Origin of the sequence: Noviherbaspirillum pedocola (genome assembly GCF_016632335.1) — a bacterium.
GTDB lineage: Bacteria > Pseudomonadota > Gammaproteobacteria > Burkholderiales > Burkholderiaceae_D > Noviherbaspirillum_A > Noviherbaspirillum_A pedocola.
Window position 1 is genome coordinate 400,512 of record NZ_JAEPBG010000004.1, and the last position, 57,671, is coordinate 458,182.

Below are 57,671 nucleotides of genomic sequence, written 5' to 3' on the forward strand. Positions count from 1 at the left end.
CGCCACTGGATTTGATCTTACAATCCAGCAAGGGAGCCAATACGCCAACTGGACGTGCCAACAATAGGCCATATTTTTCGGCATGATGGACTCAACGAGTCTACGCGCCAATGCTTGGGACAATGCCCCGCTGGAAAGCTTTTTCAAAACGTTATAGCTTGAAGAGATTCATGAGCTGCGCTGCGAAACGCGAGTCCAAGCGCGCCTGGGACATCTTTGATTGGATTGAAGGTTATAAGAACCGTTAACTACTGTATGTCTCAACCTGAACCGGAAAAGCACCACGTTGCCGTCCACACGTCTGAGATGCAGCGAAAGCGGACATTTTTGCAATTGGTTTTTTTGTCAGATGCGTGTCAGCCTCCCGTAATCTCCATCAGAAATTTAATGAACTAACAAGCATGGACATTGTGTGGAACAACTTCCATGAGCAATCAAACTCACCGTTGTAATTTCGAAGCATTCACTTTTGCCCACAAAGCCAACTTTTTACAAGCATACCTATTTATTCGCACCCATCCTTCAACTGGAAAGCTCTATTTATTTCCTGATCGCCAGCAAACACCTGGGGCATGTGTAATTGGCATTGGCGCATTCATCAAGATACTTTTCGGCCAAACACTGGAACTGTTCATATCCTTGAACGCTTTGCGTAGACAAAACAATGCCACGCTTTTGGTATGCACTCGTGGGTCTATTCTGTTTATAACTCACACCATCCCGACGCTCCGATAAAAACCCATCTTCAAACTTGGCAATAGTGACCGCTTTGTAGAAACTGACAAGCAGATACAGCCATTCACATGCCGAAAGTCTCTCCTGCATAAACATGTCACGAAAAAAAGAAAGCGGAACGTCATGGTCGACTGTTGGAGCGCATTCCGCCTTGGTCGAACTAAGTGGAATGTCCTTCAGCGGCCAAAAACGAATGAACGTACCGGCGACAAATTTTGGAAGGTCATTGCCATATAGGCTGGCACCATGCGCGTGATACAAGGCACCTAAATACGCAAGGAAAACAGCAAGGTCACGTAGGCGCGCTATGGTTTGCCTGTGTTCCGCTACTGAATGATAACGGCACTGTAAGTCCTTTTGTGAATACAATCGAATTGGATTATCGCGCCCCCAGCGTTTTCGTCGCTCGTCCAGCTCTTGTTTCCGTTCAGACGTCAACATCTCACAGTCCTCTCTCACATATTCCGGCATACCGGTCTAGTTTATATCACTGAACGCGAACCTCAGCGATAACCGACATCACTTCATTTCCATAGTACAATAACGCCGCTGATTCATCCAAAATAATATGTTTCCAACATAACGCTCCTGATTGAACGCGTTCACTTATATGCCTTTGGAACTTATCTCACTACTCGACACCTCCCATTTTGCAACATTCCTTGGTGGGGCCTGTATCGGCGCTGCGGGCACTTACCTTGCGGACCGGTTCACGGATCAAAGGCGAAACAGTGAAGCGAGGTCCCGGAACCTGAAGCAGTTCAGGCGCATTGAGAAACATATGCCGGATTTATTTTCGGAATTTCGTAAAGACTTAGCGGAACGGCCCGAATTAGCCATCAGAGAATTTGTTTTACTTCCGAGCCAGAACGTTATTTTTAACCACGGGCAGCCGCGGTTCGTGTATTTCGAATCTGATTATTTGGCCCTAAAAAACTTGGTGTCACTGCTTGTACAGGCCGGTTACGTTAGTATTGTCCGATCTACAGATACACCGATCTATCAACTAAACGAACACTTCGTAGAATTGCTTCAAATAGCACGCGTACCAATCGGCGTGCAAGCACAAGGCTAATTTACAAAGGAAAAGGAATCGGCGAGCGGTTTAACTACTCTTTGATCTTACAAAACGAGTGAGCAGCTTATGTTACCTTGCCGTAGCAGTCGATGACGTGCATAAGATAGCCGAACAAATAGAGGTATAGCGTTCAGCCGGTGAGCATCTCCGCGAAGGCTAGATGCAGGGTGTACTCCACCCAAAACGCCTTGGACATCGAGTTTCTGCATTCACACATACTCGAAACTCTAGAATGAAGCCAAGGCGCGAAGCGATTCGGCTTAAAAAACTGTCAGCCTTCACGGGCAAGCCAGGCATCAAATCGCTCTCTGGCTACGTTAGTTAATGCGTCATGAAAGGCAACTCTGTCTTGCTTATAAAGACAGTGACGAATGATAGTATAGGGATTGAGTGAATCGTCCGGGTTGTCCCTCTCGAACTCAGCTTGATATCTCCTTACTGCGGTTATATTTTCTCCAACGAACGAATTCAAGTCGCGACGAGTAATGTTGGGGCACATTTTTACGATGTCTGCAGTGAACCCATCGACCTTATGTGGCTCGAACTCAAACGCTCGGAAGAAGTGCTTAGCTATGCGCAAGAGTCCGAAAGCGTTGAGCTGAAGGCGTGTATTAGACGGTCTTGGCGTTTGCTGAGACTGTGCCGGGTCACGCTGCTCGGGTTCGTCTTCCTCTGCCATTTGGATTTCATGGAGAGTCGCTTCACGAATTTCCTTGAACTCTCTGTCGGCCAGCTCAAACAGGGCGGCAAGCGTATTGATACGTCGTTTCAGGTTGTTTGGTATGGCTTTTTTATACTTTATCTTGTGATCCAGTACGCTCCAAGAGTCTTGAACAATTGTTCGCACTTGAATCTCAAAGGCTAGGTCGGCGTAAACTTGATACTCTTCTGCTGTGCTGCGTGGTGGCCCAAGCTTTACATCTAAATGCAGCCCCTTGTATCCAAAGTTACTCTCTGTGCTCTCAATTGCTGCAATTTTATCAGTCACATCGATCACTGAGAAATGATGCTCGATGACTTCCCTGATACGTTCAATATCGTCCTCATATAGGCAGACGATGCGTATTCCAATAAGATCGGAGATATGATCTTTAATCGCATACCCATTACCTCCCTTTTCAAGGTCGGTGCGATACTTTAGGTTGAATTTTCGAATGCACTCTTCACGATCTTTAACCCGACCTTCAATCTTTGAAATCTCGACGCCTTTTGAACGAATCACAAGCGCGGTGAGAAGAGCGATGTACGAGTCTTTTGCATCCTCCATAAGTTTCAAGTGTGTACCGTAATAGTCGCGAAACTCGGTCTTTTCGCGTTCGAAATCTGTTGATGCCACTCAGGCTCCCTTATGAAGGCAAAGTTTTTATTAGTTGCAAGACGCTAGATTAACACGGCCAATTTTAGCTCATTACGAGGCCAAAGATATCGCGAGCCGCAGCGATGGAAGGTTGTCCGCAAATCTAGTGAGGTATCCTTTTGGGTTTAAAGCTCTCTTTGTCCGTCGAGCCCAATCTATCTGCCGGCCAATGAGGATGTTTTCGCCAATTTTTCTTGCAGTTCTCCCCCCTTCCGCCTCTCCCTTGTTTGCCGCTATGCTGAAACCATGCCGTTTATGTATCAAAAACGTCTCGCTCTGTGCGGTGATGACGGTTTATTAGCCGTCTTCTGCATTTATCGAAAACCTTGGAAACGTCCGCTGTCAGTCTTTGGTATCGCTAGCGCCCTTCCCTCCACTGAGAAGGCGCTTGCTTTTGTCGACGCCAATCTACGGTGATTCAAACTTCCGTATTTTCAGCGATTTCTAGTGCATCGTCGACTTCAATGCCGAGATATCGAACGGTGCTCTCCAACTTGGTATGACCGAGCAAAAGCTGCACGGCCCGGAGGTTCTTCGTCTGTCGGTAGATCAATGTTACTTTCGTCCGGCGCATAGTGTGCGTGCCATAGGCAGCACGATTTAGTCCAATCGATTCGACCCAAGATGCAACGATACGAGCATATTGCCGTGTCGTGATGTGGTCATCTACTACTATGCAGCTTGGGAAGAGGTAGTCTCGCGGCAACAGATGCGCTTGATTGATCCACGCGGATATTGAAGCACGCGTCTGTTCAGTGATCTCGAATTGGACTGGGCGATGAGTCTTCTGTTGCATCACTGTTGCCCGAGGCAGAATACGCGTGCCCAGCGCTATGTCGCAGACATGCAATTTTACGAGATCGCATCCACGCAGTTTGCTGTCAATCGCAAGGTTGAAAAGAGCGAGATCCCGGATTCGCTCGGCAAGCTGGAGCCGAATACGAATAGCCCAGATCTCTTTTAGTTTCAAAGGCAGCTTTTGGCCTATCAACTTGCCCTTGTTCCAAGGGATGCAACCCTGGTTTCCGAGAGGCGAGGCGTTCATGTGAGTCTCCTTGAAGAAGTGGAAGGAAACTCATTCTGAGCCCGTCGTAACAAGCAGGGCTGGGCAAGTCCTACAGCAGTCTCGATACCGATTTGAGCCGTAACACGGATGAAACGCGAGCCCGGCACGCAGAGCAACTGATTGGCAACCAGCGTGGCCTTGAGATGCAAGCGTTCAGTGATCCGAAACAGGATGTCCCTGATGACGGCGGTACAAGCGTCGGCGTCGACCCAGATCTGCATGACGAATCCGACGAAATTGGAAGACGCATTGTAAGGCAGGCAGTGCAGCAAATGCGATGCGCCAGCGGCGGGTATGTGCTGGATCTTGGCCAACACCAGGTACAGGTCTGTCTGGCGCCATCCGGCACCCGGCAAATGCAAAGACTGCGAAACCTTCAGCAGAAAGTCCGGGCGCTGCTGCGTGAGCCTTGGTTTTCTACCACCCGGGATCAATGGAGCAATGCCGTATCGGGTTCCGGCACGGTCTGTGCTGTGTCTCCATCGAGCGCGAAAACGATGCTCGAAACTCAATCGACAGACTTTTTACTGACCCAGGAGAACCGCCATGAAGACGCTGATGATCAAAGACCTGCATGTCACGCACGAACCGGATTACGAAGCAAAACCAGGCATTCGCCCCTTGTCACCCGAGCAGTTGAAGCTGATACATGGTGGACGGACCGTAAGCGCTACGGTCGACGGCAGGCCCGGTGGAACCGTGAACGACTTCGATATAAACATGGCAATCTTCGAAGGACGCATCAGCGGCCCGTACCTGCTGTAAGCCAGGCCGGCGCTGAAAGGACCGATATGGCTGAACACATTCAGGAATGCGTAACGACTAGTCGGCTGAAGGGATGCGGCGCAATGCGCCGCATCCCTTATGCGTTTGCATCTTGAGAAGTGCCTGCACATGAGTCCGCTGTGGCCAAAAAGAGTGGCTTCAGGCCATCAGCTTCGGCCACGTCCATCCCCGACCGGCAGTGCCCCCCAGTGAGCAAACTGAGGATTTTTGCCGGACTCACCTACTCCTGTCGTGCTTCGTATGGCAGGTAAAAATCCGCATTAGGCTACAGCGGTGCTCGCCATTGGTGAACGGCTCGCCTTTTGCACGGCTGGCTGTCTAGTCCACGCTGCCCTTGCCGGTGTACTGCGCCACGGCCAGATAGGGAAACAGCGGGCGCGAGCGCTGCGCTCTGGGTTCTCCTGCGCCTACGGCAACCCTAGCGACCGGCCCACGGGCTTGCCGGCTGCCACCGATGGCGGCTGGGCAAACGCGCTGCGGCCCTGGCCCCGGGGTGGTGTGCGCGCCACCACGGCGTCGGTGAATGTTCCCGACGCGGCGCCGCGGCGCCAGATTCATGCAGCAAACTCCCATGGCGAGCACACGATCATCAGGAAGATCATGGATGATGTACGAAGGCAGAATGTCTTTGATGTTTCACAATTTTCTCTATGCCCCATGTTTTACATTTGCATCATGCCTCATGAAACATTCGTGAGAAACGGAAATCCGGCTGTTTGCCTCTCAAAGCGCAATTACCGGCGTAACTCAACCACACACATTGGTCCTGCATGCCTGACACCAGAGATACCAACAACGAAAATACCAGTCTCGAGGCGGCTGCCTCATTCAATTACCTCATAAGCGCGAGGAACCTCATATCCGACACGGAATTCGGAGAAGACATTGGCGATGTCACTTACCTGAAAGTACCGAAGGGCGAAATCGCGACGCCTCAATACCAGATCGACAGGCAAGACTGGGTACTGGAGGTCAGGGACATTGCAGACAGCATTGCCGATCACAGCCTGGGGCCGACAGGAGATGTTCTTGTATTCGTTCATGGCTATAACAACAGTCCCGAGACTATCAGGGACCGGCATGAAGTGCTGCAGGAGTATCTGGCTGTTGAAGGCTGGGGCGGCATCGTCGTTTCGTATGACTGGCCATGCGGGGACGACACCCTCAATTATTTCGGCGACCGTAGCAAGGCAGCCCTGACGGCACATTATCTTGTCGACAATGGCATTCGCCTGATCGTGGAAGGGCAGACGAAATACGGATGCGAAACCAATATTCATCTCCTGGGCCACTCCACGGGAGCGTATGTGATCATGGATGCATTTGCCGCCGCAAAGAAGGTCGGCAGCTTCTATGACAAGCCTTGGCGGGTTGCGCAAGTGGCCTTTATTGGCGGTGACGTCGCGGCTAACAGCCTTGACGCAGACAGCGACTGGGGAACGCCGATGTTCGAGAGGATCATGAGGCTTACCAATTACTCCAACGGTTTTGACGATGTCCTTGCGATCTCAAATGCAAAGCGTCTTGGAACCGTCCCGAGAGCGGGACGCGTCGGACTGACGGAAAACGCGAATCCGAAGGCAGTCAACGTAGATTGCAGCAGTTATTTTCAGCATCTTGATCCTGCCTCGCAAACGGTAAAGCTCGGCTGGTGGAATCACACTTGGTTCCTCGGGAATCACAACTGGACGCGCGATCTGGCGATGACATTGGAGGGACGGTATGACCGACGCGTATTGCCTACAAGGGAAGAAGTCAACGGAAGGCTTGTTCTTACAGAAGGGACGAGGCCAAGATTCGAGTCCGAATGGCGCAGGCTCGTCAATCCCGTTGCGGCTGAGTTGCGGCCGGGTTCATCGAATAGGCAGGCCATCGTCTGAGGTGCCGCCAAAGCGGCAAACCGGGAAAAACATGGTTCTTCGCCGATCCGCGGAGTGAGCAACGGACGCAGGACAGTCCCTTATTGCTTTGGGAGGAACGCGAAAGTTCGACCCAAAGCAGACAGCGAGCTTGCCGTAAAGCGGCCATCTGACGTTGTGTCCTCGACGCGACGACATGCCATTCGCAGACCCCCGCATCAAAGAAAGCTGACACGGCGTTGTGCTTGACTTAGAGTGCACTCGAAGTCCTAACCTCGGGTCTGTCATGTCGAAATCTCTAACGATCGGTCAGGTGGCCACAGCCACTGGTGTTTCCGCGCATACGCTGCGTTACTACGAACGAGCGGGCCTGCTCCGTGCGGTCGGGCGAACCGCTGCCGGACACCGGCTGTATTCGCCAGCCGATTTGAACTGGCTTCAGTTTGTCATGCGTCTGAAGGCGACGGGAATGACGATAGCTTCTATAAAGGCGTTCTCTGAACTACGCGCACAGGGCGACTCTACATACGATATGCGGCGCGAGATGCTTGCTGCGCATCGGGACACGGTTGTCGAAGGTATCGCTGAACTGAAAGCCAATCTTGCTGCAATTGTGGACAAGATCGCTTGGTACGAGGCCGCAATAAGGAATGTGGCGCGACATGACGACAGTTTTCAACCAAATCAACAGGAAAAGGACCCGTCATGGATACCAGATTCGACGCAACGCACGCGAAGCAAGACCGCTACACGCAGGGATGGCAAAAGCTAAAGCAAATCGACGGTGAGGTCGGCGAAAAGGTCGTTGCGGCGCTCGCCCCCATTGCTCCAGACTTCAGCCGCATGCTGATCGAATTCGGCTTCGGTGACATCTATAGTAGGCCACAGCTCGATCTCCGCGCCCGAGAGATCGCGACAATCGCGGCATTGGCCGCGCTCGGCAATGCACAACCGCAACTAAAAGTGCATATCGAGGCGGCGCTGAATGTCGGCTGCACACGTGATGAGATCGTCGAGGTGTTCATGCAGATGGCACTCTATGCGGGCTTTCCGGCAGCATTAAATGCGTTGTTCGCCGCAGATGAAGTGTTTGCCGCGAAGAGCGTCCAGTAGAGCTGGATAGCTTAGCCGAAGCTAGCTCGGGCAATTGTCAATTAAGCCGGACTCTCGTATGAAAGTCCGGCATTGGCCCGGAGGGGGGATTCGACCCGAAGCAGCCACTCGGCCTTTTGTTGCTGGCCGAAAACGGCCTGTCGAGACTGATATGCACGACCATTGCAACCAGCCAGCTTTGATTCGTCAGGCCCCCACCTTTCGGTCTTGGGGCCGGATTATTGATCGATGGATCGGCCGATCCGCCGATCCGCCGTCAGGGCTTGAGCGCCCGCGTGGCCAGGAAGGTCGGTAGGAAGTTGTCGATGACGAATCGGGGATTCGGCTGCCAATCTTCGTAAAACCCCGTCAGCACAAAACCAGCTTCCAGTTGTCCTGCGATTTGTCCGGTCAGACTATGGCCAAATACAAGTGGCTCACCGCGCTCCCGTTTGTCGTTCAGCGCCTTGGGATCCAAGTCTTCGAGGTCCGAATACGGCAGGGGAAAGCGCGGGTGTATGAGTCCCTGCTCAGCATGCCGTGGATCGCGGTCGCCAACGAATACCACGGGGTTATAAAAGCTGCTCAGCAGCGTACCGCCGCTTCGTAGTACACGAAAGCACTCACGCCACACTGGGTCGATATCGGGCACGTATAAATTGGATATTGGATGAAAGACCAAGTCGAAGGATGCAGCAGCGAATATGGACAGGTCGCGCATGTCGCCTTGTATGGTGAGTAGGTCCAGATCATCGCGCTGCGCAACCATGCGATCCTGCTGCAGTTGCAACTCGGAGGCATCAAAAACGGTGACCTGGGCACCGGCCGCAGCCAAGATGGGGGCCTGCTGGCCGCCTGCGGAAGCCAGGCACAATATGCGCAGGCCTTGTACGTGTTCGAGCCAGCCGGCAGGCAGGCGATTCGGCGTCAGGCGGACCTGCCAGCTGCCGTTGCGGGCGGAAGCAACTTCTTCCGCGCTGACGGGGCGAGACCACGCGCATTGCTGCTCGGCTTGGCGATCCCAGGACATACGGTTGTGGTTAAACACATCAACATCGTGAGTGGAAGTGTGAGGCATGGTGTTTTCCTTAAATAATCAGAAAACTGCCCGTGCTACTGTGGCCGCGACAACGGCGGAACCGCTTGACCCGACCGGGCCATGCAGGTATGCGGAAGCAATGATCGACTGAACACAAGTATGCGGCTGACAGATCGCGCGCAGGCAGCGATAGGCAGATGATGCTAGGGCATCAGCGCATTACTTGTTCATGTCATCATGCTCCGGTGGTGTGGAAGAGTGGGAAGTCTAGCATGCTGCTTGTGGAATGTGGGTGTTCGTGTTTCAGTATCAGCACCACTCATTAATTTTGGTGCGCATAGGTCCGCTTCTGGCCGGTAAGCGCCCTGCTTCACTGGGCCGCTTACCGACCGAGTGCTACACTTCTGTCTGCTCAGCTATTTCAAGCGCGTCATCAACCTCAATGCCAAGGTAGCGCACGGTGCTCTCTAGTTTTGTATGCCCGAGAAGGAGCTGGACGGCTCGCAGGTTCTTTGTCCGTCGGTAGATCAGTGTTGCCTTCGTCCGTCGCATAGTGTGCGTGCCGTAAGCTGATGCATCCAGACCGATTGATTCCACCCAGCCCGCCACAATGCGCGCGTACTGGCGAGTAGACAGATGCGGTGACTTGGCGACCCTACTCGGGAAAAGATATTGGTTGGAAGTGAGGTGCGCCTTCTCGATCCATGCGGTAACTGACTGCCGGGTCTGCTCGGTGATCTCAAACTGAACCGGCCGATGCGTCTTGTGCTGCATAACCATGGCGCGCGGCAGGACTGCCTTACCTTGGGCGACATCCAAAACACGCAAGCTCACCAAGTCGCAGCCACGTAGCTTGCTGTCGATGGCGAGATTGAACAATGCCAAATCACGCACTTTTTCGGCAAGCTGAAGCCTTATTCGGATTGCCCAGATCTCTTTCAGTTTCAGCGGAGCCTTCTGGCCGACAAGCCTACCTTTGTTCCAAGGCACCGATGCCTTGGGATGTTCGATATGGAAGTTCATGAGAGTCTCCTTTGATGAAAGGACTCTCATTGTGTTCAGGCAAACGGGCGCTCAACGCGCAGGACCTAATGGGAGGACAGATTTAGGCGTTGACAGATACGCAGAGCTCCGTGCTCCCATTGGCGCGGTCCGGGCGCATACGCGCCCTCGGGATCTTCTCCAAGAAGCGCCTGGCCGGCGCGCCCGAGGTTTCGACGATCGCAGAGGCCGGCGGCCCGCGGCTTGAATCCTCGACGCGGGTAATGTTCCTCGCCCTGGCCGGAACTTTCAAAGACATCGTCAACAAGATGTCGGCGCAGGTCTCCAACGCCGTGGCCTCGCTAGACATCAAGAAGCGGTTCGAGGAGCTGGGCATCGAGCCTGTGGCGGAAACGCCCGAGGAAGCCTCAAAGTTCCTCAACGACGAGATCGTCGAATGGGCGAAGGTTATCACGACTGCCGGCGTGAAGGCCGAGTAGCGCATCCCAGAGAGACGCCGGATGTCCGGCTCTCCGAAACAGATTTCTTCCATACGGTGATACAGTGGAGCCTGCTACTCAGGAAGCTCTTAAGCTAGGAGTTCGTTCATCAGCCCGATCAGCCTCAATCGGTTTTACACCATGATTGGCGGGCCCGACGACGTACACACCCCACTTTGACATTGCATGAGCAAGGACTGTTCGAATGAATCACGAAAACGATGAGGATTGGAGAGTCCGCGTTCATTTGGCAGCCGCGAACCGACTGGCGGTCTACGACGACCTGGAAGAAGGAATCGATAACCACTTCACAGTGCGTGTTCCGAATAAAGAAGATCGGTATCTGGTACTCCCGTTCGGCCAGCACTGGTCCGAAGCAAAGGCGAGTGACTTGATCGTATTTAACGAAGCCGGCGATGTTCTCGAAGGGAATGGAACTCTGGAACTCAGTGCGTTGAGCATTCACGCTCCTCTTCATCGAATCACTGGTGCCAATGTGGTCTTGCACACTCATCAGACATGGGCCTTAGCGCTAAACATGATGGAGGACAACCGCCTACTCCCTGGGAGCCAGACCGCAGCTTTTCTCACGCCGTACATTGCTTATGACGACGGCTACGCGGGCCTAGCTGCCTCGGTGAGCGAAGGCGAACGACTTGCCGCCATTTTAGGCACCAAGCAAATTCTTTTTATGAAAAACCACGGCGTTCTCGTGATCGGCGAGACGATCGCGCAGGCTTACCGACGTCTGTACAAGCTAGAGCGCGTTTGCCGTGCGCAAATATTGGCAATGTCTACCGGGCGGCCGTTAGCGGTACTTGACGAGGCGACTGTGGAGAAGGTGAGCCGACCAAATCCGCGCAACAGTCATTCGCAGGAAGAGCGCGAGGCGCTCTATTTCGCGGCTATGATGCGGGTGTTAGATCGCGAGATGCCCGGCTATGCGGATTAAAAACAAAGGTCAAGCGACTAGTCTTGGCTAGTCTATTTGCATTTGCTTACGACGCCGACTCCAACAACCCAACTTCAAGCCGTGTGCAAGGCCGTCTCGCCCACAAATGGACAGCTGATAGGGATTCGATCGAAAGAGGATTCGTTATCAAGAAGGTACGGCCATAGCTTCGAGATAGTTACCGGATTCGACACTCAATTGCCGATGCCTTTCTGCCTAACAGCGATGCATGCTGTCCACCACGGAAATCTACTTACACTCCACTAACAATGCACGACATTGGTAAGCGGTGGAAAAACTCCACGTGGATTGGCCAAGAGACGCTTCCGCTATCGAGTAAAGGTGAATATCCGCTTTGGCCGGGTGCTGCCTGAGTCGAAAAGTGCGATTCCGACCCGACGCGGACATTCATCAACATGCCTTGAAGGTCCGCTTTGTGCGCCAGAGCAGGCGGAAATTTAGAATTCTGCAAAGGAGCCGGCCTCGCCAGCCCCTCGCTTAATCTGTTGCTGTTCTTAAGTACCTTACTGCATGAGCACCTTTTCGTGAGGCGCTTCCCTTTCTTTCTTACCTGTTAATTAGCGGCTGGTTCCAACGGACGACGCTTCCAGGCACATGTGACGAAAGGACACGAGGCATGGCCCCCATAGGGGGAGCACGACCATCCGTAGGCACGGGGAAAAGAAAACGGGCGATGGTAAAGCCAGCAATGTAGTTGGTGGCATTTCATGAAAGAAATATCGCCTACTAAGGAGATTGACGAAGGTCAATCGCATAGGGACGTCTCGAGTTATTTTGATTGTACAAAACAAGGAAGCTGCCACTATGGAACAAGTCTATGTGAAGGAAGGGCTTCCTGCTTCTGCAGAAGCGGTATGGCAGTTGATACGGGATTTCCACGATATCAGCGCGTGGGCGTCAAGCGGACGGATTCTTGATGCCAATGGCGACGGAGTCGGCGCGGTGCGCCGCGTGCAGACGCCGCTTGGCCTAGCTGTGGAACGATGTGAGATGCATGACGAGCAGGGGTGCCAGTTTAGCTATGCTCTGCTCGAATCGCCATGGCCGCTTAAAAATTACGTCGCGACAGTCAAAGTGTCGCCTGCATCGGAATCACAGTGCAATATCGAATGGTCAAGCCAGTACGACGTTCCACCCGGCATGTCGTTAAAAGATGAGGTGGAAAAGATGTATCGCCATTCATTTATCAAAACATTGCGAAAGACGTTAAGTGCAAAAGCGTAATTAATGCGCAATAGTCTTTAGGCATATTGGGATTGGTATTAATCCAAGGGATGAAGTTCAAAAGCACTCCTGTGAAAGGGGTGGTATGTCATTGAGCATAATACGTACTTTCAGCGCGTTCCTTGCTAAAAGGCAAATGACCGCATGGCTCAACCCGATTGCCTAAAGCAACCTGTACGCAGGATATTTGGGAACGTAGTTTGCTAAAACTTGTCAATTTGATAGTCCCATTCCCGAACAGCAGGAATGGGATGAAATACCAGATGCATCCGTATTTCTTTACCGACCGCAGAAGTTCATCTAATCTTAAAGAGAGGCAACATATGGGCATACTAGGCAATATATTCCATAAAATCTTTCCTTCTTCCCATCCCGCTGTCGCTCAGGCAGATGCACCAGGCGCAGCTTCACCTGCTGCTCCAGAAGCTGGAAACACTGGGCCAGCCACTACGTCCGCAGCGGCACCGACGCAGAACATGCCGGAAGTCGATGTTGAACAAATCTTAAACGGCATGGCGCAGTCAAGCGGACAAACCCTTAATTGGCGTACCTCCATCGTCGACCTGCTCAAGCTGCTTGGTCTTGATAGCAGCCTGCAATCACGCAAAGAACTTGCCGGCGAGCTAGGTTATAGCGGTGACACGAATGATTCTGCCTCGATGAATATCTGGCTTCACCGTCAGGTAATGAACAAACTGGCCGCGAATGGCGGAAAGGTGCCCGCAGACCTCAAAGACTGACTTTCCGTAATCGACTGCATTGGGTCACGCCTGTCGTTGGTGTGGCCCTTGCCCGTTAGTCTGTTGAACTGTGCTTGATGCCCAATACGCTGTGCAGACGCTTGGGGCTGACCGGACCAAGCCCTCAGGCTCTTGACTGGCATGCCTTTGGGCGAAGCACGGTGGTGTCCATCAGTCGCAACGATCTCTGTGTAATTCCTCTCAGGAGAGGAAGTCGTGAATGAAGCTCCGGCGCAACTTCGTTGCTGCGATATTCTTTATCCTACATTGGGCTTCTACTGGTGTTGCTGCGAGAGATTTTGCCGCAGAAATGGAAGTTGAGAATAGCCGTTGGTTAGCTGTTTATAACAGCCGGGATGCCCAGGCATTTGGACCAATGTACACACCGGATGCCGTTATCGTGCCTCAAGGCGGCGAACCAATCAAAGGGCGTACAGCCATTGTGCAGTTTTGGTTTGAGATGCTGAAGAATGGATTTCTGAAGCCGACTCTTGAAATCGTTGATCTGCACCAGGAAGGCAGGCTAGCCTACCAGACTTGCCGATGGACCGTTTTGAAGCTGAGAGAAGGCAGTTCGGTAAAGCACCTTAGTGGGAACACGCTGCGGATTTTCGAGCGTCAGCGTGATGGACGTTGGCTGATCAAAGTCCAGATGTCCAATACCGATTAGGGGAATACTGGCCTATTTTCCCCGGCACTCACTATGAATGGCTTGGCAAGCTATATAGCACGACAAGATGAAACCGCAAATGAATCAACACCCCAAATGGCAGGCACTTTTCCGTGAGGGAACCAGAATTGAGCAAGCGATCAATCGCCTCACTCCATTCGCGTGCTATAAATCTCTCGATTTCCTTTTCACGCAGTCCCATACTTATCATTTGCAGTAGGCAGCAATTGACACTATCAACGTTGTATCTGCGAAACCGCATTCCGGCCGGTATCGCACAACTGTAGCGTTGTCATCATGCCATGCAGGGAAACGACGGGAGAGGAGACGGGATGGACCAGCGGATACAGGAACTGGCAATCAAGGCCAGGGAACATTGGGAGAAGTGGCTACCCAGGAAAACCAAGGAATTGAAAGATGCCGGACAATTCTACGCGGCCCTCCACATCGTCGCGGTCTACACACAGGCGAAAATCGACGAGTTCATAGCCAAGGGATACGACAAGCACAAAGCCGAAGAACTGGCGCTGCCGCTGTACATCCTACTGGAACCGGAAATACAAAGCCCTCCGCCAATCCTTCATTAACTGATATCCGTGGCACCGGTCAGCACTCGTCGAGGCACTATTCCAGCCGGTAAATAATCAGGATTTATGGGCCGTGCGTTTGGGGGTCCTTCCGACAACTTCCAACTTGGCTTCGACGATTCCAGAATGCGCCATCCCTAATTTTTTGGCTGCAGCGAGCGTCACGTCACCCACCAGGTCAGGCGAACTCGGACCACGATCATTGACCCGAAGGATGACGCTCTTGTGGGTTTTCAGATTTGTGACCCTGACGCGGGTTCCGAACGGCAGCGTCTTGTGGGCCATCGTCATTGCGCTGGCGTTAAAGCGTTCGCCACTTGCCGTCTTGCGACCATTGAACTTACCGCCATACCAGGCGATCTTGCCGGATGAGGGGCCTGGATTGCCGGCGCTTGGCTCGTATACAGTCCCCTTTTGGGCAAAGGCTCCATTGGCTAGCGAAAAAAGTACAGTGGCGGCAATAACAGAAAGAACTGAACGGAGCATGCTATCCCCAATGACCTTGTTGACGAGTGATTTTTAGCGCAATGCGCCTGGCTGCCTGAGCGCATCACGTATCTCGCGAAGAAGCAGCACATCTTCCGATGGCGGTGCTTCTACGACAGGCGCCTGTGCTTCCTTGCGCAAGGTCAGGGTCCTTGCCTTGTTAATCATATGTACCATCAGGAAAATGATGAATGCCAGAATAATGAAGTTGATCAATATAGTTAGGAAGTTACCGTAAGCCAATACTGCGCCGGCTTTCTTCGCTTCTGCCAAAGGCAGCTGCATGCTTTGGTTATTCAACGGCAGATAGTAATTAGAAAAATCCAGTCCACCGAAAATCTTCCCCACAATCGGCATGATCACGTCTTGCACAAGCGATTCCACGATCTTGCCGAAGGCCGCGCCAATAATGACCGCGACTGCCAAGTCGACCACATTGCCTTTCACGGCAAACGCTTTGAATTCTTGAAGCATGCTCATCCGGATCTCCTGTTTTCTAAATTACAACAGCCTATCATAGCCAGCACAAACGCCTTGAATCCATAATATGGACGTTGGTTGTTTGTCGTCATAAGGTATCAAAGAGCAACGCCTTTCATCACAATGATTTGAACTATCTCAGCACGAGCTTCAATTTATTCGAATGTTAAAAGGCCAAGGGCCAGCCGAAAGCACATTAGGGTGGCGCCACCTACTTGCCAGTATCCCCTTCAGATTTTCAGCAATCAAAGGTTTCACCTCACCGTGCTCGAACTGCATTCCGGGCACGGCTTTGCCGTGTAGACCGGCCGCCAGTTAATTTCGCAACCGTATGCTCGCAACTATCATTGATTCAGGTGATCCTTCATCTTGGCCATTGCGATTGCAAGGGCTGCCCCGCCAAGTGTTTTTATCAGCCCGGAGTGCTGCGCGTAGAATCCAGCGAGTTCGTCAGCAATGCCGGGATTTGTCTGATGTGCTTGGTCGACAACTTCCTGCACCTGCTGTGGAGACAACTGGGAAGCTTGGTCGGGCGTGATCTGGCTGCTGCCAGGGTTCATGATACGGCCGAGCACACCGCCTGCGAGGCCTCCACCAGCCGCCGGTCCTAGCGCCGAAAGGATCTGGTTCAGCATACCGGCTTGTTGTTGCGGATTCGAATTACCAAATAGCTGACCCACCATTTCACCGATGGGCGGTGTTTCATTCGACTTAAATGCGCCGGCTAGGCCATTGGCCAGCACGTTGTCTGGTACGTTTTGCGCAACCTGGTCGAACTGGTGCCCACTAACGTTGCCGCTACTGAGCGCTTGGGTAAGGATATCGAAGAGTCCCATGTCAAACCTCCTTCTAATTAACGCGGTTGCGTGTAAAAAGGTGATATCCGAGCAGCAGCACGATCGCGCCGATGATCGAAGCGATGAATCCTGCGGCATGTCCTGGCGGATACAGCCCAAGCGCCTGACCGATATAGGTCGCTGCCAGCGAGCCGGCGATGCCGAGCGCGGCGGTAAGAAAGAAACCGCCAGGACCCGCCCCCGGCGTGAGCGCCTTTGCAATCAGGCCAGCGACAAAACCGATGATAATCGTCCAGATCAGATGCATGTGCTCTTCCTCTCTAAGGATAGACTGGCGGTAAATCCTACCATGGAATAACGTTAGCAAACTAATAATCCTTTATTAAGGATTGCACAAGAACGGCTTCGACAGACCGTCCAAGGAAGGCAGATATCGAAGCGTCCTAACAAACCGCACCGTTAGCAGGCATCGCTTGTCGTTCCGCCGTATCAGGACACGAATCCAAAAACCTTCCCACCAAAAATCATTGATTCATAACGAGCTATCAGAAAATCAATTCAAAGGCGACTTACAGCATGGACTTCGCTTGCGAAAGAATTGTGTCGCAAACTTGCTTGGTGATCTTATCCTTCAAGCCCCCGCCGCTTAAATCAAGTTGCTTGCCATTGCTGCTGTTAAGAATGCCTTTTTCGCCATCGGCATAGCCGCTGTCAGACGAAGAAGATCCTCCTGGGAGCTTGCCCATGAGACGGTCCTTCACCGACGAGACCGCGTTTCCACCCAGGTAGTTATTCTTGATGCAGAAGCTCAGAATGCCAGCGACGTTACCTGTGCTTCCAGCAGTAACGGACTCGCCCGACAATGCGCCCCCCATCCCTCCTAAGTTTCCCAAATTTCCAAGACTGCCAGTCGACCCTGCCTGCTTTTCCTTATTGAGAAGATCGCCGAGCTGGGCGTTTGCAATTGATGCAGGCAATACCGCACCGATGAAAACTCCGATAAGTACCGTGCAATAGAGAGGGGCTTTCATATCGAATCCCTTCAGGTGTAGTTGTGCCACCTTCACTATAGATGTTTCATATCCCGGCCGATGAATCGGCCTGGTGATTACTTGGCACAGTTGATGTGCGTCAGACGTTGCTCAAACTATTTCCAGAAATTAATTCCTATAGGAAGCGCAATTTTGAAAACAGATGCGGTCAGCTTCACTAATAAGTAACAAGCCGCAAATAAGATGCATACATGCACTTTTCTGAGTAATACCGCCTAAAAATGCGGATGGCCACTGTCGCTGCCGCCACCGAAAGGCAGCAATTCCTGACCAACGTCAAACACATCACGACGACGCCGATCATGCTTGATTCAGCCTGAATTACCAGCGGTCTCTGCATGTATTGATTTGCATGGGTTGCAGTCGTGGCTTTCGAGAGCGTTGACCATTGATGAGCGGCGTAGTACGCCAACCGACTTCTTCCCGAGACAGCTTCAACAGGCAGCGATTTCTGCCATTAACCATGCTGGAGGAGCGTCATGACTGCGAAACTCGTTGCTGAATTCCTTGGTACTTTCTGGCTGGTCCTGGGCGGGTGCGGAAGTGCAGTCCTTGCCGCTGCATTTCCCGAGGTAGGTATCGGGTTGCTCGGCGTTTCGCTCGCGTTTGGCCTGACGGTGCTGACTGCTGCTTACGCGCTTGGTCCAATTTCAGGCGGGCACTTCAATCCGGCAGTGTCAGTCGGGTTATGGGCTGGCGGGCGTTTTCCAGCAGAACACGTTTTGCCCTATGTTATGTCGCAGGTCATTGGCGGCATTGCAGGCGCAGCCATGCTCTACCTGATTGCCAGTGGGAAGGCAGGCTTCACTCTGGCCGATGGCATGGCATCCAATGGCTATGCGGACCATTCGCCTGGAAAGTACACGTTGCTTTCCGGACTGATCACCGAGTTCGTTATGACGTTCATGTTCCTGATCGTCATTCTGGGCGCCACCCATCAACGCGCGCCAGTGGGGTTTGCAGGCGTGGCGATCGGACTTGCGCTGACACTGATTCATCTGATCAGCATTCCGATAACGAACACCTCCGTGAACCCGGCCCGCAGCACTGGGCCTGCACTCATCGTCGGGGGCTGGGCGCTTCAGCAGCTTTGGCTGTTCTGGATCGCACCTATTCTTGGAGCGGTTTTTGCGGGGTTTTCCTATCGATCTGTGCTTGAAGCCGAATATGCTGCACCACCGCCAGTAACGGGTCGGAAGAGTCCGACAAGTTCCTGACTGGCGCACACGCGTCAAAGAACTATTTTCAGTTCAAATCCCGTCGAAAAAATGTCGGACGCGACAGGCAGTGCGCGTGATAAACGGGACGCTGCAAGGCAGAAACAGGTAAACTGAATTCTCAAAACAAAAGATTTCGGCTGCCAAAGTCATCGTCCGAACAGCCCCTCGAGCTTGTCCTTTAATTGATCCTCGACCCGGCCCTTGATCTCGTCCTTGCGGCTATCCAGCTGCTTTCTGACAAGGTTTTCGGCTATGCCAGTGAAGTCGACCTGATAGCCAATGGAGGTGAATGGCCCCGACAGCCGGACCGGGACGGTCAGCCCTTTTAGCGCCTGTAGTTCCGGACCGCCTTGTCCTTGCAACGTGGACACGATGGTAGTCTTGACCAGATAATCAAGCCGGTCTTCGCCGATATCGATGTTGCCTGCCCCCTCTACACGCAACAGTGGCGATTTGGCCCGTAAGTCCTGGTTGCGGGCAATTCCACGAACAATGTTGAAGCTGCCGGTCAGCTCGCTGAAATCGCTCTTTTCAGCCGCGTTGCCGGTGCCGGATTGCGCGGGCACCGTGCCGCGCAATTCCCCGATACGACTCCTGGCGGTACGGATGATCTGTCCTACATTGAATCCTTTGACCGCGCCATCCCGCAGCGCAACTTCCACTTTGCCGTTCAGGTTCTTCTTCAGTTGCGCGACCAGCCCGCCCTCGGTCGTTACATCCAGCATCACGTTGCCGCGCCCCTCCACCGGGTCCTTGCCAATCGCGTCCTTCAGCAAAGGGCCAAGGTTGATCCCGGACAGCGACTGCCGCACAGAAAATTTCGCTGGTGTTGCGGCGACCACCCCTGCCGCACCAGTCATGGTCCCGCCATACAGGCTGGCGCTGAGCGGGTTGATGTCGAGTTGGCCGCCGCCCGCCTTCATCGACAGGCGGAGATTGGAAAGCCGGATGTTTTTTGCCTTTAGGCTGCCGACACGTAGATTGCCGCTCGCCTCTAGCAGGCGCAGCGCCGACAGGTCGATTGGCTTTTCCAGCTGGTCTGCGGGCCTGGCTTTGCCCTGTCCGGCGCCGACAGGCGTTCCTGCGCGATACCGGTCTGCGTCCAGCTTGTCGACATCGATGTCGAAGGTATAGGCGGCTGGCGCATAGCCGACAAGCCCGAGCGTGGCATCAAAGCTGCTGTCGTCGAGCTTTCCCCTCAGCCTGGCACTCATGTTCTGCTGGCTCAACTCGGCCAATGCGCTGCCGCTGGCCCCCAGCTTCATTGCGCCACCGCCTGGATTGGGCAGCGTCACATCGATGGCGATGCCTGGCAGGTCGATGCGGCCGGACGGCAAATTGGCCGTGATCCCAGTGGAAATCGTGCCGGCGATGGTCGTCGCTCCCTGTTTTCCGGACAGCGTTGCGGTGAGCGCTGGTGAAGAAAACAGGAGTTGGTCGAAATCGCCCGTCAGGCTCCCCGCCACACTGACTTTTGCATCAGTAGTGGCGTCCTTGAGTGTCGCAGCCAAGGTGAGCGCCGGCAGTTGGAAGGCCTGCCGTGTGCCTTCGAACGCAGGTAGCAAGAAAGTCATATTCACGTCACGGCCACTCGAAAACCACCTAGCTTCGCCCGAGACCTTGCCGCCATGGAGCTTGTCACCATCCATAATCAGTTTTGGCGCATCTAGGCTGAGCGCGAGCGGCCGTCCAGCTTGCTTTCCCGTCACCGACAGTTTTAGACCGGCAAGCGCGAACTGCTTGGTTTCGGGCTGCAGATCGGCATTGCCGGCAACGTGCACCAGTAGGTCGGTGATACCGGGCGTGGCGCCTTTCAATTCGCCCTCAAGGGCGTCGAACGCATAGCGCTTGCGGTCTAGGTCGAAGTTGAACTTCGTCTTCACAATCAGGCTGGCATCCAACTGTGGATTGGTGCTCCTGATGCGGGCGGTCACCTGCGCGTTGCCCGGTACGGCATTGGCTATCCGCCCGGTTTGCAAGTTCAGTTCAGTAATCTCGATCTCGCGCCGCGCCATCTGGTCGTCAAGCGCGATCCGGGCATTGGCGACTGTCACGCTATGGATGTCGACGCGAACAGGCTGGCCACTGCTTTCCTGCTTGGCCAGCAGGTCGTCATAATTGGTCGTCCCGTCCTTGTCGCGCCGAAGCTGGAGGTTCAACTCCTTGATCTCGACGCGGTCGACGATCAGTTGCCTGCTCAGCAGCGGAAGCAGTGCGAACGATACCTTTGCACTCTCGACACTGGCGAATTGCGTGCTTGCATTGCGCTCGGAAAGGCTCACCCGGCCCAAGTCGGCACTGATCTTAGGGAAAAAGCTTAGCCTAATGTCGCCGGGTATTCTCAGCGTGCGCTGCTTCTGCTGCTGGACCAGCGCAATGATCTGCGACTTGTAGGCATTCGCATCAAAGGTCGCGACAAAGGTAGCGACGCCTGCCGCAACGACGCTCAACAGGACCGCAAGACCGATAAGGAAATATTTGGCGGCTTTGGACATGGCGCATTCCGATCCGGCGTGCTGGACGTCCAATTTACCACTGCTGCACGAAAGGCAACACGCATAAGAGGCCGAAGCGATTGACCGACTCAGGTCTCATCGTGGATTAGCACCTGGCCTAACAACGTCGCGACCTGCAGATGTTGTAGCCCATGGCCACTTCGGCACAGGCGGTGAGGCAAAATGAAAGTGCCCGCCTTTCGCCAGTCACGGCGCGCGGTTGATGATCGAAGGCCAGGTCATCGATGCATGTGGCCGTCAACCGAAAGGCGTTCCAACCGTTTTATCAATGCCACAACCATGCGGGATCGGTGAGCGACCTGCTACAGGAACGCAAATGAAAAAGCATTTCGGCATTGCTACATTGTTTTTGGTCTGGATTACCGGTGCCCAGGCGCAAGAAATTGGTGCTGGCTTGGCCGGGCATCCAGATGCCCGGAATCATCGGCAAATGCACCCAGCATCTTGGTCAGATCGTCATGGGCCGAAAGCATCATGATATAGAGCCTTTGCATCCCAAACAACATTCCGGCACTGCAAGGAATCACCATTCCCATGCAGCAACATATTTCCGGAGTCGTGCTTACTATTAAACACGCTTTTAAAGGAACGACGAAGGTTACGGCACACTAGCGCACTGTTTGCCTGAGTCTGCATGTTGAAAGATACTGTACAGGCTCACCAGTGCCAGTGGCGGGATTCCGGAAAGGGTTGCTTGAGTTGGGTCGGCATGGCTGCAGCTTGAGAGCCAGCCGTTTGCGGTTGATCTGTCTCGTCGATTTTTGGTTTTCTTTCACTTCTATCAAAGGACCATGTATGCACAATCATTTGAAGATGTTTGGATTCAGTGTCGCCTTGGCATTATCCGCCGCCGTGTTTGCACAGAGCCCAAGCACGGCGCCAGCCACAAAGCCCGCGCCAACGAACACCGTGCCGAATCCCATGACAACGACCGGGCGTGAGGCCTCGCCTGGATTGGGTGAAAAGCCGTTGCCGGCACCAAAATCAGGTTCGAAGTCGACGTACAAGGTTCCCGAAACCGCAGCGCAAGGTGGCGGCGACGGCAAGGTCTGGGTAAACACCGGGTCAAAGACCTACCATTGTCCCGGGACCAAATATTATGGCAAGACCAAGGCAGGCGAATACATGAGCGAAGCTGACGCCAAAGCCAAGGGTAATCACGCTAACCACAAGAAAGCCTGCTCGTAGGGGAACGCAGCGGGCGCTTTCTCTCTTCCGGTACAGCCATTTCGAATGCGAATTGATCCCGCACGGGGGCGCTTCATCTTGATGGCTTACTTCCCGGGACGGTAGCGGTGAGAAAGTCCACCGTCTTCCCGGCCTGAGCAGGCGGCAACCGTTCGACGCCAATGCACGGTCGTCTGCAATTGGCTGGCTGCCGCCGATGGCGGAGGACCGAAACCGCCCGAGCTGTGTAAAAACGTGGACGCTTTACACGTTTCGTAGCGATTAGCATCAAGGCCGCCAAGAAATACACCCGCGGGTTTGGTCAGGAGGGTATTCCTTGCACAAATTGCGATGTTTTTTTGTTCGTCCACAAAGACGGCGGTGGCTCGCATTTTGCAGGTGGAGGTCGGACCAGGGGTAAGTCCATCTACTTCGCCCGTAGCAGCTCTTGCTCGCCAGGAGCTGCTTCAATCATTGGAGAGCCCTTCCCGATGATAGATGGCGCCTGGGCAGCCTACTTACTATGCATAAGGACGGGCAAGATCTTGGCCCTGTGCGAGCAGTGCGTTGATGCGTCGCGGCGCCATCGCCGTGAGCGGCAGCTTTATCACAGGAAGTCGCCTGTCAACGTCGCTGCATCAAAGGCGGCTAATGGCCGGTAATCGCCATGCTGCCCTTCGCTGCTTGCTGACCAAAGTGCTACACCTCCGTCTGCTCTACTATTTCAAGCGCTTCATCACCTTCAATGCCATGGTAACGAATCGTGCTTTCCAATCTTGTATGCCTTAAAAAGACTTGAAACGCTCAGCATTTTTTAATCTCTCAGTAAAACAGTGCCGCTCTCATCCGTCGCAGAGAATATGTATGCCATAAGCAGATCTGGCTTCCTTATTTGATATTGCTCATCTATGGCCCGCTCAGATCAAATCTGAGTGGGTCAGCCGATTACTGTTCGGTGAATGAGAAACCCTTTTCGTGTTGTGCATACCATCGAATAAACTCGTGTTCAGGAAGCGGATGGGAAACCGCATATCCTTGGGCAATATCGCATCCTTGTCGTGCGAGTAAATCATAAGTGGCTTGATTCTCTATTCCTTCTCCAATAGCCTTGATGTGCATTTTGTGTGCTAGTGATATTGCTGATTCAATAATGTGCGATGCCCCGGCGTCTGTAAGTGCACGCTTGACAAAAGACTGATCAATTTTGAGGTGCGAAATTGGCAGCCGATGCAGGTATTGCAGCGACGAGTATCCGGTCCCAAAATCGTCCACCGAAATGCGAACCCCGTGTTGCGCCAATCGATTCAGTTCGCCGATCATTCGTTCCATGTCGATCATAAGCGCACCTTCTGTAATTTCCAGTTCGAGCAAGTTACCCGCTACGGCGTAGTGATCGAGACAACTCAGGACGTTGTCCACAAAGCCGGGATGGATCAAGTTCCGCGGAGAGACATTTACAGCGACTGGTATGGAAACGCCTTGGTCAAGCCACTCTGTGATCTGTTTGAGGGAGCACGTTAAAGTGAATTCGACAACTGCCTGAATCAAGGTACTCTGCTCGGCGCAAGGAATAAATAAGCCGGGTGGTATCCAGCCTCTTTGCGGATGCTTCCACCGTATCAATGCCTCGGCTCCGCAAACTTTTCCACTACTCATCGTTATTTTTGGTTGGTAGTGCAACGAGAGCTCACCATTTTCCATAGCGCGTCTCAGATCACCGAGCAGCGAAAGATTCTCTTTCACAGCGGTCATGAAGGCCGCGTTATAGTGCACACTGTTCTGACCGCTCCGGTGTGCAGCTAACGATGCGGCTTCCGCCTCCAGTAATAATGTCTCCGGCCTTTCTACACCCTGTGTAGATACGTCGCCACGGACATATCCAACCCGTGCATCAGCGTGCACAGCAACCTGCCCAATTTGAAATGGCGACTGAAAGAGTTTGACTAGATGATCGAGAAACCCTTCGATCTCTTCTATAGCGCTGGCGGCGACTATTGCAGCGATTTGTTCCGGGCTCGACCGGTACAGGCCAACGTGCGGGCCGTGTGCTGACTGAGACCGCTCGGCCGCCTGCCTGACAATATCCTCAACTACATCAATACCAAAAGCAGTTCTCAAATCCGCCATGTTGTCAAAGGTGACGAGAGTGAGAGCGAATAGACTGGATTTATATTTCTGCGAACCAAGATCAATCAAATCTTCTAACAACGCTGCCCGATTGCGCAAACCAGTGTTGATATCGTGCCGGGAATTCCATTCGAGCCTTTTGATGTGCGCACGAACACTTTGACTAGCAACGCCACTTAGAATACCTACCAAGCTGAAGAAAATGGTGCGGTATATCCAGTTAAGTGTTTCTTGCTTTTCGCCAGAAACAGAATCAATTGGCATGTAAGGGCCGAGTGCAAGACCTCCAATGACGGCAATTAAAATTCCCCCTCGCACACCATAAATGAAGCCCGACAGCAAAATTGGCAAGTACATGGAATGCGAATAAACGAACTTAATTCCGCCCGTTTGATAAACAACATACGCAATAACCAGTATGACAAGGAGAAAGAGCGGGAATGCCAGGCGCTCGATGCCTTTGTTGGTCTGGAACAATCGATGATGGTATGTTGGTTTGTACACTCAGTATTCCAAGAATTTCCGTGTCTTTATAGAAAGGAAAGACCACCCTCGAACATGTCAGTTCATCCGGGTTCGAGGTTGGTTTAGCTGCTGGCGTCGGTGAAGTGCCCGCCGAACATGGTAGCGAAATGTTTCTTTTCTTGCGTCCATATCTGCCACGGCATCTTCCAAGCTTTTCCAACCTTGCGCAAGGCTCGGAACAGCATCTCGGTAGTATCATCGGCCCAACGCAAGCGGCGTAAACGACGTAGTCTCGCTATCTAAATTGCCAAAACTCGTGGTTTTCGTGGGAGATATCGAGACGGATTAACCTGCTAACGGACGTTCTCAAACGCTGCGTAACGCAGGCGAAGCCCGAGGCCTTCTCTTGTCACAATTTTCGTCCCCAGCCATTCGAGACCATCTGTACCAAAGCTGCGTCTGCAATACGTTTCACAACATGCGTTCACATCAAGGTAGCTGTTAGTCAAGTCACACATTTGTGCGCTTCCTGGCCATAGGGGCCGCTCGGGTATCGAGGAGCGCGATATGGCCCGGTATGCCGAAGGCACCTTATGGCGCTAAACAAGGGACTTGGATAAGGAGAACGGGAAAGCGTGGTGGCTTAGAGTTCTGCATTGAAGCAACTGCAACAGATGCGCGTCAATTATGCTCTAAGGGCAAGACAATCGAAAATCGGCAGCCACAACCAATTCCTTCGCTCTGCACGGTTATCACTCCGCCGTGAAGTTGCACAAGGTGGCGTGTGAGAGCTAGTCCAATACCCAAACCGCCTTGGGCATGCGCTTTTTGATTCTCCACTTGCTCGAACATATTAAAGACGCGCTCCAATGCTGTGGTATCCAGGCCGATTCCGTCATCGATCACGCATATCTCGGCTCGCCCTTCTCGCTGGCTCAGCTCCAATCGAATGTGGCCGCGCGGCGGCGTGTATTTCGCGGCGTTGTTCAGCAAATTCGACGCCATTTGCGCGATCCGCGTGGAATCGACCATCGCGGTAATCGGACAGTCGAAGCCCGCCTCTTGGAAGCTTTGTCCACGCGACTCCATGAGAGCACTGCAAGCTTCAATTGCGAGTCGTAACGGGGTGCGCAAATCAATCTGCTCAAGCCGCAAGCGAATTTCGCCGCGCTCTACGCGTGCTATGTCGAGCAAATCGTCAATCAAATTGACCATGTGAGCAACTTGCCGCTCGGCCAATGCTCGAAGCCACTCCCGGTCCTTGGGATTGTCGCCGCGCATTTGCAAAGCTTGCAACGCTCCTACCACCGGCCCAAGCGGCCCGCGAAGCTCATGAGCCAAGATGGCCAAAAACTCGGATTTCTTGCGACTTTCAAGCATGGCTGCGTCGGCACGTTCCTGCTCCAGTTGCTGCGCGCGCTTCCGGTCGGTTACATCCAAAGAAATGCCCGATAGGGTCGTCGCACGCCCTTGCTCATCAAAAGCGCAATTTCCGCGCACATATACCCAATGAACCGAGCCGTCGGGCCACACCGTGCGGTAATCGATTCCGAATTCGCTGTCGCACTCGATCGCTTGGGCCACGACAGCACGCCAGCGCTCAAAGTCATCCGGATGCACCGAAGCCGCCAGATCCTCGTAGGTGAATTTCGCACCAGAGGGTCTACCGTAGTTAGATTTGCACTGTTCCGAGCATTTCATCGTCCCAGTTGAAAGGTCGATGTCCCACGTCCCCATCCTCCCGCCTTCCAGGGCAAGCCGAAGCCGCTGCTGTGCTTGGCGTAGCGCGCCAACGTCTTCAATAATGGTTGAAGTTTGCGGGAGCAATTCGCCTGCATCGTCGAAACTTGCCTTGCGCTCCTTGACTTTGCGCCACGTACCCGCCGCGTCGCGAAGTCGATAACCGAGCACACCGCCTTTTGCACCTTGAGCCCAGTACGATCGAACGCAATCGCGATCATCTGGATGGACGACGTCAAGCCACCCAAAGCCGGCCAATTCGCTTTGAGTCTGCCCGGTCAATTTGCTCCATGAGGGCTGTGGACCTTGAAAGGAGCCATCCAGGCTGCGGGTCCAGCGCGCTACGCCCGCCGCTCCAAGTGTCGACCAAAGTCGCACCTGCATGCTTTCACGATTTTGTGCAGCCAGAATCCGTGGCTCGACCCCATTCCCCATGTGTTGTCCCTTATACAATGCTTTCGGCCTTAGCCAAAATGTTACTGCAATTATGGCCGAGTTCTACTCACCGCGAAGAACTGGGATTTGGTAACGTCGTTTGGTCGATGGCGACTAGCCAAGGTTTTCTGGCTTTTCCCATGTCCCGTCAATTTCCTGTAAACGCGTTGTCCACTTTTGGCCGGTTGATGTAGGCGAAAAAAGACCGAACCCGACCCCAACCTGCCAGTCAGCACTTTGAACTGCACGTTTGACCCACCTCCCGTCTGAATTTGGCCTCAGACTTTGGGCAGAACCGGTAAGGCTAAGCGGCAAGCGCTTGAAGGTTATCAGTTGTATTTTTGGCAAATTAACGTGATTGCATCGGATCTAGCTCGGGATTGCTACTTGCCGATTGCGCCCGTTCTGTTTCGCGCCATAGACGGCTTGGTCGGCTCTTTGGAACAGACTGCTTACGGTGTCCGCCGGACCTGCCCCCGTGAGTCCCGCGGAGAAATTGCAGCGTACTTCCGGCCATTCAGGCAAGGCGACCGTGTTGCCTATTGCATGCCGAAGCCGTTCCACCATTTGCATGGCGTCGGGCAGAGACGTCTCAGGCAGAAGGAGTAGAAATTCCTCTCCGCCAATGCGGCCCAACAGATCCGTTTGCCGCAGGTTTCGCTGTGTTTCCGCGACAAAATGCTGTAATAAACAGTCACCTACAAGGTGACCATATGTATCGTTAATGTCCTTGAAGTGATCAAGATCGATCACGGCAACGATCAACGGGGTACAAGTTGTCTGTGCATTTTTTAGCATCTCATCGAGGCGCGAGAAGATAAAGCGCCGGTTATACCCACCAGTGAGCGGATCGATCTGAGATGCATGTATAGCGGAATCCCTAGCTCTCTCAAGTAAGCGTTCGTTGAGCTTGAGTCGGGTGATATCAGATGCAACAAGCAACAACCATCCCTCTGGTGACATCGACTCGGTTATCCGAAGCCAGCGGCCATCCGCGAGATCAATCTCAAAGGCTCGGTCTCTTGCACATCGGCGGCGTGTCGAAATATCGGCGAACCACGCGTCAATGTCGTCGCTTTCAATCACCGCCCCTTTGCCTGTGGAATAGCAATTTCGCAGCATTTCCTCCCAAGTGGGATACGTGTCGGAAGCAAGTGCATACGCATCGCGAAAGGCAGGGTTAGCAAACTGGAGTCGGTCATCCGGGTCGTAAAGCGCGACCGCAAGCTCACTTCCTGCTAGGCAGGTAAGCAGCATGTTAATCAGCTTTTCGCGCACATCTTGCGGTAGTGTGCTTGATAGGTGCGAAAGAGTTCCGTCTGCGGGATTCGATGGAAAGATATTCAGCAATTGATTTTCCCTGCGGGGATAGGACTATAGAACGCAAACGGCTCGCCGTACGGGTAAGGCCACTTTACTCCTGGCTTGAAAGTTTGATTCTTCCATCCAGATAAAGTTACATCAAGGATACAGACCAGTACCAGCGTGCAAGTCACCGCTCTAATTGTTTGATTTTTTGCAAAGATTTCAATTTGTGAACCTTGCAAGCAATGAGTTGGTCGACTCTCTACGCTATGGGTGTATGTGGAGGTGCCGTAGTCCTAATCAACGGATAGAAAGAGTGTCTTCTCTACGGGAAAGAGGGTCAAAAACGAATCCCCGGCCCAGCACAGAGGGGCCTTTTGTTGGACAGAAACACCTGTTTCCGAAAGATGCCGACGTCAGCAATGGCTAATTGCACCAGTAGATGCGACATTCGATAACGCTAAACCCATTGGCAATAGCCACTACTGCTTCCGCACGCCTCAGTGGTCGACAGCACTTCCTCCTGCTGCATTGAGAAACAACATATTTTTACGACAGACTTCCATGATGTATGTCAATTTATTTCTTAGTTGAAATAAATTCAACGCTATTTTTGATTGGTTGTGAGATGCTTCTCGGCAATTTTCCTTGTGGAGAGGGTTCGTCCTCTCCGTTGAAGCCAGTGCGCGTTCGCCGCGTTAGCAAAGACTGCGGTATTGCTCTACCGAGCTACTGCCGCCCTCTCTCCTCCATTAACACAATCAATAGCACACGAGACTGCCTTGAAGCTCACCTTTCGCACCAAGCTCTTTCTTCCCTTGATCATCAGCTGGGTCTGCCTTTTTACCGTCATGACAGTCAATGTCGTGCGTGATCGCTCGCTGCGCCTCGATGAACGCATGGCGCAGTTGCACAATGCCGGCGACATGGCGCTGTCTATTACCAAGGAATACGCTGAGCTTGCCTCAAAGGGCACAATGGCCGAGGACGAAGCGAAGAAGCAGGCACTACAACGGATCAAGAGCCTACGTTATGGCCAGTCTGGCTACTTCACCGTGCTGAGTGAAAAGGCAGTGTTGATGCACCCGTTCAAACCCGAATTGGTTGGAACCGACCCCGCCGCTTTCAAGGATCCGGACGGCACGCTGGTCTATGTGGATGCCATCAAGGCAGTGAAGGGCAACGGCGACGGCTTCACCAAATACTTGTGGGCCAAGCCGGGCGAGAACAAACCCGTACCGAAGCTGGCCTATGACAATGGATACAAGCCTTGGGACTGGATTTTCATGACCGGCTTGTACATTGACGACGTTGATGCTGCCTTTTATAAGGACCTGATAGTATCCGGTGCCCTGCTTGCGGCAATCATCGTTGCCCTGACGGCGATCGTACTGCTTATCGTCCGCGGCATCGAACGCTCCATCGGCGGCGAACCGGCGCAAGCGACTGAACTTGCCCACCGCATTGCCGGCGGCGACCTCGAAACTGCAATCCATATTCGGGCTGGCGATCGTTCGAGCCTGATGTTTGCCATGAAGACGATGCGCGATGGTTTGATTGACATCGTCAGCCAAGTCCGCACGGGAACCGATACGATTGCTACGGCTTCCAGCCAGATCGCGGCTGGCAACCAGGACCTGTCATCCCGTACTGAACAGCAGGCCAGCTCCCTGGAAGAGACCGCTGCTTCCATGGAAGAACTCACTTCGACCGTCACACAAAGCGCGGACAATGCCCGCCAAGCCAACCAGCTTGCCATTTCCGCTTCGAAGATTGCCAGCCAAGGCGGTAGAGTGGTCAGCGAGGTGGTCGATACGATGGCTGCCATCAATGAGTCGTCCAAGCGCATTGTCGACATCATCGGCGTCATTGACGGCATCGCGTTCCAGACAAACATCCTCGCATTGAACGCCGCGGTCGAGGCCGCACGCGCCGGAGAGCAGGGTCGCGGCTTCGCGGTTGTCGCGACCGAAGTGCGTAGTCTTGCGCAGCGCTCGGCGGCAGCGGCCAAGGAAATCAAGGCGCTGATTGACGACTCGGTGAGCAAGGTCGATACCGGCGCTTCGCTCGTCACCAAGGCCGGCACGACGATGAATGAGATCGTCAGCAGCGTGCAGCGTGTAACCAACATCATGGGCGAAATCTTGGCGGCCTCCCAGGAGCAAACGGCCGGCATCAGCGAGATCAATACCGCTGTGTCCCAGATGGACCAGGTCACCCAGCAGAACGCGGCCTTGGTGGAGCAAGCAGCCGCAGCTTCCGAATCGATGCAGCATCAGGCAGCGCAGCTCGCACAGGTAGTCAGTATCTTCAGGGTAGGCACGGCCTCGGCCTCTTCTGCGCCGGTTGCCCAGGCCCAGCGGTCGCAGGGTCATGTTCTGGCGCGGAAAGATGCAGGCAGCCGAAATGCCATCGTTGCGCCCCAATCGCGCGCCATACGGTGGGAACAGATTCCCGCCTCGAAACCGGCCGAGGAATGGCGGGAGTTTTGACGCTTCAGCAGCCCGCCATTTAGGAAATACATCACGAAAGTTTAAACGGGAATTGTTTCGGGTCACTGCGCGTTATAGTCTTTATTTCTCCTCCATCGCAAGGATGAAGACACCCACTTCCCATGAGCGGTTTTTTCGCCTTTTCTTTGACCTTTGAATTGAGTAACGGGAGGCGAAGCGGCCGGTTCTCGCGACAATAAAACCGAGAAATACGACCGACTGCCATCGTCAGGCGGTATTCAGCGTAAATCTGCTGTACAGATGAAAGGGAGACTTTGAGTCAATCAAGTCTAAAGGCCGCTCTTGGCCGAGGCTGTGTAAAAACAAAAAAGCCTACGAATTTGTGTAAGGTCAGCATAGCGGCCCGGTTGCGGAGGGGCACATTCTCGCACTATTGAGGCCAAGCTGCATGGACCGTGCGGAGCGTTCGCGTTTTTACACAGCCTCGGCCGAAACTACGTCACTCTTCAAAGCCGTTTCAACCCAGTGTCAACAATCGAGCATTGATCAGGTTCGCCAGCCAACGTAGCTAGTGGCGCAACTCCTATTTATCGACGAGACATTTTTGAAAATGCGCTCGAACTCAAGTATCCCAGTTTCATCGTGACTAAATGACGCTACGCCCATGATCGAACTTTGCCAGCGCCCGAAGCTCATTCGGTTGCGTTCGAAAACAGCCGGATTATTCTGCGCTCACTTATACTAATCGCGAGTCATAACGATCCGGGGTGGAACGACAGGTGCGCTCAGCTGCGCGTGCACAAAGGGCAAATGGCACCGGGGGTCTAGGTCAAGGCGTTCCAGGCCGCACAGCAGGTGCCCACAATCTCCTCATAGTTGTCGTAACACCGATTCGCCAGACTGCAATCGCGCAGTTGCTGCCAGACCTGTTCGGCCGGATTCAATTCGGGTGATCCTGACGGCAGCAGCAATAACGACACATTGGGAAACCGCGGGAGCCTTGCAGTGGTATGCCATTCCGCCTGATCGAATACCACCAGCGCATGGTGGCCAGGCGGAATGGCGAGCCTGATCTCTTCGAGATGCAGGGCCATCCTGTTGGTATTGGCATACGGCAGTACCAACCCCACTGCAGCATCGTTTGCTGAGCACACCGCCCGGAGATATACGCCGACTCCGATTACTGCTGGCGCACGATGCGCGGGCGGCTACCCTTACGCGCCCCAATCCGGGTTTGGGCGCCGCGCTGGCCAATGCGCATTTCATCCTGAAACCAGATATCGACGTGCTCGAGTGGCACCTCAGGCAGCAGGACCACCTGAGCTTCCTTGCGCAAAATTTTTTGAATGCCGCCTGCCTAGCCGCATTGGCATGCGGGCTCACCGAGCGGGCGGTGATCCACGCTATGTCGAACCGTTTGAGCAAGTCGTGCACGCCGTTGAGGCGATAGACCACTCCGAACTGCTCGGCGAGAAACTGAGGAATATCCTCGCCCTGCACGCGTCCGCCGTCGCGCTGCTGCTGCAGTTGCTCCACGGCTTGGCGAAACGTTTCTCCCTGGGACCGGGGCAAGCGCTGGGTACTCCAGGTGTGCGGCACGCCCTTCAGGCGCTGCACACCTTCAGCATTGAACCAGCTCAGCCAGCGCATCACTGTATGGCGCGTGACCCGCAAGGCCGCTGCGACTTCGGTGATGGTCTTGCCGTCCTTGATGTGTGCCAGACCCATGTAGCGCAAGCGATTGGGCCCGCTAGGTTCCTGCCGTGCCAGAAAATCGAAGTTACGCCTCCGCAGCTTCTGCAACGTCTCCTCAGGCAACATGGCAGTCTCCTGGGCTCAATGCTGTTTGCCTGTGACCCCGTGCTCAACACTCGGTTCGTTTAACCTCGGGATTGGTATTAGTCTATGCGAGCTTGGATGTGCCCGTTTGCTCAGGGAGTCCTGCCGCGCAGGCCGCTCTACATCATGCACTAGTGCTTTGTTGGCTTTGTTACAGCCGCTGCATATATAGGGCGAATGTAATCAGCTTCGGCAATCTCGGCAAACAAGGCAACAGCGGATCGGACCGAGGCGACGCGGTCTTCGTCATTCGGAAAGTAGCGTGTGGCGGCCTCTATCAGTGTTAGGGCAGCATGGATGGCATAGTCAATCTCTCGCAAACGCGTGTTCTGTTGTCCTTCATGGGCCTCCACGATGCGATGGATGTTCACCACAATCTCAAGCAACACATCGTTGTCGAGATCCACAGCCTTTTTACGCGACATTTTTGCTTCCCTATGTTTTCCGCTAGAAAGCCGTCGCTAGCCATTGTTCAACATTGGCAAGTCGTTAATGATTCGCCATAGAACTTGCAAAGACGATTCGCCGGGAGCCCTCATTACAGTATTCGATCTTACATCTACCGACTCGGGTAGCTGCCAGCCATTTTCGTTGAGCCGTATCAAGTGGCCGACTGTCAGCAGTAATCAAGTCTCATTTGAGATATGTGAAAAGTAATCTCAGTAGCTTCCAACAAAATGGATTCGAATCAATGGAGGTTCGCTATGGCGACAAGCCTTGAATACAAAGGCTACGTAGTGTCCGCAGAAGCTGAAGAGTGGGCAGACGAGGTATGGGCCGGAAGCTACGTCGTTACAGTTCAAAATACAGGCAAGATGATTCGTGAAATGCCCGACGCCGTGATCGGACAGACGTTTGCCAGTGCTTGCGATAACGCTCTTGATCGTGGGCGACGGTATATTGACCGGGTAATTTTCAAAGAGGCGAACGACTGAGTACAACGCAAATACTCGGGGGATGAGCCGTCCTCAATTGTTTTAAAACAGTATTTGGTAAATCCATATTTTTCCTGCTTGGGAGTAGGCAGAGAACCTATTTTCGATTGATGGCCCGCTTGTTTGAAAATTTGGGAGCATTGGCTAAATTATAACGGTCAAGCGCGGGAGCCAAAGATGCATAAGATCATCGACTATCGGGGATACTTCATAGCAGTCTCTGCTTGCCTTGCTGATGGGGACGGCTGGCTTGGGCGATACACGATCACGGATAAAGCAACTGGCGAACACGTGCATGAAGTGCATCGCGCCGCGCAACGGAGGAGCTTCGAGAGTGCGTGCAATGCGGCCTTTATTCTTGCTGCAGACTATGTTGACGATAAGCTTCCCTCAAGCTCCACCGTGAGGTGACCGCAAGGCCCACCTAGTCAGCAAACTTTTGGATTCGGGAAGTTTGTGAAAATGAGGTAGACTCGAGCATTGATTAAATTTTTGGCAGTCGCGATTGAGGCGATGGATGATCGAATTGAGTACAATGGCTATGTAATTGCAGGCTACGCCGAACGATGGGAACCTGGTGGTTACGTTGGAAGCTATTCGATTAAAGCGAAGTCGACTGGAGAGATCATTCGAATCAGTAGATTCGTAGCTTTCCACGACCTTCCAAATGAGGCCTGGGGTGCGGCAATCGTCATCGGTAAGGAATTTGTGGACAAGGTTTTGCCTGCCCTGATGGGAAAGTCCGCTGATATGGGCGGGGGCCGCCAATCCTAATTCCTTAAGCCCCGCAGGCCAACCAGCAGAAGTATTCCGCTGGCGTGCAGCCTTTCTCCCAGATCACGATATCTCAGTTACGAAAAGGGTGGACGAAGGCGCCGCGCGCCGGAGGCGCAAAGATCGAGGAAGTTCATACTAGATTCTCCCTACGATAAAAGGGGAGCGGACAATGGGCGACCAGCCTGAGAATCCATATACAGCTCGTACTGAGCGCACCGCTGATTATAAGTACCGGGCGGTCGTAGAGTTCACATATCAAGCGGATATCAGCGATCAAGGCAGAAGGGTAGCGGTGCATGTACTCGCTGGCGTCTTCCTCACAGATGAAGAGGCTCTCGCTGAGGCCATACCCAAGTCGGTACGCGCAGAATCGACCCAGAGCAGCCGGTCAGCCGGACATGTCGATAGTCGGGTTTTGCTATAAAGCCGACAAGCCTACATGGTCCGGCTGCTCGCGCACGACCAGAAGGGCGAGCTGAACCCGGCCTACCACGCCACGCACTGTCATACGAACAGTATGCTCTGCTCACCATGAACTAAGCCGTTCGCTTAAGGCATCATTGATTGTCAACCAGCGTCTCGCCGATCTCTCGAAGTATCTCGATCGGGCGGCGAGACTTTTAACCATTGATTGAATTGGCTGAGCATACAAAAGCCTCAGCCGTGCAGGTCATGGGGCACTCACGAAATAAGTGACCACAGAGGTCGTTGCCTTCCCGCTCGGCAGGATGATGTCAAAAGTTTCCTGAACATCATACGAGATTGAGCAGTTATAGGGATCGAGGGATCCGACCACCTTAGTCACGCCGACGATCACGCCGTAGTACCAGATTCTCCCTGTATCGTATTCATAATGCACTGGTTCACGGGCTGTTGACACAGGATCGACCCGGTCCGGTTCGCATGGACGTTTGAGAGTCGCAGTCGCATTGCGTGGTGTGATCGAATATCGTGGCCGATTGTTAGAATCAAAACATCCGCCGACGCAAGTAAAATAGACTTTTTTCCCAAGTGAACATGCGGTGAGATCATATTGATAATTGATTCCTCCGGTACGCGTCCCTGCCTCGTATCGGTTCGTTGTGCATGGAGTAAGAGCGTAATCCTGTAATTCCGTTTTCACTCCTTCATCGATGTTATTTACGGTAACTTTTACGATCGCGGTACCCTTTGCGAACGTCAATAAATCTGTGCCGGTAATAATTGTTTCTCCAGGGCTTACGCCGGTCACCAATCCAGTGTTTGCATCTACCCAAGCGACACCGGGAGTATCGGAACTCCATTTCATGTTGGCCGGAGCGCCGAAATCCCTCCCAGTCTTGTCTGTCAGGGTCGCATTCATCTGCAATAAATCTGCGATGGTGATAGTTTGGCCAGCAGGCGTGACGCGCAATGTAAACTCGCACGGTACAACTACCCCTTCTTTTTTACAGACATCGACACTTTGCTTGTAGTTGTAGTATTTATAGAGTTGAAGAGATAAATCGCCGGCTGCATAGATACTCTTGGAGAGAGCAAGCCTTGCGTAAGCAGTGCTAATAAACTTGGCAAATGGAGTATCTGGCACCTTCGTGCCTGATGTGGTTTTAGCCACCTCTAGGCCCGGGTCGGGGCATCCTTTGGCGTAATCCGTCAACGTCTTGATGAAGGTTACCGGATTGTCCATGCCAATGATTTTCTTGATATAACTGTACAGGTTATCGGCGTTCGGATCCGTGAGCAGCTTGGTGAACTCAGTTCCATTCAAGGTGTCGTTCGCGAATTTTTTTACGCAGGCATCGCCCACGCCGGGATCCGTTTTGTATAACCCATTAATGATTCCGAGTGATATTTTTGCGACAAGGTTCACCGAGTTGAGCATGCGGGTTTTTTCATCCTGCTGTATCGTTACGGTAAACTGTGGCGACGAACCGACAATATCCTTCTTGGACTCGCTTCCGCCGTAGTAGGCGAGGTATTGCAGGTTCGTTGTCTTGCGAGGCTCAATTTCCGCTTCCGAAGCTCCCTCGGAAGGTGTTGTTGTGGCCTTCCAAAAAAGCGGCGTACGGTTTTTAATTCAAGGTTGTTCCCTGGTGCGTTCAACAGCCACATTTTGTCCGTCGCATCGTCCTGAAAAAAATAATATGGGAGAGATTGGACGGTTTCTGCGGACGCCAATATTTTCGGTGCCTTGGACAATGCGGTCTCGTTGGCGAGCGTATTTCTTGTCTCCATTGCAACCTGCCACACCGCATCGATGACGGCATCAGACTGGATTGGCGGAGTGCCGGCTTTGAGCGCATCGGAAATTTTTGCCGTCAAGTACGGGAAGCTGGGCGAGCCGGTCACTGTTTTCGATATCGATGGATCAGTAGAATACAGGTCGCCATTTGCAATTCTTACGAATGCCTCCGCCGTTGTTGCTGTGTTGAACGTTATTTGTTTGCGTCCAACCGCCATTAGATAGGGGCCGTCTGAACCCGATGCGACGAACAGGTAATCCTTGCCATCGTCTGGCAATGCGGGAAGCTGCTGAGTCATTCCGACGCTGCCTTGCGGAGTATCGACACTGCTTATTTTGGCTTTGGACGCGGCGGGGATACTAGAATCTATGGCGAAGTCCTTAGATGTGCCCGTATCCGTGCTCGAGGAACCTCCCCCACCGCATGACTGGCATAAAATCGCGGTGAGTGCCGCTGCTAAAACGATTTTGGCTCGTTGATACGTACGCATGTTATCTCCGCTCTTTTGTTGCCCGGAAGGTCCGACATGGCTTCTGGGGTATTTCACTTCGTTGGCGCAAATTAGCGTAGATACCTTTTCGAAAATGTGGCAAATGAATAAGAAAGCGCTTGAGGTGTGTCAAGCGAAAACTTGTACACCTGGGGCGGAAATTGCGTCATGCCGGCGCAATCGTTCAATTTGCCGCTAAGATAGATAAAGGCGCGTGATTTGATTTTCGAAATCACTATCACTGTACGATTAATATCCTGATGAGAATTGATGCGGCGGTAAAATTGCCGTAGGTCTTGCACTACAGATTTTTCAACAGAATTGGCCGGCTGCTGTCGATGGCGAAAGGACAGCACCTCACTCAGTACAGACCTAAGCCGGACCATAGACTTATGTCGGATATAAAAATTGAAAGCGGCCATACCGCTTGGCTGTACGCCTCCGACCCAAGACTTTAGATCCAAATACGTGGCCAGTAGAGGTAAGGGCTACCTCATTTATCATCCCGAGGCGGCTGGGTGGTTACGACGAGGTCATATTAATGTTTCTGCTTTTTGGAAGGTTCATCCGATGTGCAAAACAAAGACACATTAAACCGACTCCCAACAAGGTAAGCATAGATGGCTCCGGCACCGTTCCTTGTTCTGGTTCTGGCTCCTCGATGTCCGATTGAAATCTCTGGGCTAATGGACTATCGTAAGTTTCGCCAAAGTCCGGCTTACACTGCAAGCCAGGGCGGCAAAAGGTGGTTTTTGGTAATTCAGTGAAAGAACAAAACGACGGTATTATTCCCTGACCTAAAAGCCAGTTATCTTGAATAAGGTAATTTTGACCCCCGAAGCTTTGATTAAATGCCCCAAATGAATCGTGCTGTATTCCTGAATACTTCCAGGCACACATGTCGGCATTTTCTCTGCCGCTTGTTGCAGTTTGCGGGCCAGGCTCCTTCCACGCTGAAAGGTATGGATCACTAATCGCTTCCGTGAGTTCATGTGCAATGACAGATAGCATCCCACCGACGATCGGATCGCCACGGAATTGCACTAGATTATCAATGCAGGTGGGAGCATTTTGCGCATTGCCAACAAATCCATAAACAAACGACCCAGAATAAGCATGCCATCCACAACTCGTTACTCCAAAGTTTGCAACGGAGATCGAAGGTCCCGTTAGAACCAAGTTAAGATTATTCCCCTGTGCCTGGGGACTGTTTCTGGCTATGGAACTGATCGTAGATTGGTTAAGTGAAGTACCATAGGTAGATGCATCTAGGGCAATTGATTGGCCTAGCTGAACTCCGAGTGGACTGTTCGCCCTATCACTATAAAAGCGAGTGATCCCCCACCAGTTAGTACCACTTATCCCGCTAATGAAATTATTAAAAATCGGCTGTACAGTTGTGACCTGACTCCCCCAACCATAATAGATAAGGTTAACGGTTGTCATTCCCCCTAGGACGGGTCCACCGTTATAAATGGGATCTGCTGCCACTTCGTTAGAGGCAGAACCAAGTCCCATAAGCAGCGAGATCGCGACAATAAGGGACGCCGGATTTTCGATTTGTTTGCCATCAATCATCATTGCCTCCATTAAATTAGGGAATGAGGGCACCCCTTAATCGCTACATACAACAAATATGCCAGTGTTTTTAACTGCTTGTTTTTCTTCGACTGCGCAGCGAATAGCGAACAACCGCCCACACCTTTTGTAAATAATTCCGACATCACTAAAAATAAAGCGCGGCAGAAACGAAACTACGGGAGTTAATACGTGCAAGACAATGACTTGCAACTAAGCCACGAAATGCATGGTCACAAAATACTGACAGAGCGCATTGATGTGCATATCGACTATTCCGCTCCGTATATAGGGACATACAACTGATTATCGTCCGCAAAGTGGAAGGAAGCTGCCGTTCGTCTTCTTAATGTCAACGGCCGCTTATGGCCGATTGCGTTGAAAAAGTCGCTTAATTTGCCCTCGGGATCGAAAGAGGCTTTAACTCGACTGTTCAGAAATGCCGCCATTGAACGATCGTCAATCAAGTGGAGAGTTCATACTCGTAAAAAGCGCTCTCCATTGTTGCGAGAAGGAATTTTCAACACAATCGGCCGATCCCGGCCGCTGGACCTTGGCAGACACTAACTTGAACAGCCCCATTTCACTCTCGAGATACGCATTCCATAATGCGTAAGAGCGGTCAAAAAAGAGGGTTGGCTGCAAAACGGATATGGTCTTTACCGGAGCCCCCGCACTACTAAGGCTGAGCTTCGCCTTAATCTTCGATCAATCCTAGCCGTCGCAGGTCGTACGTGCTACAGATCCACAAGGAGTGATGCCATGAGCGAGCAGCAGCCGGACCAGGATATGAGCAAGGCAGTACAGTCGCCTGATGAGCGCCTTGTCGCCGCTGCACACGCTGGCGATCTGCCTGCGGTACAGCAAGCTGTCACCGATGGCGCTAACATCGACGCGAAGGTCGTCACGGACCGGTTCCGGGGTGAAGAATTCCAAAGCACGGCCTTGCATCTGGCGGTACTGTATGCGCACGAGGCGGCCGCTGTCTATCTCTTGGAAAAGGGTGCGGACGCGAATGCTGTCGACAGCGCAGGCCGCGCACCGCTACACCTGGCAACTATCGCGCGACAGACCAACTTCGTACGTATGCTTTTAAACGCCGGCGCCGACGTGAATCTGAAGGATGCCAAAGGATATTCGCCGCTGCATTCGATTTCCTCAGTAGGAAACTCCACGGAGATTATCGATCTGTTGCTTGAGCGCGGTGCGGATGTAAATGCCGCTGACAATGGCGGCGTGACCCCAATTTTTGATGCGGTGTATAACGCGCAACCAGTGCTCGTCAAAAAATTGCTTGAACATGGCGCGATGTTCAATGCGTTCGACAACAATGGCGAGCAGCCGATCCATTTTGCTAATCGAGATAAGTTGAAAGAGCGTGGGGGAATGGAACGGACAGTGGAGTGCCTCGCGCTCCTTCTCGAGGCTGGGGCGAGCGCGGACGCGCCTGATCGTCATGGCAAGACCCTGGTGGAGCAATGCGAAAACGATCCGCGAATAGCAGAGCTGGTGGCAGTTTTCAAAGCCAAAGCCGGAGTTGATGCTACGCTTGCAAAGTTTCGGCGTGAAGGTCCACAGGGAGACAGCGATGACTGAAACAGCATGTGAAAATGTAACGACCGAAGAGGCGAAGAATCTTTTATTTGCCTTGTACTAAATCACCCGCGCCAGCAAGGGTGCCCGTCGCGCGCTTGGTGATGGAGTCCTCGTGCTGAGCGAGGAAGTCCATAAAAAAACGCAGCCGATCGACGCCCTTGAGATCGCTTGGCAACTCCTTCTTGCAGCGGGAACATCGGCACACGAAACCCATGTCGCGTACTAGGGAGAGATTGCGAATCAGGTAATCTTGCTGAAGGAAACCGTTATCTTCGCCACAGTAGCTCCATGTGATTTCCTGCCCTGGCTGGATAGGCAGCTTGGCCGCCAAGCCCTGTTCGCCAGCGACAGGATCCACCGCGACCATCGCGGCGGAGGGATCGCAGGAATGGTTCGCGCGGGACAGCGTTTTGTACATGCCGTAGCCAGTGATGGCTTTTTCACCGGCGCCGAAGACGATATTGTTTGTGACGACACCGACATAGAGCTTACGCACTAGGGTTCTTTGTACGCCGTAGCGTTTGGCCAGCAGCCGTTCGATTTCGGTGTCGTTGTGCAGCGGCGGGAAAACATCCTCGCTCTTGAGTTGCCAGCTGTAATAGGTGTTTCGCAAGCTAGCGTTCGCTAGCAGTTTGTGGGTTAGATCCCAAGCATAGGTGCCAAGCTCATGCTGATCGGCTGGGACGGTGACCAGTGGCTTTTCGCACAGGATCGTCTCTCCGACGGCGATTGGCGCGGCGGCCACTAGCTGTTTCTCTCCCGCATTGCCCCATTTCTCCACCTTCCACTTCGCCATTGCCGTCGCTCTAAGATTCCAAAAGCGTGGATTCTACGCGGATTGCACGCGTGCGAGTGGCGCTCGGTTCATTTATGTTCCGAAACTCGAATCTGTTGGTATGCGCTGCATATCGGTCGCAAATTCAATCTCCCTACGTCTGTAAAAATCCGAATCAGACTAGCCGTTTTACCAGGAGGCTCTATTGCAGAAGCTATGCAAGCAATAAACGGAGAATTTCCGAATCGATGAATTTATGCGCAGTTGGCAGGTTTGAGCTATGACAGACAACCATTTCGTCGACAGTTGGAGGTCGCGGATCTTCGTACGGATATTTTTCTATCCGCACAAAAATAATGTCTGCGCGCGCCATAGTGAGCTATGCCACGCGGACTCTACAGTACCGCCGTCGATGTACCGCTGCTATTGCACCGACAGAACTTCCACTTCGAAAGTCAGCGTCGCATTCGGCGGAATCACTCCAGAAATACCACGCGCGCCATAGGCGGTCTCTGGTGGACAGGTCAGTTTAGCCTTGCCGCCAACATCGATATGTTGGATACCTTGGGTCCAGCATGGGACGACACGATTGAGCGGAAAAGTGGCTGGCTGACCACGTTTATACGAACTATCGAACTCCGTGCCATCGGCGAGTGTGCCGCGGTAATTTACCACGACCGTATCAGACGCTTTTGGCGCTACGCCAGTACCTACCTTGATAGTTTCGACGACTACGCCTGAAGGCAAAGTTTGTTTGGCAGGCGCCGCAGCAATGGATGAAGCGGCTGCGAAAACCAAAGTAGCAACCAGAAAGGAGCGCTTCATGCAAATATTCCTTTTGCTGCTAGCTTAAGCGGTACTGTTCTTTATCTTTTCCGTGCAGCCAACCAGGCATTCGACCACGGCCAGACCATGTGTTTCCTTGGTCGTCGCGGAATTGCACCTTACCCCCGGCCTTGGCTTTCCCACCGCGCTTTTTGGTGCCAACGATGTCGTCGATGGACAACCCATAATCTGCCATCAGGCTTTTTATTTTGTCGACCGCGCCTTGCACTTCTTTAGTGCGTGCTTCTTCTGCAGCACGTTGGAGTTCAGCGATTTGATTTTGTATCTCTTTGTACGTTGCCATTTCCCACTCCTATATTGAAAAAATGCATCGCTCACATGGCACTTGTTTGTGTTCTTGACCTAGGGTTAATTGATATTAACCACATTCGGCAAAAACGCAAATTCGCGAAGCAGGGCCGAGTGTAGTAGATGCGTAGAAATATTGCTAGCTGGATTATTAGACCTTTGACTATAAACAAGCGAGGTAATGAGGGCGGAATTCGCATCGTCGTGAAATGCTCTAATTATTAGGACAATACTGCACAATAAAAACTGCTTTCAACTGAGTTAAAGACGGCGCAATAAAAATCATCGTCTGCGTAGGCTGTGGTATGAAAAGGTAAGCTTTAGTATTTAGGATGTCTTGCACCATTAATAGTCGACGTTTCAATCACGGGCGGATCGTCGATGCTCAGTCCGTGATAACAGCAATGGGTAGTCCCTCAAAATTTCGCTTCTGACGTCCGCTTACAGTCTGAACCGTCCCCCCACTATTTTCATGATCGATTGCACTCGGCTGCCAAGCGCTAATCCGTCATCAACATTTGGAATCTCTGCTTTTCGCGGAAAACTGGAAGACCAGTCTAGCTGCGAAGCCAGGTGGTGCTTGGCTCGCCCAAAATCACAGATCAATGCCAGGATGGGAAAGTAGAACGCAGGCCGCCTTGGCAAGATCCAGATAGCTGCGAAACTCGGGGCAGACTGAATGACAACAAGTTGGGGCTGGCCACTGCGATCGAGTATGGCGCGCATTTCTTTGTAGATGTCGCTGAAGAAGGGACGGGATACTGGCATACAACCGCGCGCCTGCTTCGGTCGGTATCACTCCGCGGTTGATCCGTTCAAATAGAAGTGTTCCACGCGCCTCCTCTAGCGCTTGAATCGAAGAGCTAACTGCTGAGCCATTGATGGAAAGCTCTCGCGCCGCTTCCACGACGGATTAGTGCATATATGCCGATTTGAATGCCTGGAGGTTCCTGAGAGGAGCTTTGCGCAGCGCGATGTAGCACTGAATTGAGTTCATCTATAGGTAAAAATTCATCGCTATACAGGTATGGCTGCCGTTCATACACTGAGTTTCAAGGAGTGCACGTTCCTTATTGTTTCTCTTCTTTAAAACCCTAATCGGAGACAACTCAAGTGAGACAACATAACCCTACCACTTCCTTGGGGAAGTGCCGCATATCGAATCCGCCGGTACGCCTTGCAGAAGGGAGCGGTACAAGTGCAGGGATATATCGAACAGGCATTCGGGATTGCGGACATTCTGACCGTCGCAGGCACGTTGGTCCGTGCCGGCGTTGCGACGTCTTCCCCCCAGATTGCCCCGCCTGACACATTCTTGGCTGCCGGCCCTCTGCCGACGCTGCACGACCAATACGGCCTTTCGGTCAGTGCATGACGGCGAGTGTTAAAAGCTGGCTTTAGTAACAACCAAAACAACAGCGAGGGCACGGTATGGCAGCGCCTTTCTGCATCCGTCAACCCCGCAAGCACCGGTTTAAACCGCACAAGCCGAAAGCTTGGGCATGGCATAGCGATCTTGCCACCGCTTGCGTCACCGCCCGCTAGCCCGCCGCAATTCCCGTTCGACGGCCGACACATTGAGGCGGCTTGTGCTTAGTCCAAAAACGTCATCTCGTGTAGTCGTCTTCCTGGATCCGCGTCTGCTTGCATGGAAGTCGTCCAGGAGTCCGATGCATGGCGTTTGGAACGTACAGCCAAACTGAAGGAGACAAAGATGAAATCCCATACGACCACGACCACGAACTTCGGAGCGGATGGCTCCAGGCTTACCGCTGCGGCCGGTAGCTTCGAAACACGCACCTACGCCAAGGTCGCGCGCCGCCTGATACCGTTTCTGATGCTTTGTTATCTTGGCGCTTACCTCGACCGCGTCAATGTTGGGTTTGCCAAATTGCAAATGCTCAACGACCTGAAATGGAGCGAAACGGTCTACGGTCTTGGCGCCGGCATTTTTTTCCTCGGCTACTTTCTGTTCGAAGTGCCAAGTAACCTGATTCTGCACAAGTATGGCGCACGTCGTTGGTTGGCGCGCATCATGCTGACCTGGGCGGTGATCTCGGCATGCTTTGCGTTCGTGTCGACGCCGACCATGTTCTATGTGATGCGCTTCTTGCTTGGCGCGGCCGAAGCCGGGTTTGCCCCGGGTGTAATCTTGTACATCACCTATTGGTTTCCGAGCAAGCGCCGCGCCAAAATGATGTCGGTGTTCTTCATGGCGATTCCGTTGGCAAACATCGTCGGCGGACCGCTGTCAGGTTGGATTCTGCAATCGTTTTCGGGTGCCCACGGTTTTCAAGGATGGCAATGGCTGTTCATGCTTGAAGCGATTCCTTCGCTGCTTCTCGGCGTCGCGATACTCCTCTATTTGGACGACAGCATTGCAGCAGCAAAGTGGCTGACGCCTGAAGAGAAGAAACTGTTGCAAGACTATATCGCCGAGGATAATACGGGGAAGGTCTCGCACGCGTCCGTCGGCTCCTTTCTCAGCGATCGGCGGGTATGGCTACTGGCAGCCATCTATTTCTGTGTCGTAATGGGCCAGTATGGCATTACCTTCTGGCTCCCCACGATCGTCAAGAATTCAGGCGTGAGCAACGTCGCACTGGTCGGTGTGCTTTCCGCTATTCCATATCTTTGCGCCTTAATAGCGTTGCCCTTCATTGGCATCAGTTCGGATCACACGAAAGCCAGGCGCCTGCATTGTGCAATCCCGATGGTGATGGCGGCACTTGCTTTGTTCCTGTTGCCTACCACGAGTGGCGTTGGAACAGCATTGGCCCTGCTTAGCTTAGCCGCCATTGGCAGCATTGCTTCGAGTTCGCAGTTCTGGGCCTTGCCAACCGCATTTTTGGGCGGCATGACGGCGGCCGCCGGCATCGCAGCCATCAACTGTATCGCCAACCTTGCCGGATTCGTCTCTCCGTCGGTCGTCGGCTGGCTGAATGACTTCACTGGTAAGCAAAGTGCGGGACTGATATTCACCTCTTCTGCACTGCTGGTCGGCGCCGCGTTGGTGCTTCTCTTGCCCGCGAAAACCGTCAATCGTTAGTGCAGTGACGCGTTTCACAGCGATCCCCCGGGGCTGGCGCGGCGATCGCGACGCTGAAGTTGCGGATCCAATTGCGTCATTCCGCTCGCTATAACTTATGCGCTTCGTGCATCGGCTCCATGACGACAGTCCTTCCAATTGCCTTCCTGACATTGAACGGACCGTTCGTGTGCGCGCTTAGTCGTGAAGAGTCGATCGCCGGAGCAGTGGTGCTTGCTGCTCCGTTCTATAGCGACAATGGCAAAGCCGCCGGGTCCGTTGGCGTTCATGGTTTAAGCGTGAAGGACGATCCAAAAATCGAGCAACTTGGAAAAATGTTGTCCCAAGAGGGTGACCGGCTCTCTCGGGCGCTCGTATCGAAAGGACACATGAGTCGATGGCCGCTGTTCATGGATTTGCAGACGTACTACCGGACACAGCCTCACACTAATGAGTCGGCCCCGAAGAATTCCAAAGTTTAATAAATAGGGCCGGGCTGGCGATTTTCTTTGAGCCTATTGATGATCAGGCGCAGGTGATGTCCAGCACCACATGGCGCCGCGTGGATGGCATCGCCAAGTGCGCCGTTGAGTCAATTGCGGCCGAGCTTGCCATCGATCTTCATATGCCCGATGGGTAGTGGCTTGATCGCAATGCGGCGTCGGATCATGCCTTTGAGCCCGCGTGTTACACAGCGCTTTTGCCCCGAGGCCAGCCCTGCGCTCGCTCGACTTCCACGCCACGGTAACCGCGATCGACGAAGACCATTTTCGGTTCGCCGTCCGATAGGATGGCAGCCTGCTTTAATAAGTCACTGGAACGGCTGTTCAACTGCTGAAAATTCATTTGAAAATTTTTCCGGACCGCGCCCGCCGGTACAGGCGCGCATGGGTACGCGAAAGCGGACGCTACCGCGGGCCGCATCTACGTATCAAGTTCTAACGGCGTCATCGAATTATTGCAAGCATATCCGCGGGGCTTGAACCGACCTACGGCATCCGGCATCCGAAGCATTGATTTGCCCAAGGCTGTTTCCCATACCGAAAATACATAGTGTGAAGAAGAGGTATAAGCGGTAGACAGATAAGCCCTGCTTATCCGTCGCCATGGCCTGCTCGAACGCCAGTGTGCGCCTTACAGGGAAGTATCGAGCGTGATCCGCCATTCAAAATGGTCACGCTGCGGGCTCAGTGCCTCCTCATCCAGCCACAAGGGAAAAGCCGCGGCAACGTTTATCGTCTAATCGGCCGTAGATCCTTCGCCGCGACTGCCGGATGGCTTTCAGTTTGCAGAATTAGGGACCCGGGCGACCACGGCGTGCTTTGCCAGAAGCACGTCGACACGCATGGATATTTTAGGCTCGTCGTTCCCCGCCTTCATCTCGTCCGCCAGCACTCGGGCGATCTTCAGATGTTCCGCCACGCCCAAGGTATGGCAAAAGTGATCAAGGGTCAGCACGTGCCTGTGGCGGCCCTCCGCGTGCCCCCGCGATAACATCCACCCGATACAGCATCGCTCGACATTGCAAAGGAAACGTTCTCTCGAGTCTGGCTGGTTGATTTTCCAACGGTTGTCATCATGAATGAGCAGGTAGAACCCCCGAGCCGGCCGGTGGTCGTTGAACAGGATATAAAACTCTGCCGCCGCCACGAGGTTCGTCCAGCGATCCACCTGGGTTCTCCGAAGTGCGTCAATACTTCTCGCCATAGAAAAATCCACAGTCGCCTTTCATATTTACCGGTCGTTTTGGCACGGGTGCCGGTACCCGCCGCCCGCACTGCTCGTGCCAGTTCGTTGCTTGACCGCGCTTGATTCTTTATCCCGCATACGCTGGCGTGCCAATCAAGTTAACATGCCGGGATCCTGGAGTGGTGCACGAATGCGGATTTCAAACGAGTTCGACGCACCATCGCTGCCATTTCGCACCGGCCCCGGTGTGAGGAGCGCCGTAGCCGCCTCTCACCAAGGAGACCCGCCTGTCGCAAAAGCGTTTGCTCGCGCGGCAGTTGGTTGACTGAAGCGTCCCGCTGCAGCCCTTTCGGAGACCGCTCGCCGACATCAAGGCGACCTCTTCTGTTTGCTGCACAGAGCATTCAATGGCAAGACCGATCTCGCCCGCGGCCAAACAGATGCAAATCCCTCCGGGCTGCCCGCCTTTACGTGTACCTGCGCTCTAAGGCCATGTGCCCTCCTCCGTAAGGTGCCGAAGGACCGAGGGTGGATGCTGCAGCAATGGATCTGCTCGCGAAAGGGCCCATTGCTGCTCAAGCCGGCTGCATCTCGGTGTGGCTTCCCGCAATTGCTCTCCTGTATCCTCGACTGCCGGGCAATGGCGCGTCCAATGCACCAGTCGCCGCGGATTCAACGGTAAGTTGGTGCCCATGCTGGAAAGAAGGTTTTAGCAATATCCGGCCATGGCATGTTCCCGTAAAGTCTCACAATAGTGCCGGTTCACTTTTTCTGTTCGGCGCGCCACGCCACCTTCACGCTCCATCAGGGTGAAGCGTTGAGTGTAGCCGCAGGTAGGCTGTGTGCGGGCCTGCCTCTTGTGGATGGGCGATTTGGTAGCGTCCCTCGGACCTGAGAGTGGCGCAGTCTCCCGTCGTGGCCTTCCGCAACAACATCGGTGGTCATATCTTTATGAGAAGGAAAAGAAGGCACGCTGTGGTGACCGGAACGATTGCGAGATTGGAGCTCTCGGTCCATGGCTCAACGTATGCCCGCGGTCCTCTGCCGAATCCAGTCCGCGAACGCCTCCTCCTCGATTCGGTATTCTCCAAAAGACACGCGGGTCACCACGTTTCCCGCCTGCAGTCTCCTGAGCGCGTGCGCGACTGTGCTTTTGGTCGCCGTTTTTTCCAACGACGCCGAAATGCGACCAAGCGCGTTGGCACTGTGAAGGTCGGAATCGCCACGCGCGATAAGCGTCAGAACCGCCTGATCCGCGGGATTCATGTCAGACCACGCCTCGTGCAAATGTTCATCCGAAAAAACCGACGCCTTCGTGTACCTCAAGGCTGAATCAGGCCCCAGCACTTGGTGAAGCATGTACCGCTCAATGAAACGTCTGAAGAACTCCGGCGTGTCGTTCAGTTCGGTGAAGGCGCGTCTCCCCTGCTTCGCCGTCATCGGCTTGCGCGCCATGCTGTTCATCAGCTTGACCGTGAAGTCCACAAAACCGCCCCCCAGCGGTGGAAGAGGTTCGAGCGCTGCCCAGTGGTAGAACGGCTCGGAGGGGCGCGCGAACATCGCCCGTAATGCCGTCCCAGAACTTCCCGTGAAGATCACCTTGACCCGGGCCTTGCGGATGTCAAGCGCCGCGCGCAGCGCATGCACGAAGTCGCTGTGCGCGGTGCGCGCGAGAACTTGCGCTTCGTCGATGACCAGCAGAAACGTTTTCCTTTGCTCATCGAGCTTCCTGATCGCTTCCTGCAGCGTCGGTTCCTTCCCGTCGCACGTTGCGACCTTGGCCTCCAGCGTGCCCGGTGTTTTCGCGTCGGCGTTGCCCCTTTGGGCCGGCCGGTCCGGGCGTGCGGACAGAGCCTGCGCGCTCCGCAGCCCAAGCGCGTCGAATAATGCCGCCACCAAGGCGGCCTCCGGCGACGCGCGGTTGTCCCACAGGTTCGTGTAGGCGACGATGTAGCCACGTTTCTGTGCTGCCGGCAGCAGGTCCTGCAGCAGGAATTCGGTTTTTCCCATGCGCCGGGGGGCAAAAAACCCTCGCGCGGAGGACAGCTTCAGGTCGAAGGCATTGAGATAGCCTTCCGCGAGCTCCGGCCGTGCAAAATGCCAGAGGTCGGACACCGGCCCATCATGAGGTTTCATGAGTTCTGAGAAGCTTCATTGCAGCCAAAACTTTAGGATACCGGCTGCGCGGGTTGATCGACAATCGGCTGTGGCCACCCTCGAGATGAAGCGCGGGCACTTGCCGACGGGGACATGACGACTGTTGCCCAATGGACCTGCCGCTCTCCATGCCAAGGCAACGGCTAGCGTAGGCAACCGCCTCGAAGGGACCTGTGGTGACGCGGCATCGAATGACATCAATGCGGAGCATCCTGCATCAGTCACCGCGGCCAGCGTTTTTTAACTCGCGTCGGTATGACAGTATGGCTGTCGATAGATGCTTGACCGGGACCCATCGCCAAATCCCCCCTTCTGTGTAGCTGGTCTCGAAAAGACGCTCGATGCTGCCGTCCGCGGCCAATCCGAACGGAGCACCCTGTGCGGCAAGCCGCCGCATCCAGCACAGCCGCATCTGAAACAGCCACATCTGATTCAGTCTTGATGTCTTCGGCCCCATGTCTGTTCGTATTGATATACATGATTACTGCGGCCACACATTTCCCGCCGGGGTATCTCGAGCAATCAAGGCGGCCGGACCCACAGCCGTCCGAAACGGCAGGAAGTTCAAGTGTAAGTACCGGTCTCAACACGCTTCAAGTATTCCCACACCTGCCGGCGGCCCGCGACAGTCTGAGCGAGTTCGCAGGGGCGTTGATGGTCCAGCCATACTGACGGTGCGTCCCACCACGCCTCATGGTGTGGACCGAGGACGTCTTTAGCCAACGTACGCAGCTCCTGTGTCGATGGCAATATCGCTTCCGGGACGGGCCAGTTGAGAACGACTGCGACATGCCTGAAGATCCAGCCCGCCTCCGCCTTCTCCAATCCCCATCCGGCCGCCAGAACCCGGTCGTGGTACTGCAGCAGGATGTCAGCCTCATGCATGTCTTTGCGCTTGCCTTTTCTCGTTGTGCGTGCCGCCTCCACGAACTGCTCGGCGAGATCCCGGCACCAATGGTAGCGCGCGTGCCTCTCAGGCGGCGTATTGCCCAGCATGTAAAACCGTCCTTGAAACTTCGTCACGGATAGTTTCGGCTGGGCACCTGCGAGGCCGCTTCCGATCGATCGCTGCGGGAAATCCGCAGGCACATCGAATTCATCGTCACTCGTGTTCATATTCGCCTTCCGTCTCTAACAGGTAGTGGCAGTGCTCAGAGTTGAACTGGTGGAACTGAGCTTTCTGGAGGGGATTGGCTCGCCGCCTACCCAACGACGCATTGATCCTTTCCGTCGACTGCACTCCACCGTGCGTCGATGCTCTCGATTTCAAGATACGGACATGCGATAGTTCATCGACTTGTCAACTTTGTGCAGCAAGGGTGTCCCAAGGATTCGCAAGGGGACGGCATGCAATGCTCACGCATTTCTTCATGAAAATTTTTACTGAGGATGAGGTCAACGTGCTTTTCGATCTGCTAGTGGCAGAGGTCGAAAATTCTCGTACTGAATATAAAAGCGTTAGCGTTAGTGATTACTATAAAGAGACAAAGATAATAGAGATTCAAACTGAACGGTCTTGGCTGCTAAGCAGTCTTCACAACCGCGATGTGTGCTGCCTAGCGTGTTCTCTCCTTGCATACCCTAGCGCATTCGCAAAGATGCTCGACATGATTCCTGATGACGATGAGACGGTGGCCGATCTGACGTACGCCGTTGAAAGCGGGCGGGATTTCGCTGATGGCGATGCTTGGTTCAAGACTGTCTATGTCGAATCAGCGCGGCATTTCGAAACTTGGCTCGCTCGCCGCGCAGTCTCACGAGTCCTAAGAAATGCTCGCAGATAGATCTGAGCAGGGCAGCATATGGATTTTGACCTAGACTAAGTTCGTAGCTGCGACAAGAGAAACTCGCCATGAACAAATTCAGGGTGACTAGGCGGGATCCCCCACCCTGTGTTTCACACACGGTCGTCAAGTGCTGCCCGTTGCTTCTTTTACGGCAATGAGCAGCAATGGCACCTAACCCCCATCAGTGCAAAGTTCGTTGTCCGTTCACCCCGCAAGCCTGCAGCCCATCCCAAGACTTTCGCGCTTCCAACTAGGATGCCTTTTCTTATTCTTAAGGATCGCCGCATGGCGGCCTTTACAAGTCTCAATGGTGGTTCTCCGTGCATACGATCACATCCGGGGTTACGCAGACCAGTCCGAAAACCATATGTCCCATGAGCGGACTTTCCCCAGTCTTTACAAGCCGTTTGCCCTGCGCCTAGCCAGTTCCGTGCTGCTACTTGGTCGTGGCAATTTACTTGTTGATAGTTGCATTTATGGGGTCGTATGGCTGCATTGGGTTTTGTACGCTCATGGTGACCTGACAAAGCCGAAACCCATGGTCCCCTTTGGAACGTTCATCGCCATTCCGACATCGCCCGCCAGGACCGTACGGCGGGAATTAAACAATGCCCATCCAATTGATTGACGGATCACACGCCGCATTTCCCGCGGAGTGAGCGACGCCACGGCATCGAAAGCCGCCCGGTCAAGTTTCATTGACCTTCTTGCGCCGAAAACCTCGCGCCTGACCTCCGTGAAGATTCGGACCGCCATGCGTTGCGACTGTGCCGGCGTCAGCTGCGGCACGTCGAACACCTTGAGCCGGCTGCGTATCGGTTCCGACAGCAACCCGGCATCGTTCGCCGTGCAGATGTAGAGCACCCTGCTAGCATCCAAGTTAAGCCATGGGAAGGACAGATCCTGGAATGAGCTTGCCGTCCCTGGCTCGAGCAGCGACAACAGCGAGGACATCGGGTCGTACCGCCCTTCAGTCGATACCTTGTCGATCTCATCAAGGAAGAACAGCGGATTCGCGTGGGTCTTATGCACGAGGGCGTCGAACAACCGTCCAGGCTGGGTGTTGGACCAGAACTCCTCGCTGCCGGCCAGCCCGGCGTTGCTCTGGGCGTTCTCCATGCGCATGCACACCAGATACAACTTAAACGACCCGGCGAACGCCTCGCAGAACAGGGACTTCCCGACCCCGGGCGGGCCTGCAAGGAGGACCGGGCTGAAGCGGATAGTTCCGTCGCCATGCTCCGCGAGCGCGAGCATGCTCCTGAGATAGTTGACCACCTCCGTGAAATTGGGGAACCGTCGCTCCAAGCGACGCAGAACACGACGCCAGTCCGGCGGCAGACGAAGCAGACTGCGGTATTCACCTGCGTCGCGCAGGTTTGCGACAAGCGCACGGGCACGTTGCCGTCGGTCGGACTCCGAAAACAAGGCGTCGAACGAGTCCACCGCCTCCTCGACCTGCCGCTTGTCCAGGAGCTTCAGGAAGGGTTCGCCGGATGCAACCACGTCGGTCGGCCATTCCTCCACCGCTGGTTCCCATGCCCCTTTTCCCTTCGTGGCGCTTTCTTGTTCCTCGGCCAGTCGTTGGGCGGCCTCGACACGCGCCTGGGCCTCGAGACGCTGTTGTTCAAGTTTGCGAACCACTTCGGCCGGCAAGGCGATTCTGCTCCTCCACCATTCCCACCCTGGCTGCAGATTGTCTGTCGATGGCATCCGTACCTACTTCTCGATTGAAAATGATATACGTGACCTGCTATGGACCATCATGGCCACACCTTGTCGATCTCATCGAGGTCATGCGGGGCATTCGAAGGCATGATGTAGGTTTGACCGCTCTTGCATTTGTAGGCGAAGACCTCGTTTCCGCTCGTGTCTTGCCCCCTGTTGATCTCAAGGACTTCGTTAATGCCGTAAGGCTCGTCCGCGGAGAGTGGGATCTGCAACGCTATTCGCACTTTGTATTTCGGTGCTGGGTAATCCTCGAGCAGACGTAACAGATCCCCGATATGCCCGGTCAGGAAGTGCCACCATTGAACGTCAGGGTCCTCCGCAAACCCGACATCGACATGAAACAGATAATGCCCCCTTACCTCGACCCACCGGAAACAGCGGCTTCCTGAGCCGCCACCTTTCCGATCCTCGGCGCGGCTCATCAGCTTGGCTTCAAAACTGTCGACCGTGAATAACACCGTACTTCCCCTGCTCGGATGCAAGCGGCAACGAACCTTTCCCATGACACTGCCACGAGACAAGGCACATATATATGACGTTGCTACTCAACATTCACGTGTTTATGAAATATGCGCTGGCGTGGCATGTCTTGGCATCTGGACATACACCGTCGGCTGGCTTCGGAAGTGCATTGTAGAATATATTCCGTGGACTGTGAATCCCGGCGCACCGATCATTCCGGGATGAAAAAGAAAAACATCAATACGTTACGGACACGCATTGCCAGTGAAGTGAAGCAAGCCCGATCCCATGCAGGTCTGTCCCAAGAGGCGCTGGCCATGGCGGCTGAAGTGGACCGCACTTACGTTTCACAGCTGGAACGTGCGATCGCCAATCCTTCAATAGAGATTCTTCAGAGGATTGCGGACGCGCTTGGGGTTGAGCTCGTCATTACGTTTCAATCATCATCGTCGAGCATCAACTGACTCAGTTCATTGCTTCTATATTGCATTGATACTATTCCTGTACGGGATTAGCGCGATGCGAAATCAGAGCCCAAAGACGCAGTAAGGGCCGAAGGTCCCACCCGACACAACAATGAAGTTGAAGCATGTCCCATATCGGACCGGCGACCGCATCGGTTTCCAGGAGTGTGGCGGCGTTGGATATATGGACCATCACGCGCACGTCGTTCACCGTGGCTGCCGTTGGAAAATCACAGTGGGCGCCTGCGGAGTTCATCAAGCGCTGCCACAAAGGGCACGGCACACGAATGTCCCGGTCAATGCACCGACTGTGCCGCATTCGGCTGCGCATTGCGGTGGACTAGTTCCAAGGAACGTATCGGTGACGATGCAGGCGAAACCCTTCAAAAGCCCATTTCCTTAGGAAGCTCTTCCGTACGGGTGGCGTAGCAGTGCATCTTAGCCTGCGCCCTGCCGTCGTCGCTCGAATCTTCAGCCTAATTGTCAGGTGGCGAGGAACGAAGGCAGGTTGACATGTCGCCGCGCCGCTGTGGCCGGCGCCTTTATCGCGGCACATACTGAGTCCCAGTCACCGACCAGAACGACCTGGTCGACGCCACGGGTTATGGCTGTATAGATCAATGCCTGGTCGAGCAGAGTCGACTTCCGCAAAGACACAATGACACGTTGGAACCGGCCACCTTGGCTCTTTTGTATTGGGATCGCGTAAGCGTGGCGCAACGTCTCGGCCTGACTACTGCTCAATTCATAGCGTATTCCATCGAAATCGCCAGCGCAGCACGGATGCTCTCGGCTTGTTGAATCCAAGGCCTCCACAATGGTACCCAGTGAACCGTTATGCGGCCCGAGATCGTCATCGTCCGCTGTATAGACCACAGGGTCGCCTACTCGCAGCGGAACCCGATCCATGGAATGCGCACCGACTCTGCCGAAGAACGGATGGTGTGTGAAACACATGGGTGCGCCCCGCCTGAACTCTTCGTGGAAGGACCTGTTGATGTCCTCAGTCCCTCCGTTACCTGATTGTGTAATCGAAAGAATCTGCACACTATTGTTGCTGCCGTCGCCACCTAATTCCCCGTACACACGGCGCACGTCCTCGCTGATTTTTGATTCCGAGCACTGCACGAAGGACACGCCAGTCCCGATACCGTCGTATTCGGCGTGCTGTGGCACCCGATGCTCACGGATGGCCGCCGCGACGAACGGGATCCCACCTACGGCACTCTGCCGCTTCGCCACTTTTAATTCGGTCTGCCGAATCATTGGATGACCAGCCAGGACGTGCAGCACTAAACCAAGACCCATGGGGGGAAGCTGCGACGGGTCTCCGACAAGAATAAGCTTTGTCCCAGACGGAATGCGACGTAGCGCTCTGTACATCCAGATCAGGTCAACCATGGACATCTCGCCGATAACCACAGCGGTATTGGGTCCTAAGGTTCCAGCATCGACTTCGTTCAGGAATGCTGCAATGGTCATGCTTGGCTTGCCAGTCGCCTGGCTCATGCGCTGCGCCGCTCTGTCCGTCAACGTCATTTGGTGGATAAGCTTGTAGGCGCACACGTTCTCCAGCACACTGTATATGGCCTTCAGGACCGTCGCCTTTCCTGTGCCGACTCCGCCGGCGATCAGGCTCAAGTGAGATCTGACGGCCGTAATCACGGCACTGCGCTGCTCCGCTGTCAGGACAAGGCTTTGAGATGCCTCAAATGCTGCAATGGCCTCGTCTACCGTGCTGGATTCGTATCTCTTCAAGCCTTGCTGCCGCTGTACTCCTTCAAGCTCACCGGCAGATGCCGCCACCAGGCGATCGGCAACATATCGTTCCATGACATAGGCTCCAGAGGATTGCAAAATGCCGTCAAGCCGATGGTATTGCGTGCTTGGAGCGACAAGCGCCAGGGCCTTGGCGATCAGTCCGCCATCCTCTAGGAGACCTCTCAGCCGAGCCTTGACATTCGCGATAGGGAGACAGGTATGCCCGTCTCGCATCCCCCTGTATAGAGCCTCCTCGACAGCAGCATCAAGTCGACGTGGATCATCGGCCTGAACCGTGAAGCGGGTCTTAGCCAGAAGATCCACTTTCTGCCACTCTTCGGCAAAGCTGATCAAGCGGTACGGATTTTCCTCAATCCTCCGCTGAGTAAGGTCGCCGAAGAAGCCGATGATCTTCTTACCCATGCGACGGTCGATTGCCAGGCGGCTCAGCCACAGCAATATACTCGCCGTCCTGTACTTCTCGAACGCATCGCACAACGCCCGCGCCGACTCTTTTCTTATCCTTTTCGTTAGCGCGTCAACGTTGCGGAAGGATATATGGTTTATCAACGCCGGTCCGAACTCCTCATACAATGCACGAGCCTCGGTGCGTCTTATTCCGGCACAGTGCTCGGGCCGCACGATCCAGTCGATGATGTTGTGGCCGGAAGGATAAAGCAACTCAGCAGCGGACGCTTTGATCTGCGTAGCACCTTTCCATTGCTCCAACGCCCCCGTGACTGACCACTCTTGCCCCTCGCTGACGATGGTCGCATCCGGAATGATCTTGTTGCTGCAAACGGTGACGTAATATTCTTTGGAAGCAGTGATGCCTGCGAAGATGACGCCACCAAATTTCCCGACGCTCCGAATCGATGTGATGCGCAGTTCGATGGACACCTCGCTCATACACGCACCATCCTTCCGGTCTCGCAAAGGTGCGCGTCGAGATGCTGGAGCAGCTCATTTTTCTCATTCAGGAAGGCGATCTCGGCACGCAACGCCGCGTTCTCCTGCCTCAAGGATGCAACATGCGGGTCGTCGCCGAACTTCGGACTGGCAAGGAGGCCAGCGACTGCGTTGTCGGAATCCACCGCCGCGGTGTGGGAGTCTTCGTCCTGCTGTAATCCTCCCATAGCGATGGAACAAGCCTTCATCTCCTCCCTTAAACGCGCCTCCAACTTCTCTAAAGCATCCTTGATTGCGGGATTCTGGCGCAAGGCCGACGTTCCGAAACCGCATGCTGTTGCGATCTCCGCCCGGCTTAGCTTGTCGCCTTTCCAATGGCTCGTCCAATCACCGGCCTTGTCCCTCTCACCGATCCATTCCTTGAACCTCGTGAGGCTTTGCAATGCCATTTGTCGCCCGTTCAACCGATCAGTCATCACTAGCTCCTAGTGCCGTATCGCCTTCCGAAAGCCATCACTGCCCGAGCGCATCCGCAAGCGCCTTCGTATTCCCGTTGATGTTGGATTGCGCCAACTGCGCCATAAGGTCACCACCAGCGAATCGGTTCACCAAATGAACGTAGTATTCATATGTGGTGCCTACGTCCTCGTGCCCCATCCATTTCCTCAACTCTTCGTCAATGGTTAGGTCATAGGTGTAAGGACGGCCCAGTTTTCCCGTTGACTTGAGCGCACGATAGACCCAGTATGTGGCGAACATATGCCGAAGCATCTTCGGAGAAAAGACAGAGTTGGTATAAGGCAGACCCATCTGGCGGGCAGTGGCAGGCACCGATTTGAAGTGATAGTGGATCATTCGGTACGTTACCGGATCGCCTTCTGCGGACAGGAAAAGAATGTCGTTCGATGGATATCTGCCGTATTTCTTTTTGTGGAGTTCTGACCGTTTTCGACGCAGTGGAATGTAGTGCTCACAGATCATACGCCAGACCTGCCCAGGAAATTGAAAGGTCCGAACCTTCCCTTTCGAGTTGATCCTGAATGCAATGGAGGTCGAGTCCATGTCTCCCGGTATGCTGTCATAGTTGTAGTCTACAAATCCTTGGTTCCGGCCTCTCCCGCGATATGGGATCTGAAGCACCTCCATAGGCCGAAGGGCCGTGCTGCCCATGATATAAGCAAGCATCGTGTACACCATGTCATCTTTGGCCAGAACCGCCATTGCAGTGTGGAACTCCTCCTCAGTGACGAACTTGGAGATCTCTCGGTGAAGCATCGCCGGCCTTCCGGTCGGAAGATTGAAGTTGAGCTTTTCCACAGTGACCGTGGACTTTGAATGCGCTAGAAACAGTTGGTCCTTGAGCTTGCGATTGACGTCCTCGGCCTCCAAATCGAGGTAGTGTTGATA

At 53.8% G+C, this 57,671-nt stretch carries 55 protein-coding genes and 2 pseudogenes (1 of these 57 only partly in view); 23 read left to right on the top strand and 34 right to left on the bottom strand.

Annotated elements, in window-relative coordinates; translation table 11 throughout:
* Positions 1-540: 540 nt before the first annotated feature.
* The 4 genes and pseudogenes from JJB74_RS12740 to JJB74_RS12755 all read right to left on the bottom strand — a co-directional run.
* A complete protein-coding gene (locus JJB74_RS12740; protein ID WP_200592234.1) occupies positions 541-1,176 on the bottom strand; it encodes a hypothetical protein in 636 nt (211 codons plus the stop codon).
* 908 nt (positions 1,177-2,084) lie between these two features.
* Entirely contained in the window at positions 2,085-3,149 is a 1,065-nt protein-coding gene (locus JJB74_RS12745) for a GTP pyrophosphokinase (RefSeq protein ID WP_200592235.1), read from the bottom strand.
* A 439-nt stretch (positions 3,150-3,588) separates the two neighbouring features.
* Entirely contained in the window at positions 3,589-4,215 is a 627-nt protein-coding gene (locus JJB74_RS12750; RefSeq protein WP_200592236.1) for a tyrosine-type recombinase/integrase, read from the bottom strand.
* A gap of 104 nt (positions 4,216-4,319) precedes the next feature.
* A pseudogene (locus JJB74_RS12755) lies at positions 4,320-4,457 on the bottom strand (YaiI/YqxD family protein); the annotation flags it as partial.
* A gap of 325 nt (positions 4,458-4,782) precedes the next feature.
* Between JJB74_RS12755 and JJB74_RS12760 the strand changes: the two are divergent.
* Positions 4,783-5,001: a hypothetical protein gene (locus JJB74_RS12760; RefSeq protein WP_200592237.1), complete on the top strand. Its 219-nt coding sequence runs from the start codon at positions 4,783-4,785 to the stop codon at positions 4,999-5,001.
* A gap of 339 nt (positions 5,002-5,340) precedes the next feature.
* Here the strand turns inward: JJB74_RS12760 and JJB74_RS12765 are convergent, their stop codons facing one another.
* On the bottom strand, positions 5,341-5,580 hold the full coding sequence (locus JJB74_RS12765) for a hypothetical protein (RefSeq protein WP_200592238.1): 240 nt from the start codon (positions 5,578-5,580) through the stop codon (positions 5,341-5,343).
* Positions 5,581-5,792: 212 nt separating this feature from the next.
* On the opposite strand from JJB74_RS12765, the gene JJB74_RS12770 reads away from it, so the two are divergent.
* From JJB74_RS12770 to JJB74_RS12780, 3 genes are all read left to right on the top strand, one after another.
* Positions 5,793-6,902: an alpha/beta fold hydrolase gene (locus JJB74_RS12770; protein ID WP_200592239.1), complete on the top strand. Its 1,110-nt coding sequence runs from the start codon at positions 5,793-5,795 to the stop codon at positions 6,900-6,902.
* A 265-nt stretch (positions 6,903-7,167) separates the two neighbouring features.
* On the top strand, positions 7,168-7,653 hold the full coding sequence (locus JJB74_RS12775) for a MerR family transcriptional regulator (protein ID WP_200592240.1): 486 nt from the start codon (positions 7,168-7,170) through the stop codon (positions 7,651-7,653).
* Positions 7,587-7,994 carry a carboxymuconolactone decarboxylase family protein gene (locus JJB74_RS12780; protein WP_200592241.1) on the top strand — a complete coding sequence of 136 codons (408 nt, stop codon included), beginning with the start codon at positions 7,587-7,589 and terminating at the stop codon, positions 7,992-7,994. The genes JJB74_RS12775 and JJB74_RS12780 overlap by 67 nt, the downstream gene beginning before the upstream one ends.
* A 256-nt stretch (positions 7,995-8,250) precedes the next feature.
* Here the strand turns inward: JJB74_RS12780 and JJB74_RS12785 are convergent, their stop codons facing one another.
* Entirely contained in the window at positions 8,251-9,051 is an 801-nt protein-coding gene (locus JJB74_RS12785) for a class I SAM-dependent methyltransferase (RefSeq protein ID WP_200592242.1), read from the bottom strand.
* A gap of 357 nt (positions 9,052-9,408) precedes the next feature.
* A complete protein-coding gene (locus tag JJB74_RS12790) occupies positions 9,409-10,035 on the bottom strand; it encodes a tyrosine-type recombinase/integrase (RefSeq protein WP_200592243.1) in 627 nt (208 codons plus the stop codon).
* A gap of 110 nt (positions 10,036-10,145) precedes the next feature.
* On the opposite strand from JJB74_RS12790, the gene JJB74_RS12795 reads away from it, so the two are divergent.
* From JJB74_RS12795 to JJB74_RS12820, 6 genes are all read left to right on the top strand, one after another.
* Entirely contained in the window at positions 10,146-10,493 is a 348-nt protein-coding gene (locus JJB74_RS12795; protein WP_200592244.1) for a tripartite tricarboxylate transporter substrate-binding protein, read from the top strand.
* 205 nt (positions 10,494-10,698) lie between these two features.
* Positions 10,699-11,445 (top strand): class II aldolase/adducin family protein, encoded by a 747-nt coding sequence (locus tag JJB74_RS12800; protein WP_200592245.1) that lies wholly within the window; start codon positions 10,699-10,701, stop codon positions 11,443-11,445.
* Positions 11,446-12,270: 825 nt separating this feature from the next.
* On the top strand, positions 12,271-12,690 hold the full coding sequence (locus tag JJB74_RS12805; protein WP_200592246.1) for an SRPBCC family protein: 420 nt from the start codon (positions 12,271-12,273) through the stop codon (positions 12,688-12,690).
* 323 nt (positions 12,691-13,013) lie between these two features.
* Positions 13,014-13,430 carry a DUF3597 domain-containing protein gene (locus tag JJB74_RS12810; RefSeq protein WP_200592338.1) on the top strand — a complete coding sequence of 139 codons (417 nt, stop codon included), beginning with the start codon at positions 13,014-13,016 and terminating at the stop codon, positions 13,428-13,430.
* Positions 13,431-13,650: 220 nt separating this feature from the next.
* The gene (locus tag JJB74_RS12815; protein ID WP_200592247.1) at positions 13,651-14,100 is read left to right on the top strand and encodes a YybH family protein; all 450 of its coding nucleotides are present in this window, start codon (positions 13,651-13,653) and stop codon (positions 14,098-14,100) included.
* 332 nt (positions 14,101-14,432) lie between these two features.
* Positions 14,433-14,687 (top strand): hypothetical protein, encoded by a 255-nt coding sequence (locus JJB74_RS12820; RefSeq protein WP_200592248.1) that lies wholly within the window; start codon positions 14,433-14,435, stop codon positions 14,685-14,687.
* 57 nt (positions 14,688-14,744) lie between these two features.
* Here the strand turns inward: JJB74_RS12820 and JJB74_RS12825 are convergent, their stop codons facing one another.
* The 5 genes from JJB74_RS12825 to JJB74_RS12845 form a co-directional block, all read right to left on the bottom strand.
* A complete protein-coding gene (locus tag JJB74_RS12825; protein WP_200592249.1) occupies positions 14,745-15,173 on the bottom strand; it encodes a septal ring lytic transglycosylase RlpA family protein in 429 nt (142 codons plus the stop codon).
* Between the two features lie 33 nt (positions 15,174-15,206).
* Positions 15,207-15,653, bottom strand: coding sequence for a large conductance mechanosensitive channel protein MscL (gene mscL / locus JJB74_RS12830; protein ID WP_200592250.1), 447 nt, complete (start codon positions 15,651-15,653; stop codon positions 15,207-15,209).
* 344 nt (positions 15,654-15,997) lie between these two features.
* Positions 15,998-16,489 carry a hypothetical protein gene (locus tag JJB74_RS12835; RefSeq protein WP_200592251.1) on the bottom strand — a complete coding sequence of 164 codons (492 nt, stop codon included), beginning with the start codon at positions 16,487-16,489 and terminating at the stop codon, positions 15,998-16,000.
* A gap of 13 nt (positions 16,490-16,502) precedes the next feature.
* On the bottom strand, positions 16,503-16,757 hold the full coding sequence (locus tag JJB74_RS12840) for a GlsB/YeaQ/YmgE family stress response membrane protein (RefSeq protein WP_200592252.1): 255 nt from the start codon (positions 16,755-16,757) through the stop codon (positions 16,503-16,505).
* Positions 16,758-17,019: 262 nt separating this feature from the next.
* A complete protein-coding gene (locus JJB74_RS12845) occupies positions 17,020-17,481 on the bottom strand; it encodes a DUF2501 domain-containing protein (RefSeq protein WP_200592253.1) in 462 nt (153 codons plus the stop codon).
* A 500-nt stretch (positions 17,482-17,981) separates the two neighbouring features.
* On the opposite strand from JJB74_RS12845, the gene aqpZ reads away from it, so the two are divergent.
* On the top strand, positions 17,982-18,719 hold the full coding sequence (gene aqpZ / locus JJB74_RS12850; protein ID WP_200592254.1) for an aquaporin Z: 738 nt from the start codon (positions 17,982-17,984) through the stop codon (positions 18,717-18,719).
* A gap of 149 nt (positions 18,720-18,868) precedes the next feature.
* Here the strand turns inward: aqpZ and JJB74_RS12855 are convergent, their stop codons facing one another.
* A complete protein-coding gene (locus JJB74_RS12855) occupies positions 18,869-21,217 on the bottom strand; it encodes an AsmA family protein (RefSeq protein ID WP_200592255.1) in 2,349 nt (782 codons plus the stop codon).
* A gap of 337 nt (positions 21,218-21,554) precedes the next feature.
* Between JJB74_RS12855 and JJB74_RS12860 the strand changes: the two genes are divergently transcribed.
* Complete coding sequence (locus JJB74_RS12860) at positions 21,555-21,716, top strand: hypothetical protein (protein ID WP_200592256.1); 162 nt, start codon at positions 21,555-21,557, stop codon at positions 21,714-21,716.
* A gap of 317 nt (positions 21,717-22,033) precedes the next feature.
* Entirely contained in the window at positions 22,034-22,426 is a 393-nt protein-coding gene (locus tag JJB74_RS33235) for a signal protein (RefSeq protein WP_234484142.1), read from the top strand.
* 924 nt (positions 22,427-23,350) lie between these two features.
* Here the strand turns inward: JJB74_RS33235 and JJB74_RS12870 are convergent.
* The 3 genes from JJB74_RS12870 to JJB74_RS12880 all read right to left on the bottom strand — a co-directional run bounded on the left by JJB74_RS12870 (position 23,351) and on the right by JJB74_RS12880 (position 28,522).
* Positions 23,351-25,036 (bottom strand): putative bifunctional diguanylate cyclase/phosphodiesterase, encoded by a 1,686-nt coding sequence (locus tag JJB74_RS12870; RefSeq protein WP_200592257.1) that lies wholly within the window; start codon positions 25,034-25,036, stop codon positions 23,351-23,353.
* 642 nt (positions 25,037-25,678) lie between these two features.
* Entirely contained in the window at positions 25,679-27,172 is a 1,494-nt protein-coding gene (locus tag JJB74_RS12875; RefSeq protein WP_200592258.1) for a sensor histidine kinase, read from the bottom strand.
* Between the two features lie 369 nt (positions 27,173-27,541).
* Positions 27,542-28,522: a sensor domain-containing diguanylate cyclase gene (locus JJB74_RS12880; protein ID WP_200592259.1), complete on the bottom strand. Its 981-nt coding sequence runs from the start codon at positions 28,520-28,522 to the stop codon at positions 27,542-27,544.
* A gap of 773 nt (positions 28,523-29,295) precedes the next feature.
* Between JJB74_RS12880 and JJB74_RS33925 the strand changes: the two genes are divergently transcribed.
* The gene (locus JJB74_RS33925) at positions 29,296-30,969 is read left to right on the top strand and encodes a methyl-accepting chemotaxis protein (RefSeq protein ID WP_325170124.1); all 1,674 of its coding nucleotides are present in this window, start codon (positions 29,296-29,298) and stop codon (positions 30,967-30,969) included.
* A 785-nt stretch (positions 30,970-31,754) separates the two neighbouring features.
* On the opposite strand, the gene JJB74_RS12890 is transcribed toward JJB74_RS33925, so the two are convergent.
* A complete protein-coding gene (locus tag JJB74_RS12890; RefSeq protein WP_200592260.1) occupies positions 31,755-32,060 on the bottom strand; it encodes a transposase in 306 nt (101 codons plus the stop codon).
* A gap of 11 nt (positions 32,061-32,071) precedes the next feature.
* On the opposite strand from JJB74_RS12890, the gene JJB74_RS12895 reads away from it, so the two are divergent.
* Entirely contained in the window at positions 32,072-32,380 is a 309-nt protein-coding gene (locus JJB74_RS12895; RefSeq protein ID WP_200592261.1) for a hypothetical protein, read from the top strand.
* Here the strand turns inward: JJB74_RS12895 and JJB74_RS12900 are convergent.
* Together JJB74_RS12900 and JJB74_RS12905 are read right to left on the bottom strand one after the other, a co-directional pair.
* Positions 32,329-32,751: pseudogene (locus tag JJB74_RS12900) on the bottom strand (helix-turn-helix domain-containing protein); the annotation flags it as partial. The gene JJB74_RS12895 and the pseudogene JJB74_RS12900 overlap by 52 nt on opposite strands.
* Positions 32,752-32,900: 149 nt before the next feature.
* Positions 32,901-33,194 carry a hypothetical protein gene (locus JJB74_RS12905; RefSeq protein WP_200592262.1) on the bottom strand — a complete coding sequence of 98 codons (294 nt, stop codon included), beginning with the start codon at positions 33,192-33,194 and terminating at the stop codon, positions 32,901-32,903.
* 279 nt (positions 33,195-33,473) lie between these two features.
* Here JJB74_RS12905 and JJB74_RS12910 point away from each other — a divergent pair, with 279 nt between their 5' ends.
* The 3 genes from JJB74_RS12910 to JJB74_RS12920 all read left to right on the top strand — a co-directional run bounded on the left by JJB74_RS12910 (position 33,474) and on the right by JJB74_RS12920 (position 34,478).
* The gene (locus JJB74_RS12910; protein ID WP_200592263.1) at positions 33,474-33,704 is read left to right on the top strand and encodes a hypothetical protein; all 231 of its coding nucleotides are present in this window, start codon (positions 33,474-33,476) and stop codon (positions 33,702-33,704) included.
* A gap of 177 nt (positions 33,705-33,881) precedes the next feature.
* Complete coding sequence (locus JJB74_RS12915; protein WP_200592264.1) at positions 33,882-34,115, top strand: hypothetical protein; 234 nt, start codon at positions 33,882-33,884, stop codon at positions 34,113-34,115.
* A 69-nt stretch (positions 34,116-34,184) separates the two neighbouring features.
* On the top strand, positions 34,185-34,478 hold the full coding sequence (locus JJB74_RS12920) for a hypothetical protein (protein ID WP_200592265.1): 294 nt from the start codon (positions 34,185-34,187) through the stop codon (positions 34,476-34,478).
* A 673-nt stretch (positions 34,479-35,151) separates the two neighbouring features.
* On the opposite strand, the gene JJB74_RS12925 is transcribed toward JJB74_RS12920, so the two are convergent.
* From JJB74_RS12925 to JJB74_RS12935, 3 genes are all read right to left on the bottom strand, one after another.
* Positions 35,152-36,342: an Ig-like domain-containing protein gene (locus JJB74_RS12925; RefSeq protein ID WP_200592266.1), complete on the bottom strand. Its 1,191-nt coding sequence runs from the start codon at positions 36,340-36,342 to the stop codon at positions 35,152-35,154.
* Positions 36,343-36,368: 26 nt separating this feature from the next.
* On the bottom strand, positions 36,369-37,193 hold the full coding sequence (locus tag JJB74_RS12930; protein ID WP_200592267.1) for a hypothetical protein: 825 nt from the start codon (positions 37,191-37,193) through the stop codon (positions 36,369-36,371).
* Positions 37,194-37,715: 522 nt separating this feature from the next.
* On the bottom strand, positions 37,716-38,774 hold the full coding sequence (locus tag JJB74_RS12935; protein ID WP_200592268.1) for a PEP-CTERM sorting domain-containing protein: 1,059 nt from the start codon (positions 38,772-38,774) through the stop codon (positions 37,716-37,718).
* A gap of 759 nt (positions 38,775-39,533) precedes the next feature.
* Between JJB74_RS12935 and JJB74_RS12940 the strand changes: the two genes are divergently transcribed.
* Positions 39,534-40,367, top strand: a complete 834-nt coding sequence (locus tag JJB74_RS12940; protein WP_200592269.1) for an ankyrin repeat domain-containing protein — start codon at positions 39,534-39,536, stop codon at positions 40,365-40,367.
* A gap of 43 nt (positions 40,368-40,410) precedes the next feature.
* On the opposite strand, the gene JJB74_RS12945 is transcribed toward JJB74_RS12940, so the two are convergent.
* From JJB74_RS12945 to JJB74_RS34175, 4 genes are all read right to left on the bottom strand, one after another.
* The gene (locus JJB74_RS12945) at positions 40,411-41,163 is read right to left on the bottom strand and encodes an SET domain-containing protein (RefSeq protein WP_200592270.1); all 753 of its coding nucleotides are present in this window, start codon (positions 41,161-41,163) and stop codon (positions 40,411-40,413) included.
* Positions 41,164-41,565: 402 nt separating this feature from the next.
* The gene (locus tag JJB74_RS12950; protein WP_200592271.1) at positions 41,566-41,967 is read right to left on the bottom strand and encodes an FKBP-type peptidyl-prolyl cis-trans isomerase; all 402 of its coding nucleotides are present in this window, start codon (positions 41,965-41,967) and stop codon (positions 41,566-41,568) included.
* 19 nt (positions 41,968-41,986) lie between these two features.
* Positions 41,987-42,271, bottom strand: coding sequence for an H-NS histone family protein (locus tag JJB74_RS12955; RefSeq protein ID WP_200592272.1), 285 nt, complete (start codon positions 42,269-42,271; stop codon positions 41,987-41,989).
* A gap of 600 nt (positions 42,272-42,871) precedes the next feature.
* On the bottom strand, positions 42,872-43,183 hold the full coding sequence (locus tag JJB74_RS34175; protein WP_200592273.1) for a LysR family transcriptional regulator: 312 nt from the start codon (positions 43,181-43,183) through the stop codon (positions 42,872-42,874).
* Between the two features lie 807 nt (positions 43,184-43,990).
* Here JJB74_RS34175 and JJB74_RS12965 point away from each other — a divergent pair.
* Positions 43,991-45,325 (top strand): MFS transporter, encoded by a 1,335-nt coding sequence (locus JJB74_RS12965; RefSeq protein ID WP_200592274.1) that lies wholly within the window; start codon positions 43,991-43,993, stop codon positions 45,323-45,325.
* A 119-nt stretch (positions 45,326-45,444) separates the two neighbouring features.
* Positions 45,445-45,786: an IclR family transcriptional regulator gene (locus JJB74_RS12970; RefSeq protein ID WP_200592275.1), complete on the top strand. Its 342-nt coding sequence runs from the start codon at positions 45,445-45,447 to the stop codon at positions 45,784-45,786.
* Positions 45,787-46,585: 799 nt separating this feature from the next.
* Here JJB74_RS12970 and JJB74_RS12980 read toward each other — a convergent pair.
* The 3 genes from JJB74_RS12980 to JJB74_RS12990 all read right to left on the bottom strand — a co-directional run bounded on the left by JJB74_RS12980 (position 46,586) and on the right by JJB74_RS12990 (position 50,266).
* Complete coding sequence (locus tag JJB74_RS12980; protein ID WP_200592277.1) at positions 46,586-46,975, bottom strand: hypothetical protein; 390 nt, start codon at positions 46,973-46,975, stop codon at positions 46,586-46,588.
* A 1,038-nt stretch (positions 46,976-48,013) separates the two neighbouring features.
* Positions 48,014-49,129, bottom strand: a complete 1,116-nt coding sequence (locus JJB74_RS12985; RefSeq protein WP_200592278.1) for an ATP-binding protein — start codon at positions 49,127-49,129, stop codon at positions 48,014-48,016.
* A 585-nt stretch (positions 49,130-49,714) separates the two neighbouring features.
* Positions 49,715-50,266: an antitoxin Xre/MbcA/ParS toxin-binding domain-containing protein gene (locus JJB74_RS12990; RefSeq protein WP_200592279.1), complete on the bottom strand. Its 552-nt coding sequence runs from the start codon at positions 50,264-50,266 to the stop codon at positions 49,715-49,717.
* Between the two features lie 254 nt (positions 50,267-50,520).
* Here JJB74_RS12990 and JJB74_RS12995 point away from each other — a divergent pair, with 254 nt between their 5' ends.
* A complete protein-coding gene (locus tag JJB74_RS12995; protein WP_200592280.1) occupies positions 50,521-50,934 on the top strand; it encodes a hypothetical protein in 414 nt (137 codons plus the stop codon).
* A gap of 513 nt (positions 50,935-51,447) precedes the next feature.
* Here the strand turns inward: JJB74_RS12995 and JJB74_RS13000 are convergent.
* Together JJB74_RS13000 and JJB74_RS13005 are read right to left on the bottom strand one after the other, a co-directional pair.
* Positions 51,448-52,593, bottom strand: coding sequence for an AAA family ATPase (locus JJB74_RS13000; protein ID WP_200592281.1), 1,146 nt, complete (start codon positions 52,591-52,593; stop codon positions 51,448-51,450).
* A gap of 107 nt (positions 52,594-52,700) precedes the next feature.
* Positions 52,701-53,126 carry a hypothetical protein gene (locus JJB74_RS13005; protein ID WP_200592282.1) on the bottom strand — a complete coding sequence of 142 codons (426 nt, stop codon included), beginning with the start codon at positions 53,124-53,126 and terminating at the stop codon, positions 52,701-52,703.
* 225 nt (positions 53,127-53,351) lie between these two features.
* On the opposite strand from JJB74_RS13005, the gene JJB74_RS13010 reads away from it, so the two are divergent.
* Entirely contained in the window at positions 53,352-53,594 is a 243-nt protein-coding gene (locus JJB74_RS13010) for a helix-turn-helix domain-containing protein (protein ID WP_200592283.1), read from the top strand.
* A 483-nt stretch (positions 53,595-54,077) separates the two neighbouring features.
* Here JJB74_RS13010 and JJB74_RS13015 read toward each other — a convergent pair whose 3' ends face one another.
* The 3 genes in view from JJB74_RS13015 to JJB74_RS13025 are tightly spaced (at most 37 nt apart) and all read right to left on the bottom strand, a layout consistent with a single transcriptional unit that may run on beyond the window.
* Positions 54,078-56,264, bottom strand: coding sequence for an AAA family ATPase (locus tag JJB74_RS13015; protein WP_200592284.1), 2,187 nt, complete (start codon positions 56,262-56,264; stop codon positions 54,078-54,080).
* Positions 56,261-56,740, bottom strand: a complete 480-nt coding sequence (locus JJB74_RS13020; RefSeq protein ID WP_200592285.1) for a hypothetical protein — start codon at positions 56,738-56,740, stop codon at positions 56,261-56,263. The genes JJB74_RS13015 and JJB74_RS13020 overlap by 4 nt, the downstream gene beginning before the upstream one ends.
* Positions 56,741-56,777: 37 nt before the next feature.
* Positions 56,778-57,671, bottom strand: partial view of a tyrosine-type recombinase/integrase gene (locus JJB74_RS13025; RefSeq protein WP_200592286.1) — the 3' portion only. It continues 375 nt past the right edge of the window; only the last 894 of its 1,269 coding nucleotides appear in the window; its start codon lies off the right edge, out of view; it ends in the stop codon at positions 56,778-56,780.

Coding starts and splice junctions, on each gene's coding strand:
- JJB74_RS12740 (WP_200592234.1), bottom strand. CDS start 1,176: ATGTTGACGTCTGAACGGAAACAAGAGCTGGACGAGCGACGAAAACGC.
- JJB74_RS13010 (WP_200592283.1), top strand. CDS start 53,352: ATGAAAAAGAAAAACATCAATACGTTACGGACACGCATTGCCAGTGAA.
- JJB74_RS12915 (WP_200592264.1), top strand. CDS start 33,882: ATGCATAAGATCATCGACTATCGGGGATACTTCATAGCAGTCTCTGCT.
- JJB74_RS12835 (WP_200592251.1), bottom strand. CDS start 16,489: ATGGGACTCTTCGATATCCTTACCCAAGCGCTCAGTAGCGGCAACGTT.
- JJB74_RS12935 (WP_200592268.1), bottom strand. CDS start 38,774: ATGATGATTGATGGCAAACAAATCGAAAATCCGGCGTCCCTTATTGTC.
- aqpZ (WP_200592254.1), top strand. CDS start 17,982: ATGACTGCGAAACTCGTTGCTGAATTCCTTGGTACTTTCTGGCTGGTC.
- JJB74_RS12855 (WP_200592255.1), bottom strand. CDS start 21,217: ATGTCCAAAGCCGCCAAATATTTCCTTATCGGTCTTGCGGTCCTGTTG.
- JJB74_RS12950 (WP_200592271.1), bottom strand. CDS start 41,967: ATGAAGCGCTCCTTTCTGGTTGCTACTTTGGTTTTCGCAGCCGCTTCA.
- JJB74_RS12815 (WP_200592247.1), top strand. CDS start 13,651: ATGAAGCTCCGGCGCAACTTCGTTGCTGCGATATTCTTTATCCTACAT.
- JJB74_RS12905 (WP_200592262.1), bottom strand. CDS start 33,194: ATGTCGCGTAAAAAGGCTGTGGATCTCGACAACGATGTGTTGCTTGAG.
- JJB74_RS12910 (WP_200592263.1), top strand. CDS start 33,474: ATGGCGACAAGCCTTGAATACAAAGGCTACGTAGTGTCCGCAGAAGCT.
- JJB74_RS12750 (WP_200592236.1), bottom strand. CDS start 4,215: ATGAACGCCTCGCCTCTCGGAAACCAGGGTTGCATCCCTTGGAACAAG.
- JJB74_RS12780 (WP_200592241.1), top strand. CDS start 7,587: ATGGATACCAGATTCGACGCAACGCACGCGAAGCAAGACCGCTACACG.
- JJB74_RS12820 (WP_200592248.1), top strand. CDS start 14,433: ATGGACCAGCGGATACAGGAACTGGCAATCAAGGCCAGGGAACATTGG.
- JJB74_RS12785 (WP_200592242.1), bottom strand. CDS start 9,051: ATGCCTCACACTTCCACTCACGATGTTGATGTGTTTAACCACAACCGT.
- JJB74_RS12805 (WP_200592246.1), top strand. CDS start 12,271: ATGGAACAAGTCTATGTGAAGGAAGGGCTTCCTGCTTCTGCAGAAGCG.
- JJB74_RS12995 (WP_200592280.1), top strand. CDS start 50,521: ATGAAAATTTTTACTGAGGATGAGGTCAACGTGCTTTTCGATCTGCTA.
- JJB74_RS12965 (WP_200592274.1), top strand. CDS start 43,991: ATGAAATCCCATACGACCACGACCACGAACTTCGGAGCGGATGGCTCC.
- JJB74_RS12990 (WP_200592279.1), bottom strand. CDS start 50,266: ATGAACACGAGTGACGATGAATTCGATGTGCCTGCGGATTTCCCGCAG.
- JJB74_RS12945 (WP_200592270.1), bottom strand. CDS start 41,163: ATGGCGAAGTGGAAGGTGGAGAAATGGGGCAATGCGGGAGAGAAACAG.
- JJB74_RS12875 (WP_200592258.1), bottom strand. CDS start 27,172: ATGGGGAATGGGGTCGAGCCACGGATTCTGGCTGCACAAAATCGTGAA.
- JJB74_RS12765 (WP_200592238.1), bottom strand. CDS start 5,580: ATGAATCTGGCGCCGCGGCGCCGCGTCGGGAACATTCACCGACGCCGT.
- JJB74_RS13020 (WP_200592285.1), bottom strand. CDS start 56,740: ATGACTGATCGGTTGAACGGGCGACAAATGGCATTGCAAAGCCTCACG.
- JJB74_RS12860 (WP_200592256.1), top strand. CDS start 21,555: ATGAAAAAGCATTTCGGCATTGCTACATTGTTTTTGGTCTGGATTACC.
- JJB74_RS13015 (WP_200592284.1), bottom strand. CDS start 56,264: ATGAGCGAGGTGTCCATCGAACTGCGCATCACATCGATTCGGAGCGTC.
- JJB74_RS12970 (WP_200592275.1), top strand. CDS start 45,445: ATGACGACAGTCCTTCCAATTGCCTTCCTGACATTGAACGGACCGTTC.
- JJB74_RS12985 (WP_200592278.1), bottom strand. CDS start 49,129: ATGAAACCTCATGATGGGCCGGTGTCCGACCTCTGGCATTTTGCACGG.
- JJB74_RS12800 (WP_200592245.1), top strand. CDS start 10,699: ATGAATCACGAAAACGATGAGGATTGGAGAGTCCGCGTTCATTTGGCA.
- JJB74_RS12790 (WP_200592243.1), bottom strand. CDS start 10,035: ATGAACTTCCATATCGAACATCCCAAGGCATCGGTGCCTTGGAACAAA.
- JJB74_RS12810 (WP_200592338.1), top strand. CDS start 13,014: ATGGGCATACTAGGCAATATATTCCATAAAATCTTTCCTTCTTCCCAT.
- JJB74_RS12775 (WP_200592240.1), top strand. CDS start 7,168: ATGTCGAAATCTCTAACGATCGGTCAGGTGGCCACAGCCACTGGTGTT.
- mscL (WP_200592250.1), bottom strand. CDS start 15,653: ATGAGCATGCTTCAAGAATTCAAAGCGTTTGCCGTGAAAGGCAATGTG.
- JJB74_RS12760 (WP_200592237.1), top strand. CDS start 4,783: ATGAAGACGCTGATGATCAAAGACCTGCATGTCACGCACGAACCGGAT.
- JJB74_RS12840 (WP_200592252.1), bottom strand. CDS start 16,757: ATGCATCTGATCTGGACGATTATCATCGGTTTTGTCGCTGGCCTGATT.
- JJB74_RS12825 (WP_200592249.1), bottom strand. CDS start 15,173: ATGCTCCGTTCAGTTCTTTCTGTTATTGCCGCCACTGTACTTTTTTCG.
- JJB74_RS12845 (WP_200592253.1), bottom strand. CDS start 17,481: ATGAAAGCCCCTCTCTATTGCACGGTACTTATCGGAGTTTTCATCGGT.
- JJB74_RS12955 (WP_200592272.1), bottom strand. CDS start 42,271: ATGGCAACGTACAAAGAGATACAAAATCAAATCGCTGAACTCCAACGT.
- JJB74_RS33235 (WP_234484142.1), top strand. CDS start 22,034: ATGCACAATCATTTGAAGATGTTTGGATTCAGTGTCGCCTTGGCATTA.
- JJB74_RS12940 (WP_200592269.1), top strand. CDS start 39,534: ATGAGCGAGCAGCAGCCGGACCAGGATATGAGCAAGGCAGTACAGTCG.
- JJB74_RS12770 (WP_200592239.1), top strand. CDS start 5,793: ATGCCTGACACCAGAGATACCAACAACGAAAATACCAGTCTCGAGGCG.
- JJB74_RS12925 (WP_200592266.1), bottom strand. CDS start 36,342: ATGCTCAACTCGGTGAACCTTGTCGCAAAAATATCACTCGGAATCATT.
- JJB74_RS12930 (WP_200592267.1), bottom strand. CDS start 37,193: ATGCGTACGTATCAACGAGCCAAAATCGTTTTAGCAGCGGCACTCACC.